A 54,626-nucleotide genomic window follows, 5' to 3' on the forward strand; every position below is an offset into this window, starting at 1 on the left:
AGCATTTTATTATGGTGATCCCCTGGGCGAAATGCGCCTGGTAAGCAGAGTTTTTGAAATGTAAGGCCTTTGAATAAGACAAAAGGCTGCCTCATCGCTAACTTTGCAACAGTGCCATAAATTCTGCCTGTCTGCCCCCTGCCCTGGTTAGCTTTAACCAGCTATCAACAATGAAGAAGTTCAGGTAATTTAAGTGATACCAACTGTCTGGAGATTCATGGGGCCAGTCTACCAGCACCGAAGGTCTGCGAGGAGCGGACATAACATCCTCGGGATAGTGTGGGAATGGTGTTGTCCCGTCAACCGTCTAAGGCTGATGTTTTACTAGGCATAGTACTGTATGTCGATTACTTATACATATAAACTGGCAAAATAGGTTTTAATACGGAGATGAACAATGTCCCTGCTACATCAGATTCAAGAGTCTGTGGTTCAAGATGGATCAAGCTTGGGTCCAATACTGCTCAAACTCCGACTCTTGGCAGCAAGATTAGGAAGTAACGATTTAGAAGAATGGGTCAAACATGAGTCGGAAGGCTATCCTCAGGATGCTGTGCTTCCCGATTACAGAATAGTAGGAGTAACTTATAAAGGCACGTTTTCTGGCCCTTTTGGCTCTGGTATAAAAAATGCGCCTATCCCACCAATATTAATAAAAACGTTTGCAAATGATAGCTGGAATAACTACTCCGTCAGAGAAAGCATTGCTGCTGTTGACGAACTTGTTAAAGTTAGTACAAAAGGTGGTTCTTTGGGGATTAATGCGTCAAATTTAATCCTTCTTCTACAAGGGAAGATATATAAAGGTTATGCTTGTAATGATATCTCTGGAGATATTTCAGTAGTATCACTATCAGAAATTTCACAAGCCGTTCGTAATAGAGTTCTTGAATTAACAATTGAATTTGAAAAATCAATTCCCTCAGCAGCACACATCACTTTTGGTACTCAAGGCATGGATAAAGATAATGCATCAAAAGCCCAGCAAATAACACAACAAATAATCTATGGTAACGTTGGTAATGCCATCTCTGGTGGCAGCGAATCAACTATTAACGTAAATATACAATCACACAATAAAGAATCGGTAGCAAACTACCTGAAAGATTCAGGTATTTCTGAAGAAGATGCTCGTGATTTTTCACTGATTGTAGCGTCTGAAACACCATCAAGTTCTGAAGAACCTTTTGGGGAAGGTGCAAAAAATTGGATTGCATCAAATATAAGAAAAGCTGCCGATGGGACTTGGAAAGTCGGGATGGCAGTTGCAACCAAAGTTCTGACGGAGGCTGCACTGAAATACTATGGTTTGCAGTAAATCATGGGCCGCATTTCGCGGCCATATTAATATGTACAGTAAAGCTAAATGTTCATTCAAAAGTAGTTAGTGCCCATTTATGAAAATTTATTCGTGTGATTTTATCTTACTCGGTAAGCATGTTCCAACACCAATCTTGCTAAATCAGTTTGTTGATTTGATAAATCGACCTCATACGTAAAACATAGTAAAGATAATACTCTTGCAAATTTAACTCGTACTTTTTGCAAAGATTTATAAAAAAGTACTTCATCTATCGAATTTTGATGCTTATATAATAACATTAAATTTTGGCTTAGAGTGTGGATTAAATCTAATAATAAATGTTGCGCTTGCTTGGATTTAATGTCTAATCTTAGCTGCTCTGTTTTCTCTTTGATTGATTCTAAACTTTTGATTACTGCGTGGGAAACCTCTGAATCGAATGGTGCAATTAAAACCTTTTTACCTTCAAGGTAACTGAAATATTTTTCAAACAGTTTCTTATCCGGATCAGATATAAATGGAATCAACTCTTTAGCTGTGATGCCCGAGATGGATGCGACACTTGCTAAACCACCTATTATTTCTAAAAACAATTTCGGCCTCCTGATGATAATTTAGATAATTAGACTATTTTTTTAATTTCTAAGTCTCGAAAAGTAGAAGTGTCCATTTGAGTTAGGATGCTATAGATAATACTACGATCGTTTGGAATGCACTACTACCAGATTTGCCACATTACGAAAATTTAGCTTTCTAGATCAAACGGCTATAATCACTCAGTAATAATTTCAATACTAAGCATCCCCATGTTGCACGACCAGATTGTGATTATCACAATTCTTGATATTAGGCTTTATTCCATTCATGAATAAAGGCCCGCTCACAGCACAAAGCAGACATAAAAGACTACAGCATCGGATGCCGCGTTAGCGGTATGGAGGCGCCAGACGAAGTTACATGTGTCTGTAGAGTCAAATGGCGCCGAAAGCCCGGCGTAGCCGGTTACCGGGCTATAAATTCTGCCACCCTACCCCCTGCCCTGATTAGCCTTAACCCGCTATCAGCAATGAAGAAATTAAGGTAATCCCTTTTAACCCCGGTGAGCGGGCTTTACGGCGTTTACGACGTAAAGGGCGTGATTTCCGGGGCCTTGGCGGCGGCAGCTTGCTGCTGACGCTTAGGGGGATGTTCTTCAGTTATTTCAGCGACACCAGGGAACTTAACACGGTAGCTGCAAAGCCATATCCGCTTAAAACAGCTCAGACGCCTCTGTACGCGGTCGGAGTGGTCCCGACAAGGCGACAGCCGCAGTCGGGGCGTATCTCCGCATTAGCGGGCCGCAGGGCCGCTTACGAGCGTGTACTAAACAACTGACCACAGCTTCACCCACAACGATGAAGAAGAATAGTTACAACACCCATCATTAAAAGCGATGTCTTCCCCGGCCTTTGGCCGGGGGCGGCGGCGCTTTTCAGTGGTGGGGAGGGGCTGTGAGGGTTCAGGCAGGCACTGTTCCTGCTTTTGAGTGAGTATTTTGAATGTTGTAACTATATGTGCCGTGCCGGGGCCCGTCGCGTAGCGATGGGAGCTACTTTAGGCAGTTGCCGAACCGGCGCGGACGTGAGTCCGCTGCAAGGGCGGGCATTTTCAGGAGCCTGTCCACAGGTCAGGCGACGAACAGGTTATATATTTATATGAATGAAATAAAAGATATTTAAAAGAAGTACAGAGCAGGTTTTTAAAGGAAACCACGCACTTTGAAATCAGGTCGGCTGGCGCTCTGTAAGCATAACGGTTGTAACCTTATGGAAAGGTCCCTTGCAGTTATTTGTGGGTAACTGAATCTGGCGACGAGATGTGGCCACTCTGATGCAATTTCTGGCCATTCTGATGGCGGAATGGGGTGAATGTCAGGAAGGACGGCCGTCATTTCGTGCAGAAAACCGTCAACGATGGACTGCAGACGTGCGAAACCCTCCGGCGCCAGCCGGATTTTTCACACAGGAAGGGTTATATGGGGACGGTGGCCAGCCGCGTGTAGTTGTTACCACGCGACATCAGCATGCGCTCTTTCACGCGCCGCTCCAGCTCACGCTGGAGAGCATCCCTGTCGCCGACGAAACGCCCTTTGGCGTAGTCACGCGTCAGCTGCTGTTTCACCAGCGTCACAATGTCCTTACGGGCTCTGTCCGCGTCACGTCGGGCGCGGGCGCGCTTCAGGCCATGCTGTTTACGTTCGGACTGGTAGCTGCGGAACCGTTCGCGCACAAACCGCCAGGCCTTCGCTATCAGCTCGTCCATCTCCAGCGGCTTCAGGTTCTGCTTCTTACGCTGCTGATTCTCCCATTCCACACGGCTGCGCCTCGCGGCCACAACGGCCACGTCAGAGACGTCGAGCGCGGAGAACAGTGCCGGCGTGAAGGTGGTATCGGTCGGGATATTGCAGCCAATCTGCGGGTCATACTCGGTCTGATAGGTAATCAGCCCCAGCTCCGCCATAAACGTCAGCGCCCGCGTGGCGCGGGTGATGGACAGATTACCGCTTTTCGACTCGGTGGCGAGACCGCACTCGATGGCCAGATTGGTGATGGAGCGCTGAACGCGGTTGGCCAGCGGGTCATAGTGGAAACACAGCCCCTGGAGCAGGGCATCGATGGCCCGGCGGCGCAACAGTGGCGGCATCCGGTGACGTTTACCCAGCGAGCGTAAGAACGCCACATGGATGGAAAAGTCAAAACGGGACGTGAAGCCTTCGGCTTTCGCCATCAGCTTACGACAGAACGGCAGTGTCTTTTTGCCTTCACGCGGCGTGAATGCCGGGTTCGGGTTTTTGACCTGACGGTAATGGGAGAACAGGGTCTGGGCGTCAGTCACACCTTCCCGCACTTATGTTGCACGGAAGGAGTAAATGGCACAGAAACGGGTATTGCAGTTTTCTGAGCATAAAACTATACTCCCTGCATAGAGCAACAGCTTCTATACAGTTTAAGTAGGCCCCGTTAATCTTCTCTTAGTCGCCAAACCTGGTGAAGATTATCGGGGTTTTTGCTTTTCTGGTCCCGGGTAGACACCTCATCAGAACCAGTTCCCTGCCACCTTATGGCGTGGCCAACCAAGAATTCACTAAAACGATCAGTAATCTAGCATCCAATGAGAAAACGTTCAAGAATGTGAAGTCTTTACATCGAGAACGCCGCGTTCAGAAAGTTCACGTTCGAGTAAGGTCTCAATAAACTGAGCTTGAGTGAGCCCTTCCTCTTCACAGATCGTAATCATCCAATCTTTAAGAGGATTTTTAACAAAAACCTTCACTTCTTTATGTGTTTCACGTTTACGCGCAATCGCGGCAAGCTGTCTTTCACTCGCCGACATCGGCTTACCTTTTCGGTAAGAACGCTTTTCTTTCGATGAGGAAGTTACTGCATTTTCGATCTGCGACATCTCTGCCTCCTCAAGGATCAAACTTGGATCGTTTGCAGAGAATACTACAGATATCTGAAATCAGCGACTTAACTTTACGCGAAGGTGTGAGCCATGTTGGCGCATGGTTCACCAGGATAGATGTAGATTGCGGATCAAATGACGATGCGACTTAGTATGAAGAATGCCAGTCCGTTCCTCCGTCCCAGCGCGACTGCCAGTGCTGAAGGTAGGTTTGTGCCACTTCCGGCACCTCATTAATAACCAGCACATTCTCGCTATTCCGCGATGCAGCAGAGCGAGTGTAGTTAAAGCTACCAGCCTCAACTGTATGATTATCAACAATAATGACTTTGTCATGCATGATGGCGTAGCGACCGTTGGTGCGCAGCGGAATTCCCGCGTTCACCACGATGTTCATCGCCGCCTGGCTGGCTTTGCTCCGGTTGCCCTTTTCATCAAGCACTATCTTCACATCCACACCACGACGTTTTGCCCTGACAAGCGCACTAACCACCTCCGGAGACGTAAATGAGTAGCCCATCAGCCGAATTTCCTGCTGTGCTGACTCAATCGTCTTAAGGACCAGCTGCAACGCGCTGCCTTCAGGTGAAAAGCCGACCTGAACGGAGGATGCCGCTGCTGCGGGCTGAATACAGCTCAGCGAAAGACATACCAGACCGGACACGGCCAGCTGGCGAAAGGTGAACTTACGCATTAAATAACCTCAGAAATACTGTTCGGATGTGTTAACCAGAAACGCCGGAGACGGGGAAAACTTGCTTTTACCCTTCTCCGGGGTTGGACAACTGAGCACGGCGAAGGCGTCAGTCTCTTTTAGCGGTATCAGTTGGCGGACGCCTGATTATTTTTTGGTATCACCGGCAGCATGACTGATGGCCTGCTGCAGGGCCTCCGCGCTGGTGTATCCCGGAATAACCGTCACGTTATCAGCACTGGCGCCGGCTGACGGGAGAACCACCAGGGCCGGGGTACCGCTGAAGCCCAGCTGCTGCGCAAGTGTGTTTATGCCATCCAGGGTCCCCTGAACATCTGGGGCTGTTTTCGCATCGAACTTCACGGCTTTTGCGGCCGCGCTGATATCAGCATCGGTCAGCTTACCCTCGTTGTGGGCGGTAGCGTAAATCGCGTTGTGATAGTTAAGGTAAGCATCGGCCCCCTTCTGCTTCCAGATCTGAAGCCCGGTTTTCGCCGCACTGAGCGACGCCGGCCAGCGCTGGCCAAATATCGGGAATTCCTTGAACACAAAGCGCACGTCCGGGTTAGCTTTTATTACCTTCTCCAGTTCCGGCGCCAGGCGGGCACAGTAGATGCACTGGTAATCAAAGAATTCAACGACCGTCACTTTCGCATCAGCAGGACCATATGATGGTGTGCCTTTATCGTTCAGCAGCGCTGCCTGATTCTGAACCACGGCGGCCGTCATCGCCTGCTGCTGCTTCTCCTGCTGTTGGGCCTGCAGCTTCTGGCTGACCTCAACCAGCACTTCCGGATGAGCCAGCAGGTAGTCTTTCGCGATTTCACCAATGCGGGCTTCCTGTTCCGGGGTAAAGGCAACGGCAGGTTTCTCTGCTGCCCCCGCCACGCCGGAGACCAGAAGGCCTGCGGCAAGCATGACTGAAAGGGTTTTATTCATGTTCATCCTGTGTTTTTCTCTTCTCGGTTGTTATCAGTTCGTTCCGTGCACGGGTGGCGACGCTTCTAACCGCCCTGCGCTGTCGTTTAGCGTGCTCCTGAGCCCTGCGCTCCACGGCATACGCCGCCTCCTCCGCACTCACCGCTGCGACCGGTTCACCGGCAAGGTTTTTACGCCACGCGCCCACCGTCATGGCGCCCAGATACGCATCCGAGCGGGTGACGGCGGCAAGGCAGCGTTTCAGCGTCTTCACGGAAATCTCCAGCCCGCGCCGGCGAATGTCATTGACCATTGCCTCCCGGATGTTGACCGCCAGGAGCTGCGGCTGGCCGTCCGTCACCAGGGCTGGCCAGCAACGCTTCAGGAGCGCGAGCGCGTCCGCAAGCGGCATGACCTTCCGGTACACCGGTTCCGGGGCAGGTTTGCGCCTGGCCGCCCGCATGGCCTCCCTCTCCTGGGCCTGTCGCTCAGCCCACTGCCGGGCTTTCTCTGCTTTTCTGGCGGCCTTCTCGTCCGCCTGCGCCTTTTTCGCGCTCTCATCCACCGCCTGCTTCCTGACCTTCCAGGCAGGCGTCGTGTTCACCACCACGGTCTTTTTACGCGTGACCCGGCCCGGACCCGCACCGTCCGGTTCACTGTTGCTTACGGCACGCTGACCTTCTGGCTCCGCTTTGCGGCGCAGCGTCAGCGTGGGGCGCCCCTGCTCTGTCATCCTGCCTCCGGATAAATCTGTTTCACGTATACTCCCCTGACTGACCCTATTCTGACACGGCAGATATCACATCACCATCAGTCCGATGACGGCAAGGTGCACCGCGTAGAACAGCGGGAAAAATTCGCGCGGCCAGAACCTCGGCACGCGGCAACAGGTCCGGCTCAGCACCGTCAGGGTAACGCCGGGTATTACCAGACCCGCGATGGCAAAGGCGGGGCTGTCCGCGGCATTCAGCGCGAGTATCGCCAGTGCCAGACACAGCGCCAGCCCCGTGCGCGTGGTGCGCCGGCCCGTCATACATACGCCGCAGGCCAGCATCAGCATCACTACCCCCGCCAGCCCGTAGCTTCCCGCCGAAAACGGCAGCCAGGCCAGAACCAGCATCAGGGAGAGCGGCCACGTGCGCGGCCCGTGCCGCTGCATCATCGCCAGTGCCTGTCCGCTGACCGCAAAGGCAAACAGAATATTGCCCAGGTCCGGGCGCAGCCCGGCCAGTATCCAGCCGCCCTGCGCCACCCCGGCCCATATCCAGAGCCGGTTCAGGGCGCGCTGCTGAATCTGCGGATGGCGGGCGAGGTTCATGGCCCAGACCAGGCCAAAGAGCGGAAACGCTCCCCGACCGGCAAGACGCAGCCAGTCATTATCCAGTCCGCACAGCATGCTGATGTGGTCGGCCACCATCAGCAGCAGCGCCACGGTTTTGATAAGGTCGGTCTGGCCCGGCGTCCACACAAGCAGACGCTGCAGCCAGCAGTCGGCCACCACCACAAGGGGGAAGAGCGGATGGTTTTCAGCGCGCATATCAGTCGCCTCCCAGGGTCTTTTCACGCTCAAGGTCTCGCACCGTTTCGCGCTCCATCTGCTGCAGGCGGTCCCGCTGCACGCTCTCGCGCACCACCTGAGACACCGCCTCATCCCGGCGGCGTTCTTCCGGCGCATCCGGCAGCGTGAGGGGAGATGCCGGCGTTTCTTTTATCCGATCCATATCCCGCACCACATCCCGGACGGCGACGTCAGCCCCTCCGGCCGGCCTGTCGCCGCTGCGGGCCATCTCGCGGACCGCCTCTTCGGCACGCTTATCCAGCTCCCGCTGCACCTCAGCCTCCCGGGCCTGCTGTGCCAGCACCTCCGGCGGCACCGTTTCTGCGGGCTGCGTACCAGTGGCATCGGGCAGGCCGTCGGCCCAGACCCGACCGCCGGTAATGGCGCCGGGGTTCCACGGTCGCGCCTCGCCTTCGAGCCGCACCACCACGCCGCTCTGCGGATTCTCCCTCGCGAGCCGCACGCCCTCTTCCATATCCCGCGCCAGCAGCGACTCGCCGTTACGGCTGGCCTGCAGACCCGCAAACGCCGCGTCCCCGCTGCCCATCACCCGGCCTTCACCAGCGAGCCCCTTAAGCTGCCCGTCTCCGGACGTCAGGGCGCTCAGCCAGACGCCCGCCTTCCTGCCGTTGCGGTCGAAGGCCGGGAGCGCCACGTGCGGCTGCGGGTATTTACGCCCCGGCGAGATATATTTCGCCATCGAGCCCTCGGGCTGCAGCCCGGCCTGGCGCAGCGCGGCGCGACCGGCAGGCACCTCACCCAGCGCTTTTGCCGTCGCCGTCAGGCGGGCGGCATTCGCGACGGCGCGGTCGCCGCGCGGCTCCAGAATGTCATGCGCCGTACTTTTCGCCTGCGATTTTTCCATCGCGGCCACCCACTTATCCCGGTTGTCGGTATAGACCTGCGCGTGCTGCTTCATGCGGCTCAGCGCCACGTAGGCTGACTCGAAGCTCACCATCCGCTTACGTCCGCCGTCCGTACCCTGCAGGGAGATGGAGAAGGGCTCGCTCGCACCCTGTGAGCCTTCAACGGTGACGGCATAGGCCAGGTCGATGTGCTGCTCTGCCTGCTCGGCTGACGGCGTGAGCGTACGGGTCTGTTTCCCGTCCGACAGCGTGACGCTGTCACCTTTTATCTCACTGACCGACCAGACGCTGTTGGCCACGAAGCCCCGCTCGTTGTCGCTTTTCGAAAAGCGCATCCGGTCGCCTTCCGACACGGTAATGGTGTCCTGACGGTAGAGCGTGACGCCCTCTGTCGCCGCCTGCGCGGGCGACAGGCTGCGGGTGTTGCCCTGCGCATCCTTCAGCATCACCAGGTGCGCCTCCCCGTCCAGCGCCTCAATGCTGTAATAGGTGCTGTCCAGCAGAACCAGGCTGTCGCGGGATGCCTCCCACGTTGCCATGCGCCGCAGCTCCCCGTCGCGGATATTGGCAGGCGTGAGAACCGGCAGCGTGACCTCTTTTTCGCCCACCTCGCCGGCACCCTGACGGGCGTCATGAATCATGGCGTTCACCTGGCGGCGGTCGGCGTTCAGGGCGGTGATAACGATGGTCTGCGCCTGCGCCTCTGACGTGCGCCCCGTGTAGTCCTTCACGATGGCCTCCAGCAGCGTCGCGGGCTGCCCGCCGGGCATCAGGTCGCCGGCCGCCACGGCTTTCGCAATGGCCTCCTCCCGTTCGCGGCTGAACTCCATGACGGAGCTGTCCGGCTGCCAGGCATCCGCCCTGCGCGGCACCTGTGCCGGCGCCACGCTCTCAATGGTCGTCAGGGCGCTGCCGATATCGCGGCTAATCAGGCTGTAGACGGCAGGTTTTAGTTCCGGCGTCTGGCGGACGATCTCCTGCATCACCGCCACGTCAATGGCGCTGCGCTTCTGCAGCAGGCGGAAGGGCTGGCCCGGGGCAATGGACTGCAGCTGGTCGGTATCCCCGCTGGAGACCGCGCGCCCCCCGCCCCCGGCAATCAGGCTGTACGCCTTCGCCATGTCGGCGTTACCGACCATTGAGCTTTCATCCACGAGAAACAGCACGTTGCTGAAGTCCGTTCGTTCGCCGCCGCGCAGCTGCTGCTGCGTGTCGTGAATAAAGGCCGCCAGCGTCTGCGTTTCAGGCACGCCCGCATCGCGCATCTCGCTCACCGCCCGGTGGGTGGGGGCCACGCCGATAACGCGCGGCTGCTCCCGTTCCGGCAGCGTGCCGATGGCCGACATGACTGCCCGGAACTGGGTGGTTTTACCCACCCCGGCGTAGCCCTGCACCAGGGTAAAGCGGTCGGGGGATTCAAGTATCATGCGCGTGGCGTTCCGCTGCCCGTCGGTCAGGCCCGCCAGCTGCGCGTCCGGAACCTTATCCATCAGCGGGGTGACGGCCTCCTTTCCCTCAAGGACGTGGCGGATAATGCTTTTTTCAGCGTTGTACGACTGGCGTGAGACCAGCAGCTGCAGGCCGTTTCCCGGCGATACCGGCACCGACAGCAGGTCGCCGCTGCGCACCTGACGGTCCGCTTCCTTTTCGATGGCCTGCAGGCTGAGGCTGTCCTGCTCAAATTCTTTCGCGGCGGCCATCAGTTGCGGCTTCGTGAACGCCAGGCCGTTCCCCTCCAGCACCGGAATGGCCAGATGGATAGCCTGCTGCTCCGGCGTGTGCAGACCGGCCTTCTGGTGCGCCAGGGCATCATCGAGCCTGTCATGCCCCGCCGCATCCTTAATCTGTTCGGACACGACGCTCCAGGCAGACTGACGCGACAGCTTCTCCGTCGTTTTCTGCGCCGTCTGCGCGGAATAGAGCCGCACCGCCCGGCCGCTGAGCGCCAGTTTGTTCAGCGTGGTGTTATCCAGCTCGCGCTGCGACAGCGAGGCAAAAACCGTGGCGCTGTCGCTCACCGAGCGGCCCGGCGACTCCACCCAGCCTTGAACCACCTTCGCGGCGGTAAACGGGCTGTCGCCGGCGGGCAGGACCACGTCCGCCTTACGCCCCGGCAGGCTGACGACGAGCCCCGCCTCCCCGAGCGCCTTAACGGTCACCGTATCGCCTCCCCTGAGCCGCGTCCCCTGCGCCTGACCCAGCACTGCCAGACGGTCGCCTTCGGCCACCTGCAGCGTGCCGGTGCGGTACAGCGACCAGCTGCTGTTGAGTTCAGACAGGCGGGTCACCCGCGTCTCACCCTGGGCGTTGCGCAGCGTCAGGCTGTTGTTGCGGCCCGTCACGCGGTCAATGACAAAGCGTTCCCGGCTGCGCTCTTCGGCATTCCAGCGCTCCATGACCATCCCCTCCCGGTAGTGGTCGCGCACCTGCTGATGGCGGCTGTCGAGCCAGACCGGCTCCAGCGTGGTGATACTGACCTCCCGCTCGCCCAGCACCTTTTCCGCCTTAAGCGCCTCGCGGACTACGCCTGCGAGCACCGCCTGCTCGCGCGGACCGGTGACCTGCGCCACGCTGTGTTCACCTGCGCGGACGCTTCGGGCAAAGTCAGCGGCCAGGCGGTCATACCGCTGCCGCCGGTCAGGCTCGCTGATAACCGAGACCTGCGTCTTCTCACCGCCCTGCCACGCGAGCGTGCTCACTCCCGCTTCCTTCATGACGGTGAGGGCGCTGCCGGTCCCGGTGCGCTGGCCGCTGTCGGCAATCAGCAGCTGGACGTTATGGCGCAGCGCACCGTCGAGCAGCGTGAGCGTTTCTTTCAGGGTCAGCTTCTCCCCCTGGTCCACAATCAGCGTGCTGCCGGGCGTAAAGGCCATGCCCTCCGTCAGCCCCCGCCTGTCGGTGATATGCTCGCCGCTGAGGCGCTCATCCTGCATAAGGGCGCTGCGCGAACGCCTGTCGGCGGCGATAATCTGCACGTCACGCCCCTGTTCGCGCGCCATCATCGTCAGCTCCGCCACGCGCTCACGCTGGCCGGCCGCCCCGCCCTGACCCGAAATGATCGCCACCGGCGGACGGTCCTGGGCCAGGACACTCACGGCATCGCTGTATGACCGGCTGCGGGGCACGCTTTTATCCGGAAAAATGTCGGCCTGCCCCGTCCGCTGTAAATCGCGGGTCATCGCCGACACCGACAGCTCATCCAGCACGTGGATGTTCGAGGTAAACAGCCCCTTCTCTTTATCCAGCGGGATGAGCTGCTCATTTTTTATCGCCGCATCGATGCCGTCACGCGCCATCTCCACCATGCCCGACCGCGCGGGCAGCTGCCCGAGGGTGGTGGCCAGCAGTTCGGAATACGTGAACCGCGCCCGCCGGTCGCTCAGCATCGCGATGGCCTGCCCGACGCTGCTGTTAATATCAATGGCTTCAGGCGTCGTTGCGGGAATATTCCCCTGCACAACCCGCAGGTCTGCCGCCTCACGGTAGGCTTTAATGTCAAACCCCGTCTCTTTCAGGGTATGCATCCACTCGGCCATGCGCTGTTCGGGGTCAACCTTCTGCTTCGACTGGCGGGTATCGAGCGCCGCCACGTCGCGGGACTTCAGGGACGCGTCATCCCCGACCGCCTCGCTGATGGTCCTGCTGCGGCTGGAATACGGCTCCGTCGGTACGCCCTTCAGCTCCCACATGCCGTGTTTGCCGACCGTCTCAGTCTCATAGCCCATCGCCGCGACGTCATCCTTCAGCGCGGCACGATACAGGCGGCCAAAGGCAATCTGGTTGGCGTAGATATTCTCAATAAACCCGGTTTTACCCACTTTGTCGCTGCTGAGCGTTCGCCACTCATCGCCATGCTGAGTGGCATTGGCCACCACCGCGTGGGTGTGCAGCTGCGGCTCCTGGTCGCGGCTGGTATCGTGGTTAAACAGCGCCATCACCAGGTTGCCGGTCAGCTGCGTCTCGCTCCTGCCCTCCGTCATAACCCGCGTGGAGGCCATTGCCTCTATCTGCTTAATGGCGGTCTCCACCGCGCGGTTGTGTGCCTCAATAAGACGCTTGTCGCCTCCCAGCATGGCCATCACGGAGACACTTTTGGGCGCAGAGAAGGTGAAGTCGTAGCCCGGACGGTGTTTGTTCGCCCCGTCCTGAGTCCGGCTGAGGTCGCTGCCGTCCGGCAGGCGTCCCTCCAGAACCTTCGTAAAGACCTTCTGGTCCACCCCGCCGCTGAGCCCCAGCGCTTCAGCCCCTTTTCCGGCCCAGCGCTCGCCCATACTACCGATAACGTAGTAGTTGTCCTTGTCGGTGTAATAATTGCCCGCGCTGCCGGCGGATTTTACCGATCCGATGCTCATCATCAGATGTATCCTCCCGGCTCAAGATCCTTTTCAGGCGCCCGGTGAACGTTGATGTTCACTTCTTCACGACGCTGCCTCTCCTGAGGAGACAGTTCGTCCTGCTCCGCCTGCCACGCCTCCCATGCCGCCATATCCACTACTTCACCGCTTTCACTGATGCCGGGCGGCAGCTGCTCTGCCTCTTCCGCCTTTGTCTTCAGCTCAGGCTCCACACCGCCGGCGCCTGCCGCACCTGCTACGGATGCCGCGTCTGCAGCGCGGGGCGCGGGCGTCAGTTGCTGTGGCTGCTGTGGCTGCTGTGGCTGCTGTGGCTGCTGTGGCTGCTGTGGCTGCTGTGGCTGCTGTGGCTGACCAACATTCTCCGCACCGCCCTCTGGCGCGACAACATCGGCATCCGGTTCAAAGAGCATGGCGATGCTGCGGGATTCATGTTCACGTGCAGCCAGCGCGGCATTCAGGCGTTCCTCCGCTTTCCCGTCGATGGTGCGCGGAATGAATTCCGGTGCCACCTTTGGACGCTGCTGATACTTCAGCGCCATTTTCACGGCAGGATAAGGTCCGGGAAGCGTGACGTAGCAGGAGAGATCCGGCAACGTCTGGACGTCGGAGTAACTCACCAGGGTGACGCGCTCCATGTCCTTGCCGACCGAGGTACCGTCGCGTACCGGGTCCACACCGTAGGAATACTGCTCGGACGCCTTGAGGATTTCTTTTTCACCGATTTCGCCAGCGGCGAACTCGGCGATATTGCGCGACGGCGAGCGGAAGAAGGCACGGGTGTTCAGCACGTCGAACAGCGTTTCCGCCGGCTTCTGCCCGTAAATATCTTCCAGCTGGGCGTAGGACTGAATGCCAATGACGTAGCAGCCGCCAAACTTACGCGCCTCCGGCAGGATCTCAACCAGGTCCGGCAGCTTGTGCAGGGTAGGCAGCTCGTCGGCGAAGATCCACACGCGGCGGTTACGGTTTTCCCCCATCGCCAGCAGCCCGCGAATGGCGATGGACAACCACATGGAGATAACCGGCTTGAGGGAAGCGTGGGTGTCAGCATTGGAGGAGATAAACAGCCAGCCGTTTTTACCATCCTCACGAACGCCGCGCATCCAGTCGCGTATGGTGAATGACTCGCCGTTATTTTCGATGCCCTGCAGGTAGCGGATAGCCTTGACGTAGTTGGTCAGCACGGCGCGGATGGAGATGGCCGTTTTCTCGATTTTCTCTTCCACCAGGTTCGCCGCCGGGGAGTTTTTCAGGTACGAGCGCAGCTTCTCAATCTTGATGGAAAGCAGCGTGTCGACCAGCTTGCTGTAGCTGCGGTCCTTGTCGTTGCGCATCAGATATGCGGCTTCGGCAAAGATGGTACGTCCCGACCCCTGCCAGAAGGGGTCTTCCTTCGTGCCCATAGGAATAAGCGTGTTGGAAACGTTGTCGAAGTCAGGCTGCGTCAGGCACTCCCGCCACAGGTCCCATGCAGCGCAGCGCGCATCCAGCGGGTTAAGGATTTTATCTGTGGCCGGATCATAGTAGCTTTTGACGAACTCACAGGAGCGGTCATACACGATGACCATATCGCCACGCTGGCGGGCGTAGTTCATCAGACGGCGGATAACTTCTGATTTACCGGCCCCGACGGTACCGTGCAGACAGAAGTTCTGGATCTCCGAGTCCTTAATAAGCGGCAGCTCACCGATTTTGATGTCGGATGCGAGACCGTCGCGCCTGAGCATTTTCGCCACCGCTTTCGGGTCGTCAGTCAGCTGGCGCCCTCCCGTTATCTCGTCCTCACTCTGCTGCTTACCCTGATGGCCCAGAATCCAGGTGGTGACAAAGAAGGTAATAACGCACACCACGGCCGCGATGATGGCAGCAAGAATAAAGGCCGTCCAGACCTGGTCGGCGCACCACTGGATATATTTGTCCTGCAGTATTTGCTGCGCGTTGTACTTCAGCTCATGGCCGTAATAACGGATGGTATAGACAGGCTGGGATTTAAAAATATCGCGCATGGGGGCCAGCGTCTGACACCAGTAATAAACCATGCCGTTCACGAACGTCTGCCAGGTCAGTTTAACCGACAGCGTAATCGCGACAATGATGCCGAAGAGAATGACGAGACAGTACACGATGATATTGGCAATTTGACTGAACATACGGATACGCATGCTCGCGATCTGACCGCCCTGGGTCATATCCTTAGCATTAAAACTCATATTAGCCTCATAGAGGTTGGTCTATATGTATAGCGACCATGATTTCAGAAAGCAATTGATTTAATGTCATCCGTTACAAAACACTAGGATGACATCATTTAACTAAAGGCGGGGAGATTATTAATAATGAATGTTATTTTTTAAGTAAATCACACGCTCCTGCATATCCATGTGAGCATGATTTTTTCAAATAGATATCTGCCATTCCAGAACCTGGAAATACACCATCACCTCTCATATAAGCCCCTGCCAAATTAAACTCAGCCTGTCCGTTATTTTTAATGGATGCTTTCTCCCACCAGATCACCGCCTCGTGCATATCCCTATTAACACACTCACCTGTAGAATACAGGTTTCCAATATTCAAATATGCCAACTCAAAATCTTTTTGAGCTGAGGAGTTAAGCAAATCCATTATTTTATCACAACGGGCATCTTTCAATAATCCATTTTTATAAAGCATTGCCAAGTCATTCTGAGCAGATGCATTCCCTGCATCTGCTGCCTTCCCCCACCAATAGCCTGCTTTTTTTATATTTTTATCAACACCTTGCCCATAATAATAGAGCAGACCTAGGTTATTTTGGGCATCTGAATTACCCTGAATCGCCGACTTATTAGTCCAATAAAAAGCTTTTTTATAATCACCAGATACGACCAAATACATTGCACCTAGCTTATATTGAGCTAATGCGTTTCCAGAATTCGCATCTTTTTTTAAGTTAGTGTAGTAGTCGTCGCTAGCCCTTACACTCAAGGTACACGACAGGAAAACAAAAACTCCCAACATCCCATAGAACACTCGCATTGTTTACCTCCATAAAACTAAATATTATATCCATACACAACCATGAAACTGACTATGAAATCCTACAACTCAATCTAACGCTTCCAACCCATTGGATAATTACTTTCCGGATTATAATTAACATTATCAAAGTCCACGGATTCAAAGTCATTATTTATAGAGTGGGCGCCATCTACCTTGTTTTTTTCAAGCCACTCTTTGATGCTTATACACCCGCTAACCTTATATAAATCCATCAATGTACCCACAATGAATACAAAAAAAGTAACAAGAGGAGGAGCCAGTGAACATATAGGCATTATCACATACCAAACTACCCTGTTGTATGTGTAGGGTTCAACACTGCCTTTATTCTTAGATATTTTATAAAACAAATAGATGAACAATCCTTGCCATAAGAGCACAGTTGCACCAATGAATACCACCTCCGTAACTAACCATCCAGCCAGATAACAAGCAATAGACTGAAACAACACTACCATGAATATCTGAAGCAGATTTCTCATCGCACCCTCTCTGGCATCCTGTTACTGCTTATGTTTATCTTGATATTTTTTTGCCTTCTTCATCAGTTCTTCAGGACTGTCAGCCCCCGGCACTCGTTCTTGAGACTCCTTTTCCTTATTATACGTATTCATTTGCGAAGATTGCTCTGAATTATGATGTTTTTGCAGATCAGAATACTGTTTATTTATGCTGCCTTCTTCATCGCGTATTCCTCCTTTAGTATCGGCTATATTCTCTCTCGATGTTGTGAGCATATTATCAACTTGGTCTTTTACATTATTCTGAATTCCGCTGTCCTGTGTACGTTGTTCGATAGTAGCCTGATGAGACTGGTGATCGGCACTAACATCGCTATTTCCACCGCCACCAGAAATGGCCCCCATACCATGGCCAACATTTCCTTTAGCTGCTGAATATGATGCATCAACGCTCGGTTGTACCTGCTCCTGAACAAATCCCCAAGCCAGTTCCCGACGTTTTCCTGCGATTTCTGCTGAGCTGGTATTAGTAAGCAATGTATCTGCATCTTGAGGTGCATGTTTACGGACATACTGGGCAAACTGCTGATTTAGATCCTCGCTCATTTGACCACTCATACTTTCTGTACGAGACGCCATTTCAGCATATTCATGGCTACGAGCCTGACTTGTGGTGTACTGATCATAGCTCTGTTTTGCTGAGTTCAACGATGCCGAAAGTTGATCTGCTCGGGAAGCCGCATTATTGTCCGTATGGCTCCCAGATTCACTGACTTTACGGCTAGTAAAGTAATCACTCGCCTCCTTAAAGTCCTGGGTTGCTTTAGCATCCATATCATGTCGAGCATCATGGCTAGCTCGAGAGCTATTTGTTGCTTGGTGCATATCGTCATCGGAAAAATCAACTCCCGCCTTAACTCCTGCCTGAAACCCTACCCCTCCTCCGGTACCCAGCACATTCAGCCCCATACTTCCTTTAGCATGTGCATCACCATACAATCCGAGTGACGCTCTGGTGCTCCTTGACGCTAACTCTTGAGTGGCCTGTTCATTACTAATATTATGCCCTTTCGCATAGCTTTCTACTGCGCTGCGCATCCTGCTGGCCATCATAGAATCCTGAGCACTCATAGTGCTGTCTGCGCCACTGGTCATTGAATTACTGCTACCACGGTTTGAGCCAAACTGACTAAGCGTATTCCATGCGCTACTCAAACTACTGTTATATCCATGCAATGCACTCTCTGACTGGGTTTGTGCCTCGCGGGCCATTGCCTGCTGTGCGGTTGCAATCTGACGAGTCATGTTGATACTCATAGGAATACGTGACGTAGCACCACTGGAATCTGTCACTACACTACCATCACGCATTTGCGTCGAACTGGCTCCGTTAGCCAACTGTTGGCTCATTTGTCCAAATACTGTTGAGCTATTGGTATTCCAGTTAAAACCACTCACATTTTCTGTCTGCATGTTAGCGTAAGAGTAGTTACCATCAACAGCACCAGAGGCAGCAGTGGCTGCAGGGCTGATAGCGGAAGAGGCCAGATGGCTGTAGAGATTTGAGAACCCCGCCCCCAGTCCCTTCAGCATTCCCCATGCCAGTGGCGGGATAAGCATCGACAGATAGCCTGCCGTGGTAGCGAGGTCTGAGTATTTTATCTGCACCTGTGACAACTCCGAGAGAACCACTGGTGAACCGTTGGCCTTCGCATAGAAGGTCATGCAGCTGTTGAGGATGGCGTAAAGCAGTGGCCAGCTCTGCACCCACATGATAGCCAGCACGTACCCCTTCAGCACATTAAGGGTGACGGCGTTAAACATCCCGCCCAGCACCATCAGGGGGAATATTCCGATGGTCAGACCGACAATCAACGTCTGAGACATAGGTAGTGAGCGTAATGCCACCTGACCGACCGTCGCATGCGCCAGCCGCTGCTTCTCCATCGATGACGTAGTGGCGATATTCAGCAGGCTTGAGGTGTCACCGTTGCGGGCTGCATAGCTCATGATGCCATTTCGCAAAGCGTTCATCGTCACATTCTGACGGACAATCGACGCGGCGCTCTGACCAGCACCATAGAAATAGTTATAGCTGTCCCCGATCATCTGGCTGAACAAAATGTCAGGATTCGGACGTCCGCCAAAAAGCTGACGCACGTAGTAACTCCATGTTTTTCCTCCGGTCTGAGTATCCAGGGCAAGCTTTGGCTTAATTACCGCAGCGGCTTCTTCACAGGTTAAAAACTGATTATTGTTGTTGAATACCCCCCTCAGCGGACTCGGCTTTGAGAAAATCAGCGTATACGGGTCTGCACTGTTCATTAGATCTTCCATGGTATATTTTCCGTTCAGGAAAATATCGCCCATCACGCAGTTCTGCACATAGTCCGTGAATATCGTAGTTATCTCTGGGTTCTGTGATAAAAAGTCCGTACTGCGTGAAACCAGATTCGCCCCAAATATCATGCCGGTTTTGCTGTAGGTGATGCTGTCGGGCTGTGAAAAGACCATTTCATACCCCTGAACAAGGGCATATCCGATTTTGGTGGTCAGCGATGCAGGCAGTGCCAGCCCGACGGGCACGTTATCGACTTTATAGACCTTTGTCTGATTACTGATATCGATTATTTGTACGGAGGTGCGAACACTGACCAGCAGCGACATCAGCACAATGACGCCTGCCCAGCCCAGCATATCCATGATGTTGTGCCGTCGTATCCACGAAATGGCTACAACCAGCACAGAGAAAGCCGTCGCAATACGCCGAATAACAACCCAGTTCTCCGTCGACATGAACGTGACGATGGCATTCAGCGTCTGCGTCAGCCAGTCGCCGCCCGCGATGACATAGATTTCCTGCATCAGCGCGCCCCCCCGAAGTGATAGTTGTTCTGGTAGCGCTGCAGCATGCGTGCCGAGACCTGCTGGCGCATGTAGCTCATCTGGCGGTCAACAACCAAAAGCGCATCCTGCTGTACCTGCACCTGTGCCTGGAAGGAGGCTATCTGCCGCGTGGCTTCGTTGAGGTTATTATTGATGCTGTCGATAACCGCCTGGTCATAGTTTCCCGTTGCCACCATTGCACGGGCCTGCTGGACCAGCTCCTGGATGTACTGGAGAAGAATGTCGTAGCCGATGTAATCGGTTAGCTGATAAACGAGGCTGTTAGAAACCCCCAGCATCTGTGGATCAACCAGGTACTTGAAGACCGGGATGGTAGTACTTGTGATAAATCCCTTCTCTTTCTCGGTTAACTTTAGATCGGCAACGGCTTTATTCTGAATGCTGGAAAGGATGTCTTTTATCTGATTTTTCAGTGCATTTTTCTGGCTGATCGTGACATTAGCATCGGCAACCACCTTCAGACATTTATCGCTGTCATTACAGTGATACACCCGTGCAGTCCCCCCCTCCATCATGGCCCGAATAAGGTCGCGATCGGTCGTTCTTGCCGGAAGCGGGGTTATATTACCCTTCTCATCAAAGACCATTGTTCCGGTCAGGGTCATGATGAACTCCTTAAGCTCTTTATTCCCGTCAAACATGCGGTTCTTTCCGAGCGCATTCCAGATGACATTGATATTCTTCGTTATGCGCTCTTTATCCTTATCACTGGCCTTATCACGGACCTTATCCATGCTTCCCCCCACCGTGCAGCCCTGGCGGGATGCCGCCCAGTCGGCAAACATGTTGCTCTCACCGGCAATGTCCTGGCAGACCTTCTGCTGGGAGACCTGAGTGCGCGGAAACAGACCGCCGACAATCCCCTGCGCCGCCTGGCAGGAGCTGAGGTTCATGCTGTTAATGTCGCTGGCCATCTTCTGCAGGAAGTCTTTAGCGGTCTTGATTTCCGGTACCGTGGTCTGCAGCGCCAGATCGAAGAAGTATCCGGCCGCATTGGACATAATCTGCTTGGCGAAACGCTGCAACTGATCGCTGTTAATAAAGCTGAAGGAGCCCAGATAGGCATCGATGCCGCCGCAGCCGGCGTTGATGTCGGGCAGCGTCATGGAGATAAGCTGGACGGTTTTCACCTGCGTGCGCGCGTAGAGTGAGCCGCCCGTGGCGTAGCCCGCGGCCTGGCCCTGCCAGACCTGTGGCTGGCTGGTGTTGGACGCAAAGCCCAGCTTATTAAAGAAGGTGTTCATGTCACTGTTCACGTCGGCACTCACGCTCGCTGAACACGCAAGAAGGAGGCCACACAGTATGGAGAGAGGTTTACGGACGAACATCGGCACCCTCCCGACTCGCCTGCAGGGCGAGTTTTCCCATTTTTCGTTTTAGTATGAACATTTGCCCTTTCGTATAAAGCGAGTTCAGGATTGCATAAACGCCACCTGCAACGGCAAGCCCGCCGCTCAGCGCGATAAATATCAGTGGAATGGCGTACATCAACACGTTCCACAAATCTTTCAGCTGCAGGTGACCGTCCCTGAGCCAGTCGCCGACGCAGGCATTGAAAACGTATGTCATAAAGACGCGCGACAGCACGCCGGCAATGAGCAAAATGCCCGCCCACTCAGCATAAACGCCGAACCGTGCGTCCTCTTTCCGTGCCCTGAGCGCGATTAACTCTGGCGTCGTAGCTCTCTGAAGCATTCCGGAGGTCATCATGTCGTGTTCCTCTGCATTGTTCTGATCAGCCATTGTTACCCACTCCACGCATCTGAAGGACCGTATCCATGCGGGCCATAAAGCCCTGTTCGTCGGTCGCGCCCTGCAGCAGGGGCAGGGCTTCAAGGGTGTTTACGTTGACGAGAAAGGTGGTTGGCGTGGCCACGGGCAGGTTAGGGAAAAAGGTTTTCATCACCTCCGGCGGCGCGGGCAACGCATCGGGAAAGGACGCATCCCCCTGACCGTCGATGGTGTAGGCCATCACCCCAAACCCCACCCGTGCCGACAGCGACTTCAGGACCGGATCAAACTGGTGGCAGTACGGGCAGTGTCCCTGCATAAACAGCACGACCTTCCAGTCGGCCAGATTGATCTGGCGGCCGTTGCTGAGGCGGTACCAGACCGGCGGCTTCGCCGGAAGTGGCTTAACTTCAGGGTCTTCCGGGGATGTTGGCAGAGATCCCGACGTTCGCGCCCCCTGTGGATGCCATAACGATTTGATCTCGTCCATTGTGGAAGCCTGTGTGGCCAGGCAGAGGGACATGAGCGCCACGGTAAACACGGTATGTCTAAGGTTCATGTCGGCATCCTCCGGCATCACGGGCCTTTTCGGCCTCACGGGCGGCATCAATCCAGCGGTTGATGATGCGGTAGCCCCCCCAGAGCGCCATCGATACGCCGATTATCTGCGCCAGAAGAATGGCCATCTCCGGCTCGCGCCGGACCAGGCGGGAAACAATGTGAAACCATATCCCGAGGCTCAGCACCCATAATCCGGGCACGTCGAACTCAGGCAGGCGAAAACGGAATTTGCGCATGCGAACTCTTCCTGTATTAAAAGTTGGGGGCAAAATCTGTGGAAACGTTGAGGAACTGCTTCGCCAGGTCATCCTGGCTGATAAAGCCATACGAGACGGGTTTGACCGCCCCGCTTTTAGGGTCGGCCAGCATCAGCGCCGGGAAGTAACGAATACCCAGCCGGCTGGCCTGTCCACCGTCCATTCGGGTATCCGGCAGGAGTGGATTCACGATACCGTCCACGGAAACCGGAATGACGCTGAGGTGATACGTTTCGCGGAAGTTTTTAATGACCTGAACCAGCTGGCCGTCGATCGGGTCCTGTCCGCGGTAGAAGAACATCACGCCATAGTGCTGAGCCAGCGTTTCAATGGCGCGGCGCTGGTCGGCAAAGTCCGCCGCCAGCTGGTTGCGCACGGTACCGTTGTAGTGGCTGTGCTGCAGGTTGTAGTCCAGTTCGGGGTGCTCGAGCATGGCTTTTTTGGCGCTCATCGAGAACAGCCCGGCCTGCTGCGTCCAGTAGTTCTGCAGGCGGAAGTAGCGGGTAAAGTTCTCCACGCCCGGATACAGAATGGCCTCGTACATGGCGCGCTTCGTGGCCTGCTGAAGCGTGGCAAGCTTCTCCATGATGTCCGGCGAGGCCTGCTGAGGCTGTGTTGAAGAGGATTTGTCGTCCTCCGGCGTTCTGCGCGTTTCGTTGTACCACTGCCAGCCGGCATCTTTTCCTGTGGCGGTAAAAACGCTGCCAAGAAGCAGCAGCGCTAACGCTGTCTTTCTCTTTTTCACTGGAACCTTCCTTATCCCGAAGCAGGTCGGTTATCGTTTGAAAAGCGGGTTTAACAGCCACGCCAGCAGAACTCCCGCCACGAAAAGCACAACCATCAGCGCCATAAAAAACACATCGATGCGGGTTGTTTCATCAACGATATTCCCGCGCCAGTAAAGCACCGGTGAGGCGACAATCAGGCTGATGATAAGGCGTCCAGTAAATCCTTTAATTTTCATGATGGAGAGTCCTGAGTGAGTGATGAGTGGCTTACTGTTTGTTCTTCAGTTGCGCGGCGATTTCCTCGCGGACGCGCTTCGTCAGGGTGTCGTTATCCGGGATTTTCTTGTTCTTTTGCAGATCGTCGAAAAAGTTTGAGAAGTCGAGTTTGTCGAACTTGATTTGTTGCAACTCAGTCTGGGTGATGCCGCGACAGTCCGGGCTGCTGGCCTTGCCAAAGCCGATGTGAAGCTGACCGTTACGTCCCTGCTGCTGCACAATCTGGGCAAGCTTTGAGTCAAACTGACAGTAGCTGCGCTTCTTCTCGAGACAGACGCCGAGCACTTTTTTTGAACAGAACTCACCGATACTGACCGTGAGCTTATTCTCTTTGGCCTTGCCCAGCGCTTTCTCCTCGCTGCTGCACCTGGCAAGCCCGACGTCCTGGCCCCAGCCGCCGTCCTTACAGCAGCTGCTGAAGCCTGCCGCAAACTTCTTGCAGAACTTCGCGCTGCCGGTAAAGGCGCGTACGTTAACGCTGTTAATGGCTGCCACGTCCTTGCCCGCAGCGGCCAGCGCGGCGAGTGCCGAAACGACAGGTGCAAAATCGTTGTTTTTACCGTTCTGCGCCCGCTCACAGTCACCATCGAGACAGAAGGTGTCGCCGCCACATATCATCACCTGGCCGGAAGTACGTGTTTCACAGGAGTACGTCGCGTATTCATGCAGGCAGCCGCTGCCGTCTTCTGCCGTGAAGGCGCAGGTGCGTGAGGCAAGCGTACAGGCCGGATTGTTCATGTAGGTTTTGCAGGTGCCATTGTCAGCAGCCTGGGTCATATACGTGTCTTTGTACTTCCAGCAAGCCTGCGTGACCGGGTATGACACGCCGTCAACCACCACCGTTTTTGTGCTCCCCGGCTCAATACATTCCGTCTTTTTGAGCGTACCTTCGCTCTTGCTGAACGGGCAGGATTCGTTCCAGACCACGTCTGGTACCCATTTTTTGGCGGGAATTTCAATCTGGAGCGTAACGGTGAAGCTGTAGCGCATATTGCTGTGCTTCCAGATTGAATCTGTAGTGGGATTGTTTCTCCTGGTACGAATGGAAAACACCATCCCTGCGCCTTTCTTCAGCTGCATGCCGCTACTCAGCGCCAGGCTACCGGTATCGTTATCCATGGAAATCAACCCGAAAGGCGTGGTTACTCGCATAAACCAGTTAGGATTACTGAACGCCAGACGTTTATTCCAGGAATAGGTGGCTGTTGCAGCAACAACCTTCCCTGTCACCGGCGCAGTCCATGTTCCTGTGTATCCCGCTTCGGAGGAAGCAAACGAAATATTCTGAGACTGGATAACAATCTGTTTTGTTTCAGATGTATCTTCATAGTGGCCGGTAATGCTGGCCGTGCGCGTACAGGCCTGCTCAACCAGCAGGTCGCGCTCACAGGTATAGTTGGTGAACTCACTGCGGCTGATATTCTGCGCTTCGCACTGCGTCTGCCCCGTTTTGCCGATGATGGTATCAGCGCGGGACTGGACATCCTGGCTGGCCTTAATAAACGGCGCGTCGGGCGAAATGGGCTCCTTCGGGTTGTTAACAAACGAGTCGGTGACGGCTTTTGTAGCCTCATTAGTAGTCCAGCCCGTGGTACCGTCCGCTTTCAGCGCACCATCACCGGTCGCCGTCACACCGCCATAGTACTTTTTCTCACCGGGTGAGGCGGTATAGTTGGGGATAGACGCTGAGGGGTTAAAGTTTTTCAGGCTGCTCTCACCCTGCCCCTGTACCTGACGGGCAAAATCAGCCCCCGCCCTGTACTGCGCGTCAGCATCGGCAAATGCATTCACGCTTGCCATCGTGGTGGCAATGGCCAGCACCGACATCAGTATTGCTCTTTTCATCGGGCATCTCCTTTATTAAGCAGCTGTTGCGCCTCATCCCTGCACTCGCCCTTCCCCACCACCTTTTCCAGCGCCTGCTTCAGATGAAGATTGCCGCGAATCACGTCGTGGCCCGCCTCGCAGTACACCACCAGGGACGGCACGCTGGTGATCCCGTACTCACGAAAGCGGGTCGGGTCGATGGCGACGCCGCTGGCTGAGCCGTCCTGAACAAGCGCCATCACGGCGGTTGCCGTCGTTTTCATGTCGTTGTTGACCATACCCCGCAGGGTGGCGGGAATATCGTAGCGGCGGGCCTCGGTCAGCATGCGCTTAAGCCCCGCCTGCGGGATGGCAAAGGAGACGAAATACAGGGCACCGTGCGTGGGTTTATCCTGCTGGTCCTCGCGCTGGCGCTGTTTCAGCTCCCCGATAAAGCGGGCGTCGTCTGCTGAAAGAGGGTTCTGGCGCACCTGCTGCTCCAGCATCTGGCGCAGCGGCGCGTTGTCCTGCCCCCTCAGCTGCTGGCTGAAAGACTCCTGCTGACGAATAAACTCGCGGTTCGCCTCATCAGCCCCTGACGCCAGCGCAGTGCAACAGTATGCTGACAGCAGCAGCGCCGCCGTCAGACCGGACAGAGTTTTCATGGAAGTTTCCTTTTTCTCAGAGGAAGACGCAGTTGCGCTTGCGCCAGAGAAGATAGCCGTAGTTTTTCTTCGTGTTCGGCGGGTTACGCCCCGTTTCCCAGCGCATGACCGTTCGGCCGAAGGGATGGCACTGCGCCACGTCCGGATACATATTCACCATCTGATAGCGCCAGCGCGTTTTGGGAATAATGGGTGACGGATACTCGAAGCAGACCTTTTTATCCTCCCCGACGCTCTCCATTATCTGACCCTGACGGTGCAGCTTGAACGCCATGCGCTCGCTGACCAGAACGGAAGACTGCAGGGGGCTGGACTCATTGCTCACCCAGCCGTTAAAGGGATACATTGACCCCTGCGATCCGGCACACCAGAACAGCGCGTCAACCGACGTTTTTGCTGCACTGGCCACCGCGTCGGCCGCACATGCGCCCTGCGCGATGGGGTTGGCAAAAATGACCGCCTCCGGATTCAGAATGGAGGTCAGGGCGCTGTCCCCCCATGTCGGGTCGATTTCAGACAGGTATCCGATATCCAGATCGCCGCCCTGCAGACACCCGAGGGAGGTGATGATATTGAGCCAGTACGTCAGCGGATATTTGTACCAGTGCACGTGGTAGAACGCGCCATTGACCTGTTTGTCATCTTTTTTGGCGGCGCCCATCCCCATTTTCCCGAGATTAACGGTGAATCCGCCGAGGTTCACCATGCAGCCCGGAGAACGTGCCACATCGGTCATGGCCATCGGCTCCCAGTACCCTATTGCCAGGCCAACGCGCTGAAATACCGGCGGTGGCATGGGACAAAACTGTATCGGGCTACCGGGATTGGACGTGTCCGGTAAATCCCCGCCCGTGACTTTTGTGCTGCCGAGCGACAGGGGGAACATGCAGCGCCAGCAGATATCAGTGATCGGATTGACGAAGCGCCCTTCGCAGGCGGCGTCCGCCGCTGCCATGTGGCTGTTACCCCACAGAAGCAGCCCGAACAGAGAGACGGTCAGCATTTTCACCGGACACCTCCTGCATCATGCTGCGCCATATCGGGCGGAATGATTTCCACCTGCAGGCGCTTTCCGCTGGGTGCCGCCGTTACCCGCGCCGGCACCTGGCTTATGCCGAACCGGGCGGTCAGCACCCCGTTCTGGTCGAAGAAAATGCGGCTGTCGAGCTTCTCCGACGTCTGCGGAATGTTGCCCTGAACCAGAATGATGCGGGTGATCAGGGTGTCAGGCTTCTGTCGCTGTACCCACGCGAGCTGCTCCGCATCGTCGCCGTTGATAAACAGCAGGGTTTCGTTAAACGGCACCACATCAAGCGGATTAAAGACCTGCCCCGCCTGAGCAAACACGTTGCCCCTGTCGTCGGCAAGCGCCTTGTCCACCCGCACGCTCGGGTCAAACCAGCGCCGCTCGTAGCGCACCGCGCGGGTTATTCCCTCAACGGCAGGCGGGCGCTGGCTGTTGCGCACCACGCGCGCCTTAAACTCCGCCATCTTTTTGTCCATCTCGCCGGACTGCGCCAGCGTCTGCAGCCGGCTTTCGATAACGGTCAGCATATCCGGCTCCGCCACCGGCCAGAGATCGCCCCACGTCCCGAGGTCAGCGGCCGTCACGCTGCCGGTCAGCAGCGTCAGGCCCAGGGCAAGGGCGCGCATCACCCCCCCTCCTTCATCCGGCGGGCCACGTCAGTCTGGATTTCACGCGTGATATCCGGCGCCCCCTGCACCACGGCAGGTGCGACAAGGATGAGGGCACGATGGCGGACCTGCCAGTCCCTGAGGCTGGCCTCCAGTGACGCGTTAAAGCGGTCTGAAAGTGCTTTTGTCTGCGCCTCGTCCAGTGAACGGCGACCGGCGCTGTCAAAGAAGGCATCCACCGTGGATTTCATGTTGAAGGCCACAACCACAGGACGGTTAAGCTGGCAGACCAGCCAGCTGATGCCTGCGCCCGCAGCCAGCGTGCCGGCAATCAGCGCGGCGTTAATGAGTACGTGTTTTTTCATGAGATGGTCTTCCCTTCATGCTCGTGAAGCCAGCGCTCCAGCGCGGCCATTTCCGGCCCGGATTTTTTCCACGCCAGCTCCCAGACGGCTTCGTGAATACTCAGCCCTTCCCGGCGTCGCTGCTGCAGAAACTCAAAGTCCGGACCGTCCGAGGAGTACATTGCCCGGCTGAGCGGATCGACGAACAGGCGGTGCCAGGACGTCAGGTGCTCAACCGACAGCATAAAGCTGCTGAACCAGTTGTCCTTCGCGCTGCCAAAACCTTTAATCATGTCGCGCTGCAGCTGCGAATACTGGTCCGGGTACAGCTGGTTGTACTTGGCGAACTCTTTGGCGGACTGCTTGAGGATAATTTTGTAGGACGAGTTACCCCATGCCGCGCGGGCGGCGCTGGAGGCCGTTTCCGAGTCAAAATCGACGATGTTCTGCGTAATGGTGATGTACGAACCTGTATGGCGGCGGGCGGTACGGTAGCCCTTCTCGATAAACGCCCCGACCTTGTTGTTCTTGAAGTCCAGCAGGCGCCAGCCTTCGTCTATCACGTTGAGCTTCTTCAGGCTGCGCGGCGTGCGGTACATGCGGTTCTCAATGTAGAGAATGAGCGAGAACATCACCGCCACCAGGAGGGACGGCCTGTCCTCCAGTCCGCCGAGCTCAAGCACCACCATCCGGGCTTCGTCCTTCAGGGACGGTTCGTCGGAGTTGAAGTAGCTGCCGTACACCCCGTCGCGGGTGTACTGGGTCAGCAGTACCACCATCTCATCGAGGCGGCTGCGGATGGTTGGCGATCCGCTGTACTCCTCGCTGTCGCGGGCCATCATCAGGTAGTCCACCACGTCGTCAATGCGCGCCTGGTTTTTCTTCGTAAGCCAGGTGGCCTTCACCGCCTTGAGCAGCAGACCTTCGTGCACCTCGTCCAGGTTGCCGTTGGGGCTGGCCATCACGGACAGCTGGTCCCGCAGGCGTTCGGCCATCTCATCGATGGTATCGTCGGTGACGTTAGCGAACGGATTAAACTTCAGCGTCTCGCCGTCGAGGTAGACCCCGCCCATGTTCTCGCACAGGGACTTGTAGCCGTCGCCCATGTCGAACACCACGGCGAAGCCGCCGGAGTCGATAACGCTGCGTATCAGGGGCTGGATAAGCCCGGTTTTCCCCGCGCCGGAGGTGCCACACACCGCCATATTGAAGTTGGTGTTACCCATGCCGCGGCTGAACAGGTCGATAAACGCCAGCTGGTTGCGGTAGGTCGGTGCCAGCAGGCCGGAAGTGGCCAGCGGGCTGTCCGCCACCACCGGCATCAGATTGGCGACATTAAAGCTTTCGGCGCGCTGCAGCACGCCGGACTCACGCAGCTGCTTAAAGAGGCCGCCGCCCGCCATAAACGGCAGATTCACGAGAAAATTGCGCATATGGTTAAAGCGCGGGGAAATCAGCTCGAAGCCATTTTTACGGAAGCTGTTCAGTACGTCCTGCTCGACCTTCAGCGCAGTTTCCTGGTCATCGCGGCAGAAGAGGGTCACGTTCAGAAAATAGCTCACCAGCGAGGACTGCCCGGACGACAGGCGCTGGCGCAGATCGCCCCACTCTTTTGCCTCCTGCGCCACGCCCGGGAAGAACTTGGCGTAGCTGGTCTTGGACTTCTTCTCAAGATCCATGAACTTCAGGTTGGCCTCGTTCTGCGCCTTTACCTGGTCTTCCACGCTAAGGACCAGCGTCAGGATAAACGGGCACGAAACGGACAGTTCCGGGTTGAGAAGGTTGCTGTAGTTGTCGGCCATATTCCAGAGGAAGGCCAGCTCCGGATTTTTGGTCAGCTGGAAGTTCATGATGCGCGCGGTGCTGTTGCGACCGTTACCGCGCAGCCCCAGCGTCATGTAGTCGGCCTTCACCTTCAGGTCAAAGGTATCGTCCACGCACTGGTAGTTCAGATCCTTGAGCGGGTCCAGTTCCCGTTCGGTGGGATACAGCGCATCCGGGTTGTGGTTAATCATTTCGCCCGCAATGCGGATAAAGGCATCCGCATCCACGCTGCGGGTGGCTATCTGCGCCCCCTGCAGCGAGGCGCGGATGATTTTGACCTGGTTTTCCATCTCCATCACGCTGGCCTTACTTCCGCGCTTACGGGGGACGCAGCAGGAGATGTACACCCGGTAGTTACGCAGGGTCAGCGGCAGGTTGAGGTGATCGGGCAGCGGGAACCCTTCTTCTGCGGCCCTGAGATAGTAGGCGCGGGTGATGGCGTTGAACGTATCAGCCTTTTCCCCCGTCCATGAGAGCTCGCGCAGGCCATACTCGATATCCTGACCCACCAGATGGCTGGACACCAGGTGAACGGCCACCGGCACCTCGCGGGGCAGCTTGGTGCGCATCAGGTTTTCCAGCGACGAAACGATAGTTTCGTTGGCGCCGTTGATGGGCTGCGCCTCGAGCATAAAGCCCATCGTCTTTTCGTTCATGAAGAGGCCGGTTTCCGCATCGTAGTCGCGGTACGGCAGCACGCGGCTAAACTGCGGGAAGCGCATCTGCCCGAGGACATCGTTCGCCTCAGAGGACGCATCGGGCATCTTCAGGGCCGTCAGCAGCGAGTTGACCGTGCGGGTGACGGAGTCCAGCGGATTACTCATGATCCCCCTCCTTTTTATTGTCGGCCGTTTTGACCGCTTCCGTCGCAGGGGCCGGGCGGCTGGCGGGGATACCGTAGCGAAAACGCACTGAGCGCATCTGACCGTACAGGCAGAAATACGGACGGCATCCCATAAGCAGCGCCGCCCCTGAAAACACAATGGCCATCACAATCCACAGCAACTTAAACGCACTCAGCGCCCCGTCAACATGACCGGCATATCCTTTAGCATCGGTGACGACGCTGCCCCGGTCATGGCAGACGGCAGAGGGAGCGTCATGCAGCGTGAGGCCGGAGGACTTGTTCTGCGGAGCAGGCGGTATAAAGGGTTGTAAAGGTTCATCACGGCAGACCGCAATACGAAACTCGCCACTGCTGACGTTATGCGTGACGGCCATAATTTCCTGCGCCATCGCCTCTCCGGGCGTGGTGTTATCCATCCACAAAAGCATGGCAACCAGCAGCATCAGCGTGGCGGCAGGCCAGATAATCAGATAGTGAAAAGCCCAGGCAAGCCATCTAAGGCAATACAGCAGGACGGACAGAAGCTTAAGCATCATTCCCTTTACCTCCGGGATTCAGCGGAAACCAGACGCTGCAGTTGTGTCTGATAGCCTCCGCCAGCCTCTCCCCGTCCTCTCCGCTGTACAGCGCTTTAATCCGGCTGACGTCAGACTTCGCCAGGAAAACCCTCATCTGCTGTTTTGTTACGCTCATACCTGAGCCTGCTTTACCCAGGAACAGACAGTGCCCACGCTGCCGTTGCATTATGTGTTGAGAAATCCCAGCCTTCCCGTCAAGGGCGGGAGCGCTCTGCTGAGACGCTGAAAGCCAGAAGTCGCGCTCTGCGGCATTAACACAGATGACACGCATCCCCATCGCCTCGCAGCAGGCCGCTATATCGTTAAGGTGGCGGGTCTTACCCGGACCGCTGTTACTGTTGGTTGTCATGATGTTCGTCTCCTGGTTTTTTGCCATCGTTCTGAATGTCTTTGCGCAATTCACGCCAGTCGCGGAGTTGTCGTTCTGATAAAAAGGTCCGCATAACCTCAACGCTGATGGCTGTCTTACCGCTACCGGTTTTCCCCACGACCATCACATTGGTTTTTCTTCTTCCCATCGGTCACCTCAGATACTGTTTTTCTCGTATTTCCAGAACCCGCTGGCATTCCGTACAGGTACGTACGCCCGGGATGGCCTGCTGCCGCCTGAGGGGGATGCGATTGCCACAGCATTCGCACCGGTTGCGGCTTTTGCCCTGCAGGCAGGATCGCTGCCTCGCGGCCTGTATATGAAGCTGGTTCAGCAATTCGTCCTGCTCCTGCAGGAGATCGAGTTCGTCTGCCATCAACGCTCCCTGCTCACACTGTCCGGACACGCTACCGCCCATCCCTTTTTACGTTTCAGGGCACGCGTGATAACGACAGATTGTTAAAATGGGTGCCACACGCGGTGGCGGTTCAGGTTTCAGTTAACGCGTGGGGTTCCCCACGCTGAGGGTTTCACAACAAAAAACACCCGCGTCGGCTGGTGATAAACGTCCTGCGTATCGATATAGGGCGCGATCCACAGCCCGGCCGCCTTTTCACCGACGCGAAGCGGCCTCGGGTCCACGATGGACTCGCGCCCTGGCGGCGACACAGTAACCGGCGTGACCGTGGAGAGCGGCGCCCGTGAGGCTGAGTGCGGCTGCGGGCGGGGGAGAGTCGGTATACCCGTCAGAGGTGCATTCCTGGATGCGATGGCATGCACCGGTTCAGCCGGCAGCGTCAGGGGCTGCACGGACCGGGTCCGGAAATTACCCTCAGCCAGGCGCGGCAGCGATGTCGCACCCGGCTTTACCGCGCTGGCCTCCTCCAGTCGTTTGGCTTTCTCATTGGCCTGCTCGATGGTCATGCAGGTATCGGATGTCGTCGCGTTACACTCAAAATCGCTCGTTGTACCGGCACATCCCGACAGCGTCAGGAGACTGGCCAGTGTGAGCGCAACAGGCACTGTCTTGTTCATTTGCGGTTCCTTTACGTGGGGTTATTGTGAGTCGGCCTTCGGCATAAACTGGCTCTGGTTAAGCCTGCCCAGCTGGTTGAGCATCTGGTCGGTACTGAACCCGTTCATGCCGCCCTGCGGGACTGACGGCGGCGGAACCGGGCTGCGGTCGTCGCCCTCCGCTTTGCTTCTGTCATTCTCGTGCGCCAGCTCTTCAATGGTTTTCAGCTGAAAACCGTCCTGAAAGACAACGGTCACTTCGTTACCCGCCCCAATAGGAATGACGGGGTGGTACTGCTCTGCGCGTTTGATGTAGTAGTCGCTGAGGGTCTGGGCGGCTTTGGAGGCGCCTCCGCCAATCCCCATCTTCATCACGTCACCCGCGCCGAGTGATGCCGTGGCGCCGAGGCCGACCGAAGGCTGGGACGCGGTCTGCACGCCCTGACCGATGCCGTCAACAAATCCCGCGCCCCATGCCCAGCCGAGGATTTTGCCGTTTCGCATCACCACCTCGCCCTTGATGCCGTTTTTTCCCCGGAAGCTCACGTGCCCGGCAATGGGCTGGTCGATGGTGACGCCGTGCTTCAGGCAGCTGATGTTGCGGGTGCGTACGATGGCGCGTTCGCTGGACACGTCGCCCCAGGCTTCAAGCCCGATGAAGCAGCCGGTCAGGTCGTAGCTTTTGCTGTTGGGCATTTCCACCCTGCCCGTAATGCGCAGCTGCATCGGCACCGTGGACTCGTTACCGGTTACGGAGGCGTTGGCGTCAGCCCCCTCAATCAGCATCGATTTGGCGAAGCTGCCCGACGGGATGTACGGCAGGGACGGACCTTTACTCTCGTCGCTGTGGGCAAAAGACTGCCGGCGCAGCTGGTTGGGTACGGGGATGGGCTGGTACTGCACCTGCGCCGGCGGCGTGACGCCGTTACCAGGATAGAACGCGGTCGGCGGCGGGACGGCCCCCGTCTGCGGCGGGAAACCGGTCGGCTGCGGCTCACCTTCAGGCCCCGGCGCAGGCACTGGCGGCTGCGGGGCCGGCTCACCCGATGCGGTGACGGGTTTCGCCCCCAGCGCGCTGACCTGAGCGGAAAGCGCCGCATTATCCTGACTGAGTTTGTCAATCTGGTGCTGATAGCCTGCCTGCCCCTTGCTGAGCAGCTCAAGCTCGCGGCGCATTTCGGCATACTGCTTCTGCATCTCGGAGGCCGTAGCCTGCATCTCGGTCGTGGCATGCTGCTGCACCTTCTGGTCAAAGGTGCTGTCCACCACGCCGGTCATATCGGGCGCAGGCTCGCCGGCGGCTGCCGCATCGCTGCTGCCCTCGTAGCGTGCATCCGCCAGATACCAGCCGCCGCCGCCCACCACGCCCACGGTCGCCAGCACGATACCCAGCCAGATAAACTGCTTGCGCTTCACCACTGAATTAATGCTGGCCATCAGCCGCACCTCCGCTGCTGATAATGAAGACCTGCAGGGCGCCGCCCGCCATCAGCTGACGCGAGGCTTCACCAAACAGCACGCCGCGAATGCCGCTCTGCCAGAAGTCGCTTTCCGCGATGTTGCGGGCCATCCCGGTATTGTTGGTGACGCGATAGCGCACCACCTTAAGGTGATTACCCACCCAGACGCGCTCGGGGACTGCAGAAAGTCCGGCGGGAGCGTTGAGGGCTTCATGCGTAACGGGGATAGCCTGCCAGCCGGACGGAAGCTGCCCGCCCAGCAGATGCTGGCTCAGGGAAACCAGCGTGGCCTCGTAGGGGGAAGACTCTTCCCAGGTGCGCGCCGCTTCACCCGTACCGGACAGCTCGCTGACCAGCCGGATGGTTCGCCCCGCGCCCGCACGTGGCACGGCCTGTACCGAGAAGTTGAGGCCGCGTTCGGTTTCCAGAATGAACGTGAAAGGCTTTTTGTTGAGGGTGCTGACAATCACACCACCGCTTGCCGTCTGTTCCTGACGCGTCAGCTCACCGTCGAGGCTGGTCAGGGCCGTCACGCGGTCACCTGCGACTGTAAAAAGGTTCGGGTCGGTATTGCTGACCGCGATGCTGGCCTGTCCGCCGTTCGTCAACGGGACAATCGTGGCAGAAAGCGCAGCGGGTGCGGCGACCGTCTGACCGGAAGCGAGCATCAGCAACGCCAGCAGCGCACGGCGACTATTTTTGTTCATCGATGATTTCTCCGAAGTGACTGAGCCAGCTGATGCCGTCCTCGCGCTCGAACTTGAGAACGTACTGTTTCAGCTCGGGATACGGTTTCGAGTCGCCTATCCAGGTCTTCAACTGGCCGCGTACGTCCACGCGGCTGCTTGCCGGGTAAACCTTCACGCTGGTCATATAGAAAGACGAGTTAACGTTGTTGTCCTTAATGCGCTTCGCATCCTCAGCAAGCCGGATTTTCAGCTCGTTCTGCGCTGCGGGTTTGACATAGGACAGCAGCTGCTCATGAGAGGCATCAACGGTTTCCGGGGTAACATTGAGGCGAAGGGCGATAAGCGACAGGGCCATCTGTTGCAGGTAGGAGGCATCTGCCTGGTTCTGCGACACGGCAAACGGCGCGTTGAAAAGCATTGGCGTGACGATAGACTTCTGCTCATTCTGAAGGCGGTAGTTGTTGACGGCCTGAATAACATTGGTGGTGATGCTTCCCAGAATAACCACCCCCATGGCAATAAAGCCGATGGCAATAACCCGCTGTGTACTTAATCGTGCTCCGTGTTCCATCTGATTATTCCTGTCTATTTAATCCACTGGCGGTAGCATGAGTCGGGTACATCATGAAAAATCCCCCTCAGCAGTGAGGTCGGCATATACCAGTAGACCAGGTCCCGTAGCCATGAACTGCCCCGCCCTTTTTTGAGCTTTTTAATTCCGAGATAGGCCAGTACGGCAGCGATAATTCCGGGGATATAATGCTGGGTCCAGAATCCCCACCCCAGGCAGACAATCGCCGGAATAAGCTCATCCACAGGAAGGCCAAACCAGCGGCTCTGATTCGTCAGGGTTTCGGGAAAGCGATATTTTTTGAGAGATTCATCTGCCATATATGTTCCGTCTCCGGTACAGCTGGCAGTATGGAAATACCTGCCAGCCGGATTACAGGCAAAGCCCTCCCGTGAATGCTCGTGAAGGGCATTCAGAATTAAACCGGAATTTAATAGTCGGAAGTGGCTCTGAACGGCTGTCGCTGGATATCAGTATCCTGCGACAGACATACCTACCGTGACGAATACGGACAGGATCGCAAAGCCCGCCAGGAACTTGAGGTTCTTGGTCGTCATATACATCACGGCGCCCACCAGAACTTCGGCAAGAATAACCCACTTAACCACGCTGGAGTCTTTACCAAATGTTCCTTTAACGGTTGCATCGCCGCTGGACATCAGATCTTTACCCGCAGTCGAGGCAAGAACCGTATCAGGGAAAAACGCAGCAAGGGCTGCGACAGGCAGGGCAAACTTCAGCGCTTTGAGTAACGGGACTTTGCTGAATTTTTTCTTTGCAGGGGTCGCGGGTACAGCGTTAATAACAGACACATCAGTCATATTCATTAATCCTTTAATTACACCGGATAGATTTGTTGAAATAAAAATCCTAAGAAACTAATTTTGTGACTTGGGTTCAAGATTGTTTGGGATCACCTCCGCCATTTCAGAGTTATAGAAATCAGGGAATTTTTCCAGGTGGTCACGTAACCGAATCAGCGCTTCAGCTGATTTAGAACGACCACTTCTGTCCTTCGCCTTCAAAATAAGAAGATCGGTTTGTGGGTCAAGGTAGATCGACATAGTTACCGTTGGGCCACGAAGCCTGTGACGTCTAATCATGTTTTCCCTCTCAACATATTCCTGCGTCAGGATAGTGACACATTGAATACAATTTATTCAATACGCGAAAAATTCCACTATATTTTTTACATAAATTTAACATTCAAAACCTTAAGAACAACCATTCTCACCTTTCTGTATACGTCCATTCTCATGCAGTAGAATCTGAAGTCATCGTAATCAATAAAATATTTCGCAAGCTCACTCTTCACACTAGAAAGTCTGCTTGAAATTGCTTTTTCAGAGACACCTAAATATTGCGCCATCGTATGAAGTTGAAAACCAAGAATTGAAAAACATAACGTAATCATCTTTTTATTCGTCAACCCTGATATAAAAATATCAAAATCAAACTCATCATTTTTTATCCTATTCGAGGTATTGAATAAAGCTTGATAATCCGGGAAGTAATTAATAAACCATAAAGCATATAATTCTTTATTTACCATACGAATTTCAACACGTAACTGATAAAACTCACCATTCAAATTAAAAGTTCTACAAATAGCTGTATCAGGCCCCATAACAAAGGCCTCCAACTCAATTGTCGACAAATCAAGCTCAACTTCATCAGGATCAAAACTGACACCTGAAAAACACTTTGATAATGGGTGAAAGAAATCTAAATATGCATCATTTTTATATATGGGGTTTCTGGATTGATTCCGAATGCAAAAAGGCAAAGGTGAGTACTTATAGAGCGCATCAAAACGCTTCACAATATCATCTAATGATTGACTTGATTGGGAGAGATCTCTAGGATCGCGCGGGTGCATTGAAGCCTCCTCTGAAGGTTTCTGTGTATAGTCGGTACACCCGGGGGTCTAGCCCGGTGTACCGGCGACCCGCCAAACTGAATGGCGAGCATCAAATTTTACTTATGTCTGCATAAAATATATCAATTACTGACGCCAAAGTCACTCAAAAACAGCAGATCTAAATCCTATTTATCAAACATTTTCAGCTAATTATCTTGAGACTCTTCCTCCTGGGGGAAGAATTTTTCAACAATCTGTTGCACATCTTCACGTATACACGTAACCATATCCCTGAAATCAAATTTTTCATTTCCTGCGAGATGCGGACTCAGCGACTCCATCGCCAGGAGCTTGCTGACTATAAATTGAGTTTTCATTACATTTTCAAGAATAGTTTTATTATAGAGCGCCTGATTAAAGGAAGACTCTTTTCTTTCCATTTGCGCTTCATAGACCCGAAGACCAAGTTCGACCAGCATTGATGCAATGCTCGAAAAACTTACATCTTTATCTCTCGCTCCTTCAGCGCGACGTTTTTCAGCGATTACTCTTATTTTCTCTGACACTTCATCGCTTACATAGACCTGAACTCTGGCCATAATTTTCTCCTTATTTATAGTTCCAAAACTTCTGTACCTCAGAATATTTTGAAAAGCTAAAAATGCACGACTCGGCACAAACTCCCTGCCAGAAAACAGACGACTTGCATGCCGACACACACTGTAAAAATTCACGACTCGAATATAGACTCGCCGTAGTCATAACTCAATGGATTTATTAAAAATAGTCACAAATGACTCTGAGTAGAGTTTTTACCGAGTCGAATAGAACTCGCTACCGAGTCGTTTACACACATTAAAATAAATTATTTCACATTACTTTTTCACTAACTGCATGATTTGAATACCCAATCAGCAAAACTTTAATTTTGCGTGGGGTGTGGAGCTTTTGGTGGTGAGGAGTGCATATTAGTTGAGTCTGGGCATGGGATGGGTTAACGTATTTCCGGCATGGTGCCCGGAGGGAAGAAATGAAACGGATTGCTCTTACGTTTTTAATGTTGGCTTTTTCTGGAATGTTGAACGCTGCTGATTGTTTTGATCTGGCAGGAAGGGATTATCATATAGATCCGGATCTGCTTCGGGCAATCTCCTGGAATGAATCGAACTTCCGCACATACGTAAAAGGCTACAATCCTGTTTCGGGTTTTGGCTCCGGACTTATGCAGGTGGACTCCCAGCACTTTAACGAACTGGCTCGTTATGGAATAAAACCGGAGCATCTTCTTTCCGATCCGTGTATGAATATCTACACCGGGGCTTACTATCTTGCAATTGCATTCAAAAAGTGGGGAGTCAGCTGGCAGGCCGTGGGCGCTTATAATGCAGGTTTCAGGAAAACAGAAGAACAGGCGCAGAGAAGATATGTCTATGCCAGAAAAATTGAGGCAACATATCGGGCTATAAAGAATAATAAAAATGCAGCGCAGACTCTTGCAAAACAGTAAAAAGACCTCAACAGGAGGTCTTTTTATTCATCCAGTATTTATGTCGTCAATCAATAGCCCGATAAATTAAATCTGCTTCAGGGTGTTTTATGATACTGATGTAGTCTTTCAGTGCATCCTGACGAGCGACGAGGTGTTTACAGACTTTCGAATATTCAGGCCCCATATCTGCAACCTGCCAGGACAACCAGTTCATGATCATCAGGGTCGCAATAATTCCGGCAGCATCGGCACTGACCTCTGCTTCAAAGTAATTACCGGGAATAACCATGTTATAGCGCTGTTCACCTTCCGGTGCGATATATCCGGTTTGCGTCGTGGTGAATCTGACACAGTTCGGAGCAATGTTTCCTCCGGTGCCCTGCGGAATAATCCAGTAATTCCAGAAACCGCCATCATAATCTGAATGCTGACGTAACCAGCTGGCAATCATGTTATCAGCAGAAGGCGTAAAAAAGAGCGCAGGAATAAAATCCAGACGTTCATCACCATCTGTAACAGAGTAGCGCTGGCGTTCATCGATCTTAAATTGTTCGGCTGATTCACGAGTGGCGGTTTTGACGTTTAATGTGTGCATTCTGGTTTTCTCCTCATTGGGTTATTACATCGTTCGACTTCATCACTGAGCGGCGAAGGGCAATGAGCAGCTGACAGTAAGGAAATAAAGGGGCGCGCAGCGTTTATATACCCCTTTATTTCCTTACTGGCTGATGCTAAAAGCAGCCCTCCGCGAACTGATGAAATCGGGCGATAGTCACACCAGGAGAATGCACACATCCCGTAACGGAAAATCGGCGTAAGACGAATTACCGTTACGGGCTTCAGAGTGGGGGTAATTTATTACCGCCACGGTGAAAGCGGCGCATCCATTCGGGATGCAGCAAGCGTGAATTTGAATTTACGTCAGGATGGACGCCCGAAGGGCGGAGACGGTTTACCGGCTCCGTTCACGACAGCCGTGTCCCTTCAGGGACGACGCCCGGAAAAGAAAGGATAATATCCATATCCGCGGCAGAATAATAAAGACCATCGCCAGCAGGAGAATGAGGAATATTAACCACCTGACCAAAAGACAGGAACTTCAGACTACCACGCGCCGGAATAATGCAGGCAGCGCGTCAGCGCAGCCTGCTTATTCTGCGCCGCAGGCGCGCGGCCTTTGATGCCACGAAAGGCAGGACACTCCCCTGCCCTTCTGGATAGCTATGCAGCGTCATTTATACAGCGCAAAAATTCGCGCATGGCACTGATACGGCGCTGATCGTCCAGCCGCTTACCAAAGTTGTTGATGTAGTACACAGGCGTATACCGCACCCTGTTTAACTTCATCGTCAGCGTATTGCCCGTGACCACCTCGGCAGGAATACCCAGCAGGGAAAGCTGAATAAACGCCATATCGGCCGCAACAGAATCAATATCGATGCAGCTTCCGAACATATGTTCAGACGGGTTATAGCCCGCCTCCAGCAGATATTCCGCATACGCCACAATCATTCCCGCCGCACCGCTTGCCGGATCGCTGACGGTAACGAATCCCTCACGGCGTATCGTTTCGTCGACGTCCGGCATCAGCAGCCTCGCCAGCAGTGACTGGACGTGATACGGCGTGAAATACTGTCCGTTGCGGTCGTCGCCAAGCTCAAGCTCCATGAAGATCGCGCCGAGGAAGTCGTGGAATTTGGCCTCCAGTGCGCAGACCATCAGGCAGAAAAGCGTATGCAGGTTGCTGATATCACTCTCGCTGTACTTCGCGCAGATTTTGCGGCTCTGCTCAATATTCTCTGGCGTTCTTATCCGCGCCATATCCAGCTCGCTGGCGGCCAGCGTGATAAAGTCGCTGAACACCTCCCAGCGGCGCAGGCTGCGGGCGGTATCCCTGAACACGCTGATAAACTGGCGGCGGGCCTGGTCGATTGTCATCATCCGGTGCAGTATCGGCTGCGCATTCACGGTGGGCAATACGGGTTTAGCGGGTGTTAAGGGTGCGGCTTCTCTCGCCTGATCAAAGAAGCTGGCAAAACTGAGTTGAGACATATTTCCTCCTTAAATGCCGCCCCGTAAGGAGCGGCTCAGTTATCAGTTAAATGCCCGCTTCAGTTCGAGCGTGCGTAACACCTGCCCCCACTCACTCCCGCGCATGGCAGGAATACGAACGGCGCGCCCCTTCTTCCGGCAGTGCGCTATGTGACGGCCCAGCGCCCGCATTTCGGCGCTGATGTCGTCACGGTCGATATCACTGCGTTTAATACGCACCTGTTTTTTTACGGGTGCGTTTTCCGCCTCAAGCATCTGGACATACAGGGCGGTCGGTGTAACAATCGAAACTTCACTGAATTGCATTGGTTTGTTCCTTTTGGTGAAGGCCGGATTAATCGTTGCAAGCGGGTAAATCCGGCGGGATATGGCAGACGAAAGTCTGCCTTTTTCATTTCTGGCGCTGCACTCCCTCCTTAACGCGTGCCAGAATCTCCGCGTGGTCAAGGTTGCTGTAGTCGCGCATCCGGTAATAACGGATACCGATCCGCGCGTAGATTTCGGTCACATTGCCGCAGACCATTTCCGCCAGCATGAAGGTTTCACACTCGCCGTTCTGACTGCTGCGCCAGTTCATCGGGTACATCAGCCCCAGCGCATCATGGAAGGCGTGTACGTCGATTTCGACGGACGCGGTCAGATATGACTTTTCGCGGCTCAGCCAGTACGCGCGTTCGGCCTCACTGGTCGCATAAATACCCGCTTCAGCGCAGGATTCGGTCAGATTTAAGTGCATGGTTTATCTCCTTCTGGTTAATGGCGTTGATATTTCGCCGTGGTGGTTATTCGTCGAACGTGATGCCGGAAAAATGCGCCATCAGGTGCAGCATGTCGGCAATCTCGTCGACTTTCTGCTGAATGGCTGGCGTGGCTTTCAGGATGCGCGTGACAGCGGTTCTGAGTTCGCCCATATAGCGGTTTGCAGACTCGCCCAGCGCCGTTTTGTCCGTATTGCTCTGGTACTTCATCAGGGCTTTACTGACGTGGTTTTGCAGGGTATCAAGTTCGCTGAGCGCGCTTTTCTCCCATGCGTCAAAGCTGAACGTACTGTTCGTGTTGCTGTTGCTCATAATGTTTCTCCGGTGTGACTGGCGGCATCCCCTGCCGCCAGCCGGTTAAGTAATCAGTAATCCGCCGCCAGCTCGATCATCAGGTCAGCACATTCACCATCGGCACGTTCTTCTTCCGCAGTCGTCAGCATGTAACCCCGTTTCGCTGCCGCCCCCATAAACGCCGGACGGTCTTTCAGTGGCAGTTCTGCCAGGTAATGCATAGCCATACCCAGCAGACGGGACTCATAAATCTCGTAGTGCAGGCCACATCCCCGGTTAGCCTGTATTTCCATACGGGCCAGCACCACGTCCGCGCGAATAACATCGAACGGGTTACGGGAATGGATATTGCGCACAAAGCCATCAGTACGCAGGGACGAGGTTTTCACCCATCTTTCGGAAGATTCTTTGGTGGCGGTTTTGACGTTGACGTTCTGTGTGTTCATCCTGCTTTTCCTCCTGTCTGGTGGTTTATCCATCTCTCGGTGAGTTCCCTGGCGGCAAAGGGCAAAGGAGCAACGGCGGGGCGGCAGGAGAAGGGCGGAGACTAAAGTTTTTGCGGTCCCTCGCAAAAAGTTTTGGCGGAGTGCATTTCACCCTTCGGATGACGACACGACGGTGCTACGACAAGCCCTCCGCCCGGGGACTTAACGGGAGAGGGCTCGCCAGAGGTACGGGGAGAGGATGAACACACCCGACACGGCGGAACGACGTGGCGTCACCTGAGTGCCGGCGGCTTTATCGCCGGCATGGTGAAAGCGGCGTGACCGGAACGGTCACTGCGAGCCGGTGTTGACGTTGCGACAGTGGGATGGAAGCCCGTCAGGGCGGAGACGGTTTACCGGCTCCGTTTACGACAGCCCCGGTTCCCGTCAGGGAGGTCGCCCGCAGTCATGGCCAGTGACCCCGTCAGACAGCAGGCAAATTTGAAAAGATGATACAGACAACTGCCACCATAATTCGCAGCGTTCGTTCTTCAGAGGTGATTCACAGCAGGAAATTACAAAGCGTGAGGACCATATAAAAGAGCAGTTATACCGCAGGCATAACCGCTCTTTTTACTTTCCTGCCCTCACGCTGGCGTATAGTTTGTTACCTTCGCCTCCAGTACACCCAGCCACTGACCAGAAGCAGAACACCGCTCAGCACCGCCAATTTCATCGGGGTTATGATCTCCCCAGAATTCCAGCTTGTATCCGATACCCCAGATAAAAAACGCCAGACCTGAAGCCACAATTCCCCACTTAAGGAGAAACAAGAGCACGTTGTCCAGCATACCTGGCGGATCGCGCCAGGTGATAACCAGCGCAATCAGGGCACAGATTGCCACCCCGGCATAGTACGCCGTGCTTCCGAACATCTCCGGCGCCGCGTAATGTATGACCAGCGTAAACAGGCCATTTAACAGCGCGACCAGTATCCAGTATCTCATCTCTAAATTATCCCTTTTAAGCACCCTGCCGACCGTATTCTGGCAGGATATGATATCAGACTCAGTGAGGCGACTTTCCCCGAAAATAATCCGGTCGCACCGTCAGTTCCCGCTCAATGAGTTCATCTGCAAACAGGGGCGCGATCCTGTTAACACGACGCGCCAGATTCCGTCGCCGCGTGGCCGCCTTTCGCTCATCGCTCCAGCGCCTGATCGGCCGTTCATACAGAAAATCAACGCAGACAGCATATCCGGCTCCTGCCACCCACAGTGACATCACGGACTCAGGGGCTGGCTTCCCGGCCTCCACCACTTCTGACGCCAGTTCAGGTTCACCGGGACAGGGACCGGGACGCTTCCAGCGCAGCGAGTAACGCCACTTCATACCTGACTCCGCGCTGTCAGCTTGTTGGGTACCATCCAGCGCTCCAGCTGCCGGACAGATCCCGGACTTTCCCTTGCCAGCGCATTCGTTTCAGCCATCACCGTCCAGAAAGGCTGACTCTCCATCGTCCAGCGCTCCATTGGCTCCAGTGACGGGAAACGCTCGCTCCAGCGCCAGAACATCTCTTCCAGGTCGTACTGGCGCAGTTCAGTCCCCGACCAGCGTGCGCTCCAGCTGCTGACCGTTTCAGGCGTATGGAATGCCAGCTCAATCTCCGCCTGCCCCGCCAGCGCCTGGTACGCCTGCTCACGCTGGCACCGTTCTTTGTGACGCTGTCGGGTGTATTTTTCATCCCGCAGGGCGTCCTGACAGCGAACCCGCTCGGTCTGCTGAAAGGCCACCTCCGGAAAGAGGCGCTGACCCGCACCAACGGGAAGCGGCAGCCAGCAACGCGTCCCGCGACTTTCAATCAGCGCATCGATGGCACTGAGCCAGCTGTCCCTGCTGCCCCGCAGCTCCCGCGCCGTCAGCACCGGCGCAAAATGATGGATTTCCCTGATAGTGATGCGCGTGCTGCCCGTGAGCCGCCGGAAAAAGGCGCTGGCATACGGATACATCGTGGACACCGCGCCGCGCGACCGCCGGCGTTCAACCTCCGCGATGGCCTCCATCGCGGCGCGTCGCTCAGGGCTGAAGGGAACCAGTGACAGGTTTGCAGGTATCATGCCGCGCCCTCCGCTGCCAGAATACTGATGATGCTGGCCTGACTGTATCCGTCCGCATCGAGACGCGCCGTCAGGCTGACGGTGTGGCTGACAAGCTCCGGCTGGTAGCCGCTCAGGGTACTAATGACGGAGAACGGGCGACCGCTGGCGGGCACGAACACCACCATCCACGCCGGACTGATGGCACCAGGACTGCACACCGCAATATGGTAATTGCCGTGCGAGGGGGTAAAGCGTATCTGTACGGGGAAGAAGCCGCCGAACTCGCTGCGGTACTCGCCGTTCACATCCCAGTTTTCAGGGCAGGACAGGTCACGCATGACGGCGTGGGTCAGTTCGCGGCGGAAGTCTTCGCCGCTGTCCCGCCAGTCCTCAAACTCATCACAGGACATCGTTTTCAGTACATCGGGGGTCAGAATAGTGCGCATGGGTATCTCCTTATCGCCGCCCCGCAGGGCGGCGCTCCGTTATCAGGCGGCGTGTGCCGTGTTGGTGGTGTCGTTGTCAGGGCTGTCGGTATCTGAAGCCGCGTCGTCTGCACCGGATTCACCCGCTGACTCCGGTCCTTTGAGCCATGCCGGAACCCAGCGGGTGTGCTGCATAAAGTGCTCCGCATGCGCTGCAGCATCGCCCTTCTTCATCTTCTCCGCGTCACCCGCCGCGCCCGTCAGCCCCGCCTCTTTCAGGGAGGCGACAATCTGCGGATGTTTCAGGCTGCCGAAGTAGTTGTCCTTCGTCGGCTGCCACCAGTCGCGCAGGTGGAAGCCGATTGCCGCCTCGACCGCATCGAGGGTACTGCGCGAGGTGTGCCCCATATCGCGGGTCTGCACCCCGTCAACGGAACAGGCCGTGCAGAAGGCCATCAGCGACATCAACACCCCGCCGTCAAGGGCAAAGAAGGTGGTGAAGTCCTTCTCCCACCCTTCCGGCAGCAGGGCTTTCAGCCTTGCCCGTTCGGTCATCAGGATGTTAAACGCTGCGCCATCCTTACCGGACGGGGCGTTCTCCGTCAGGCTGCCGTGAGATACAGTGAGGCTGATACGGAACGGATGCGTCGTGGTCAGGCAGCCCGAGAAGACGCAGGTACACATGCGCCAGACCATCAGCGCCACCGCCTTTTCGGGCTGCTGCATCAGCGCCGCCTGGACTGCCAGCGTACGTTCGGAGGTCATTTTCGTGAGCAGCGGAACACTGATCCCCTCTGCGGCGTCGGGCTGGCGTGAGGTGAATGGCACCGTTACGCTGCTGGTTACGGTTTCTTCAGGCATATCCGCTTTCAGGCGCACACCGCGCTGCACGTACACCTGCCCTTCGTACAGGCTGACCATCACTCCCGCGCCTGACTTCATGTCGTCAGTCCACGCGCTGGCTTCTGCCGCCGCCTGAATGGCGAGGATGTCCGCTTCGATCGCATCTGACTCGTCGCAAACGCTGTCATATGTATCGTACTGCTCCCGCAGCGCACCAAGACGCTGCTGCTGCTCAGGGGTGTACACCGGATCGGGTTCAGCAGGCTGCACGAACTCCTTACCGTCTTCGCCGTGGTACCAGATGCGGGCTGCGCGTCCGCGACTCCATGCCCAGCCCTCCCGCTGCTGAATGTCCTGCGCGATACGCTCCAGCTTTTCCTGCACCAGACGCTCAACCAGCACGCTGTCAGCCGTACCGTCGCCCTCGTCCTGGCTGAACAGATCTTCACGGATGTAACCCCCTGCCGCCTCGTAGGCATCGCGCCCGATAAAACGAAATTTGGCGTTGTCGGTGCGCATCTCGGTTTCGGTAATAGCGCGTTTAATCAGGTGTGCGGGCGCGTTTGACCAGCTGGCCTTCACGTTTTCGAATACCTCGACCTGACGGGCAGGATCGTCCTCGAGACAGAGCGCCTGACACTGCTCAACGGTCAGTTCGTCCTGTGCAAGCTTCTCCATCAGGGAGGGGGCGAGGTTTGCCAGCTTCAGCATGCGCTGCACGTGACGGGAGCCGAAGCCGAGCGCGTCGCCAATCTGCGCGGGGGTTTTGCCCTGCCCTGCCAGCGTACGGAAACCTGCAATCTGCTCGGCGGGATGCATGGCGGCGCGCTGCTCGTTCTCGGCGACGGAGGCAAGGGCGGCAATGTCGTCGGAAACACGCTTCACCATAACGGTATGGTCAGCAGCGAGACGCCCTTCCTGCGCCAGCAGTTGCAGGGCAGTTAATCGGCGGCCACCTGCGGCCACGCCGGATTGTCCGTCCGCGAGGGTGTGAACAATAAGGTTCTGCAGCAGTCCGAGCGTCTCGATGGAGTCGGCCAGACCGCGAACGCTGTCCACGGAATAGGGGATGGAGCGCACGTTCAGCGGGGATTTAACGAGATCGGACAGCGGAACGTACTCGACCGCAGCGGCCTCAAGGGCGATCTTCAGGGCAGCCTCCTGTGCCTTCGTAATTTTTTTGCTGCTCGCTTTTTTGGGTGCTTTTGCTTTAACATCGGTTACTGACATAGTTGATACCTCACTGATTGATGATTGTCCGGCCCTGCGGAGTTACCGCTCCGGCAGGGCACCTTCTTATTTACTGCTGTTTACGAATACCGTAACGTTCGATGTAACGGTTGAGCCATTTCCCGGCATCCGCTTCAAAATTCCACGCGCGCCAGACCATTACGCCGTTCTGACGAACGACCAGACGAAAATGTGTACCCTGATCGTCCTCAATTGCCACGTTGGTGTACTGCGCCGCAACGACCTCAGCCTGTTCGCGGGTAAAGGTGTCGTCGGGTAAAACCGCCAGCGCCTCGCTCATGTTGCCCCTCCTTCTGAACCTGTTTTGCTTTTAAAAAACCATCACCCATTGAGTTGCCGGGGCCGCGGTTTTGACGTTTTGCGGGGACCTGCTGAACGCCCCCGCTGGTTGTTACCTTCACCCGTTTGAGAGCCGTTCGCCGCAGGGGCGTAAACCAGCGCGGGCGATGGCGGATGTCCGGGGCGCGGTTTACCGCGTGCCATTTACCCTGGACAGCTGACAGCGGCTGTGCTTGTCTCAGCCCCGGCGAAAGGACTCAAAAGGGTGAAAAAACCAGGCAAGGAATGAGCAGGAACCCGCCGCAACGACGGAAAGCGCGGGCGCGAAACGGCGTTGCCCCTTACAGCCCGGCGGCCGTTGATTTTCGCCGGGGTGCAGGGAGCGCAGGCCACGGCGCGACAGAGGCGGCGCATCCTGATAAGGATGCTGCAAGCCCTGGTGTTGCGTCATGGGATGGAAGCCCGAAGGGCGGAGACGGTTTACCGGCTCCGTTCACGACAGCCCGCCCGGACGCCCGCAATGAAAACGGGAACGGGCAGAAAACAGAAAACGGGAGGATAAGAATGGATTACATGCGGCTAAAATGATGGCTGACGATCATCCAGCTTGATGCCAGCCGGGAACATCAGGAGCGAAAATGCTTTTCTTTTCTGTACTGCACAACGCTATACCAGGCCGAAGCCAGGAAAGCAAAAACGGTGATCAGCATCTTAATTCGTCCCCCGGTTCCTTCCCCTTCAGCATCAAAATTATGATGATGCCGGCAACGATAATCCATGCAACGCCACTCCAGAGACGCAGTTTATCCGCCGCGACATTAATCAGGATAAAAGCAACGGCCAAGATTCCCCCCCATAGAGCCGGTACAGGCTGAAACGGAATAAACAACAGGTTAATACCGGTTAAAAGAGTCACGGCCGCAAACATCAGAGACATACGCATAAAATTTCCTCCCTGGACACACTGACTATAAGAATCACTTCTGCTGCTCATCTCCGGGTTTATTATATTCGGGCGCATTTGCGCGCGGCAGCTGCTGACTGTTCTGCCGATGAACGTCAAGCCGTTCACGAAAATACTGGCGAAGATGTTCAGGCTGTTCCCGTTCAACAAGCTCAGGCACAACAGGCTTGTTCATCCTTTCCTGCCAGGCAACGGCAGCGGCGGCTTTATCGACTGAGACCTTATCCTGATCATCTTTTGAGAAAGAGGCGATATTCCACTTCGACATATGCTTCACCGGTCTGCTTTACAGGAAGATATCCCTGATAATACGCGCTTTCCCGGGCAACAGCGACTGACAACGGAGAGGAGAGTGCGCGGCGCCGGAGGCGCGGCGAAGTTTCTCTCCGGCAGGCGCAGCCTGCCCGGTTTTTCGCGCGGGCTGACAGGCGCCCTCCGGCCCGGACGCCTGCCATCATACTTACTGGCCTTTTCCACCCTGTAAGATGAAATGACCGCCGATGTACACGGCACACTGACAGGTCATGTATTCGCAGATTTCATCCATCACCTGCGCGGTGGTCAGTTCCCGCTGACCGGCATCACGTCGGCGGGCATTAATCAGGGCTTTGTACTGTCGCAGGATCTCGCGGGTTTCCGATGCAAGTTTCATACGTTTTCTCCTTAACCGGCGGGTTTCCCCGCCGGACATTAATCAGTTGCTGAAGACATAGCCGTCATGGAACACATAACCGCTGCTGAACAGGTCACGCGCCCAGGCTTCAAAATCGAAATAGCTGCGCAACGGCTCCGGCACCTCATTTAACAGGCCGTTGTCCTCCACCATCTCCCGCGCATAGTCTTCCTCGCTTTCCGCCTCGCCGCGGTACGCATCATCAAACGCGTCATAGTCACATTCGCCGGTATACTCCGCCCAGGCGATAAAAGCGGCTTCCCTGCCCTCTTCTTCGGCGCGTTTGTAAGCGGCGATAAAATCCCAGTCAATGGAGCATTCAGAGACGAACTGCGACGGAATGCCCTCCCAGTCCTGGAACATAAACTCGGCATCCCATTCATCGGCATGCAGTGCCTGACAGGCCTCGTAAAAATCTTCCCTGCCGTTAAACTCCGTCAGATCAAACCATTTGCCGAAAATGCTGCCGCAGTTGTATTTGTGATACGTGCCCACGTAAACAGCCGGTGTGGTGGTTGTAGTGCGCATAAAAAATCCTCCATAGTCGATGTCGTCTGAGTTCCGGCTTACGCCGTGCCGACACGACAGCCGGGCGAAAAGCGGAGGATGCAAGGGCGTCACCGAAGCCGCAGCGCAGTAAAAAAGCAGGAGCTGGCTGGACGGTTTGACGGCGAAAATTGAGCCGGAAAACGACGGGAAGACGGCGGATAACGTATGAAATAAACTGCGACCGGGTGAAGGTGACGGCGTTTACGCTTCCCTTGCATCAGCCGCGGCCCGGCTATAGTAGAGGCACGGCGTTTGCCGCAGGCCGCACGGGACGTTACTCACCGCGAAGCCGGAACAACGTGAAGGAAGAGCCGTAAAAGTGGAGCCGGCGACATCCTTCGTGGTGGATTCAGGGGGCCGCCGCCCCCTGCTGTTCGCTACACTGGCCGGATTGCTGACAGGGCATTGCGGACAAGACTGATTTCTGCACGCGCTTCTGCCATGACCTCATGTAACAGGGTTAAATCCATCCACCGGCGCGGAGGCTCGCCCGGAATACGCAGCACATCGCACATCTGGCCACATGCCAGGATTTGATCAACATTGTCGCTGATAACAAAGAACTCGACGCTGCTGTAGCGTGCCCCTTTGTTCAGGATGGCATCGAGCACCACCGGCAAATTGTCATCATCGTCCAGCCAGCAGGGCATATCATTTTCCTTCACAACCAGACGGAAGTTTCGGGTCTGGCGATAAAACAGCGTTTCCCCGCGCGTGGTCAGCGCCGCCTTTATCCGGCGCGCATCCTCCCATACCTGCCGGGAGATATCCCGCACCGCGCGGGACAGGCAATCCGTTACAGCCTGAATCTCCGGCTCCGTCAGCCATTCCCCGGCCCAGGGGAACGCTATCTGTGTTCCGTCCTCCGGAAGCTGCGGCGCGTCGGCATAGCGGCTGCCGGATAAAATAATCTGCGCTGGCGTCCCGGCTATTTTTGTCATGGCACTTTGCAGCTCTGCGGGTACGTCACCGGTACAAAGCAAAGGCAGCAGATGAACAATATTTGCCGCATCCAGACGGACATAAATGCTTATCCATCCCGGTTTATTGACCGGATCACGCTGATCAACATCGGTATGGTCAGGCCATCCATAATCAGCAATCAAATCGCGCGCACGGCGCATAACAAGGGCGGTTAACGTGGTGATTTCCTGCATAATGGGTTCCTCTGAACGGGGTCAGTACACGCCGCCCGGGCGGCGTGTTGATTTCAGTTTTTCAGTAAGGCGCGAACTTTCGCCGCATCAGCCAGGCGGCGGGTAACGCTTTCCGGGACCGGATGATTGCTGTCACGGGCGGTCCATTCCCTGTGCCATAACGCCTGTTCGGCAGTGGTCAGCAGGGTTTCAAGCAGGTCAGCCGGCACACTCACCGCCGCTGCGGCCTGTTTCACCTGTTCAATCAGATCCATCACCGCACCGGCAGACACGCCCGATTCAAGCCGTTGTTCCTCCGGAATGGCGTCCATACGCGCCAGTACCACCCTTGTGTCCTGCTCCGAAACAGCATATTCCATTCCGTCGGCCAGCGCTTCGATATCCGCCGGGGACCAGACAATGAGGTTCAGCGGGGTTTCTGCGGGATACTGTTCACGCAACAACTGGCAGAGGGTTTCACAGGTTCCGTACATATTTTTCTCCTCTGTCCTTAAAGCAGGCATCCAACTCAAGAATTTCGTTGTATGCCGCCATAAACAGGGCATTGATGCGAAAAAGGGTCTGACGGGTCAGGCGTTCGGCCAGCACATCGGAGTCAAAGCGATAGCGGTGCTCCATCCCGTTCAGCGTCGCCCGCAGGTCACACATGCTGTTGGCGATTTCCGCCACTTCTGCGCGGAGTTTTTCGTGTCCGGCATAGTTCATTACGCGGCCTCCGGGAACTCGTCGTTAGCGGCCGGGTACTGCATGGCGCGCCGGACGGCGGCCAGACGTTGCTGTCCGGCCCGGTGATACTGCTCCAGCAGTTCAATACCGATGTAACGACGGCCAGCCTGGAGGGCGGCCACACAGGTGGAGCCACTTCCGGCAAAGGGGTCGAGCACAATTGCGCCGGGATGTGTGAAAGACTCAATCAGCGGTTGCAGGCTGGTTACGGGTTTTTCTGTCGGGTGGTGCCGGTTGCCTGAATATTTCCACGCAATCACGTCATTCAACGGGTTTTGCGGCAGGGACGGACGACCTTTTGCAAGGATGTAGGCGCATTCGTGGCGGTAGCCCACATATGCGGCCTTCGATGTGTAGGTTTTAGGGAAAACCAGATGACCAACAACGCTGAACCCGGCCTGTTTCCACGCAGCCATAAAGCGATCGACGCGGTTCCAGCCGTAGAAGCTCACCATCAGCGCGTCTTTTTTCAGCACGCGATACATCTCATGGCTGGCGGGTTGCAGCCATTCATCGGTTTTATCGCCGGCGATGGTACGCCCCTGACGGTCACGAAAACCGACGAGATATGGCGGGTCGGTCAGAATGAAATCGACAGCATTATCCGGAAAGCCGGACACGATATGGACGCAATTACCCTGGATAAATCGGGACATGGTAGTTCTCCTTTCTCAAATGCGGCGCCAGTTACGCCGTGCCGATACGACAGCCGGGCGAAAAGCGGAGAATGCAGGGGCGGTGCCGCAAGCCGCAGCGCAGTGAAAAAGCAGACGCTGGCTGGACGGTTTGACGGCGAAAATTGAGACGGAAAACGACGGGAAGACGGCGGATAATGCCTTTGAAATAAACTGCGACCGGGTGAGGACACCGGCAGAGCGAACCCTTGCATTCGAAGCGGCCCGGCTACAGTAGCGGCACGGCGGCCACACGATGGCAGGAACCTGAAAAACGGCCTATGTTCTGAACTGAAGAAAACACAGATTTCGCATGCGAAATCTACACCGGAGAAACGATAATGTGCGGTCGGTTTACGCAGTACAACTCCCGCGAGGAGTACCTGGCCTTTCTCGGAGAAGAAGCAGAACGGGACATCCCGTATGATCCGGAGCCCGTCGGCCGCTACAACGTTGCGCCCGGAACCCGGGTATTACTGCTGAGTGAACGCCGCTCGCAGCTGCATCTTGATCCTGTTCACTGGGGTTATGCGCCGGAGTGGTGGAACAAGCCCGCTCTAATCAACGCCAGAAGTGAAACTGCGGCTGGCAGCCGGATGTTCAGGCCACTCTGGGAGCACGGACGGGCCATTATTTTTGCTGACGGCTGGTTTGAGTGGAAACAGCAAAACGGCGTGAAACAGCCGTTTTTCATTTACCGCAAGGACGGAAATCCACTCCTGCTCGCTGCCATCGGGAAACCACCTTTTGAGAATGGTAATGACCTGGAAGGATTCCTGATCGTCACGGCAGCTGCGGATGAGGGACTGCTGGATATTCACGATCGGCGACCGTTCGTGTACTCACCGGATGCCGCACGTAAATGGCTCAGTGAAAACACAACCGGTAAAGAGGCGGAAGACATTGCCCGTGAGGGCAGTCTTTCCGCCGAAGATTTCACATGGCACCCCGTCAGCCGGGCTGTTGGCAATCCCGGGAACCAGGGCAGGGAACTTATAGAGCCACTGGCTTAGCAGACGGTGAGATACCCGGCATCCACTCACAGGGTTATGCACCGTTTCTGTGGATAACCCAGAGCCTGTTTTATCCGGCAGAACAATAACCTGGCAGGAGCCGGTAAAATTCTCCTTGCAGGACGGGAAATATCTTAAATAATACTGTATATAAAAACAGGCATTTTAAGAGGTATGCCATGATCCTTTTTGTCACTCCCGCATCTGAACCAGCACTGTCCACCGCACCACTTTTCACAGAGCGCTGTCCGGCAGGTTTTCCGTCACCGGCCGCGGACTATACCGAAGACGAACTGGATCTGAATGCCTATTGTATCCGTCGCCCCAGCGCGACCTACTTTGTCCGGGCCATTGGCGACTCGATGAAAGATATGGGCCTGCACTCCGGCGATTTAATGGTTGTCGACAAAGCCGAAAAACCCATACAGGGGGATATTGTCATCGCAGAAACAGATGGCGAGTTCACCGTTAAACGCCTGCAGCTTAAACCCCGAATCGCCCTGCTGCCGATGAATCCCGCCTACCCCACCCTCTACCCGGAGGAACTGCAGATATTCGGCGTGGTGATGGCATTCATACATAAGACGCGGGGTACTAACTGATGTTTGCGCTCGCTGATGTGAATTCGTTCTATGCGAGCTGCGAGAAAGTTTTTCGTCCCGACCTGCGGAACAAACCTGTTGTTGTTCTTAGCAACAACGACGGCTGTGTAATAGCGCGAAGTGCCGATTATGTGGAATTGCAAGTAACACTGTGATGCAGATGAAGCGAACTTCATCTGACTATAATATTGATATCGTTTTCCGCAACAATCAGCATCACAGCAGGTAAACCTTCCACACTCATTTTTTGATGTAACTTTTTGATTAAATTATCATCTTCATTACTGGCTTTCGCTGAAAATCCTTGAGGATGGGAGTGCCATTCACCAACATAATCGACAACACGAGCGGTCAGCTGCTGAACCCGTTCTAATGCTTCCTTTTGTCCCTCTTCTCCTCGGACAAAGAAGGCTGGTGAGGATTTACTGTCGATAGGTTCTGGGAGCACATCAACCAGAATAATAGTCTTGTTCTTAAAATCAGTTATGCCCACAATAGCGCCCCCGGTTTCATTCGGTAGGGCCTGTAAACGGGTGTGTCTCAGTTTTTGTTCTAAGCCTTGATCGTATCTAACAATCCATTCGCCAGCAATTACAGATACCACAGGGTAAAGCTCAATTTCATGAGCGCTCACTGCACCTGAATTTTCATCAGACACCCAGATACATAATCGAGCATCATCCTTAAGGACGGTCTGCCGTAGTTGGCGCGACAGGATACCAGCATGAACGTGAATACATTCGTTAGACATACGTACAGAAATATCCCGACATCCACCACCGACCCAACGATCACCATAATTGTGCTGTAGGTGAGTGTTTCCCCACTCGCTGCTCAAAATTGCCCGGTAGTATTGCCCCTCAATTGCATCAATTCGGCACTGTCTGTCTGTATCCTCTATTAACATCACGCTGGCCTTGCCTGATGGTGTCAGAAACAGACTAACTGTTCTGGGTATATCATCTTTTAACGCTAGGGTCCTAGGCACCTCAAAGGTGGTACTGACATCCACAACTAAGTGAGCCTCATTCACAGCTCTGGCAATATCATGATCGTCATCAAGAATACTTTTATTGATCGCTCCGGGGAGAGGTTCATGTGGATAAATACTACCTGCGAGGTGCCGAAGAATATCAGTTTTAGGGTATCCAATATGATCATCAACCCCAATATGGCGGGGCAGATTATGTGGAAGGAGTTTGTCAGGATCGATAAATGTCCAGTGTCCCCAGCCGACTCGTATCCAGATATCAGCTAATGTGCCGCCAAGAGCCCCAACGCCAGCCAGAACACCATAGAAAGATGCATTATCAGAATCAACAGCAGAAATGTCTCTTGCTCGTGCAGCATTCATAGCCGAACGTATTTCGACAGGTAACAGTGGTAATTGTTGCCATTGTGTACCTCTTACGCCACCAAGTAGTCGGAAACGGTGCTGTATTCCCCGCTCATTCCTAGGGGCAAGTATGTCTAATACGCTGGCAAGTTCGTAGAGTGAGCGTTCCACGATATAGCCCATAACATCAGTACGTTCTGTTTTACCATCCCTTAAACGAGGAACCCATAGCAGAATTAGCAAACCTTCCTT

The 54,626-nt window shown here is 55.3% G+C and carries 62 protein-coding genes and 4 pseudogenes (1 of these 66 running past the window's edge); 7 read left to right on the forward strand and 59 right to left on the reverse strand.

Going from position 1 to position 54,626, the window contains the following annotated elements; all coding sequences use genetic code 11:
• Positions 1-397 precede the first annotated feature (397 nt).
• Positions 398-1,318, forward strand: a complete 921-nt coding sequence (locus AX755_RS13385; protein WP_045341327.1) for an AbiTii domain-containing protein — start codon at positions 398-400, stop codon at positions 1,316-1,318.
• Positions 1,319-1,419: 101 nt separating this feature from the next.
• On the opposite strand, the gene AX755_RS13390 is transcribed toward AX755_RS13385, so the two are convergent.
• The 3 genes from AX755_RS13390 to tap form a co-directional block, all read right to left on the reverse strand.
• The gene (locus tag AX755_RS13390) at positions 1,420-1,896 is read right to left on the reverse strand and encodes a hypothetical protein (RefSeq protein ID WP_045341329.1); all 477 of its coding nucleotides are present in this window, start codon (positions 1,894-1,896) and stop codon (positions 1,420-1,422) included.
• A 1,417-nt stretch (positions 1,897-3,313) separates the two neighbouring features.
• The gene (gene repA / locus AX755_RS13395) at positions 3,314-4,189 is read right to left on the reverse strand and encodes an incFII family plasmid replication initiator RepA (protein ID WP_085952537.1); all 876 of its coding nucleotides are present in this window, start codon (positions 4,187-4,189) and stop codon (positions 3,314-3,316) included.
• Positions 4,170-4,247, reverse strand: a complete 78-nt coding sequence (tap, locus tag AX755_RS26065; protein ID WP_011201829.1) for a RepA leader peptide Tap — start codon at positions 4,245-4,247, stop codon at positions 4,170-4,172. Before tap ends, repA begins: the two co-directional genes overlap by 20 nt.
• A gap of 79 nt (positions 4,248-4,326) precedes the next feature.
• On the opposite strand from tap, the pseudogene AX755_RS26070 reads away from it, so the two are divergent.
• Positions 4,327-4,430 (forward strand): annotated as a pseudogene (locus AX755_RS26070) (replication protein RepA).
• 35 nt (positions 4,431-4,465) lie between these two features.
• On the opposite strand, the gene AX755_RS13400 reads toward AX755_RS26070, so the two are convergent.
• The 35 genes from AX755_RS13400 to traM form a co-directional block, all read right to left on the reverse strand.
• Positions 4,466-4,744 (reverse strand): replication regulatory protein RepA, encoded by a 279-nt coding sequence (locus tag AX755_RS13400; protein ID WP_008324932.1) that lies wholly within the window; start codon positions 4,742-4,744, stop codon positions 4,466-4,468.
• Between the two features lie 151 nt (positions 4,745-4,895).
• Positions 4,896-5,441 (reverse strand): phospholipase D family nuclease, encoded by a 546-nt coding sequence (locus AX755_RS13405; RefSeq protein ID WP_008324931.1) that lies wholly within the window; start codon positions 5,439-5,441, stop codon positions 4,896-4,898.
• A 147-nt stretch (positions 5,442-5,588) separates the two neighbouring features.
• Entirely contained in the window at positions 5,589-6,380 is a 792-nt protein-coding gene (locus tag AX755_RS13410) for a DsbA family protein (RefSeq protein WP_008324924.1), read from the reverse strand.
• Entirely contained in the window at positions 6,373-7,092 is a 720-nt protein-coding gene (finO, locus tag AX755_RS13415) for a fertility inhibition protein FinO (RefSeq protein ID WP_008324922.1), read from the reverse strand. The genes AX755_RS13410 and finO overlap by 8 nt, the downstream gene beginning before the upstream one ends.
• A gap of 66 nt (positions 7,093-7,158) precedes the next feature.
• Positions 7,159-7,896 (reverse strand): type-F conjugative transfer system pilin acetylase TraX, encoded by a 738-nt coding sequence (gene traX / locus AX755_RS13420; RefSeq protein WP_008324912.1) that lies wholly within the window; start codon positions 7,894-7,896, stop codon positions 7,159-7,161.
• A gap of 1 nt (position 7,897) precedes the next feature.
• Positions 7,898-13,138: a conjugative transfer relaxase/helicase TraI gene (gene traI, locus AX755_RS13425; protein ID WP_023307204.1), complete on the reverse strand. Its 5,241-nt coding sequence runs from the start codon at positions 13,136-13,138 to the stop codon at positions 7,898-7,900.
• Positions 13,138-15,348, reverse strand: coding sequence for a type IV conjugative transfer system coupling protein TraD (traD, locus tag AX755_RS13430; protein ID WP_022652256.1), 2,211 nt, complete (start codon positions 15,346-15,348; stop codon positions 13,138-13,140). Before traD ends, traI begins: the two co-directional genes overlap by 1 nt.
• Positions 15,349-15,481: 133 nt before the next feature.
• Positions 15,482-16,156, reverse strand: a complete 675-nt coding sequence (locus AX755_RS13435; protein ID WP_008324909.1) for a tetratricopeptide repeat protein — start codon at positions 16,154-16,156, stop codon at positions 15,482-15,484.
• A gap of 74 nt (positions 16,157-16,230) precedes the next feature.
• Positions 16,231-16,662 (reverse strand): entry exclusion protein, encoded by a 432-nt coding sequence (locus AX755_RS13440; RefSeq protein ID WP_008324118.1) that lies wholly within the window; start codon positions 16,660-16,662, stop codon positions 16,231-16,233.
• Between the two features lie 21 nt (positions 16,663-16,683).
• Positions 16,684-19,506, reverse strand: a complete 2,823-nt coding sequence (gene traG / locus AX755_RS13445) for a conjugal transfer mating-pair stabilization protein TraG (RefSeq protein WP_008324119.1) — start codon at positions 19,504-19,506, stop codon at positions 16,684-16,686.
• Positions 19,506-20,876, reverse strand: a complete 1,371-nt coding sequence (traH, locus tag AX755_RS13450; protein ID WP_016247527.1) for a conjugal transfer pilus assembly protein TraH — start codon at positions 20,874-20,876, stop codon at positions 19,506-19,508. Before traH ends, traG begins: the two co-directional genes overlap by 1 nt.
• Positions 20,863-21,291 (reverse strand): hypothetical protein, encoded by a 429-nt coding sequence (locus AX755_RS13455; protein ID WP_008324122.1) that lies wholly within the window; start codon positions 21,289-21,291, stop codon positions 20,863-20,865. The genes traH and AX755_RS13455 overlap by 14 nt, the downstream gene beginning before the upstream one ends.
• The gene (gene trbB / locus AX755_RS13460; protein WP_008324125.1) at positions 21,284-21,838 is read right to left on the reverse strand and encodes a type-F conjugative transfer system pilin assembly thiol-disulfide isomerase TrbB; all 555 of its coding nucleotides are present in this window, start codon (positions 21,836-21,838) and stop codon (positions 21,284-21,286) included. The genes AX755_RS13455 and trbB overlap by 8 nt, the downstream gene beginning before the upstream one ends.
• Positions 21,828-22,076: a type-F conjugative transfer system pilin chaperone TraQ gene (traQ, locus tag AX755_RS13465; protein WP_008324126.1), complete on the reverse strand. Its 249-nt coding sequence runs from the start codon at positions 22,074-22,076 to the stop codon at positions 21,828-21,830. The genes trbB and traQ overlap by 11 nt, the downstream gene beginning before the upstream one ends.
• 16 nt (positions 22,077-22,092) lie before the next feature.
• Entirely contained in the window at positions 22,093-22,842 is a 750-nt protein-coding gene (traF, locus tag AX755_RS13470; RefSeq protein WP_008324127.1) for a type-F conjugative transfer system pilin assembly protein TraF, read from the reverse strand.
• A 30-nt stretch (positions 22,843-22,872) separates the two neighbouring features.
• The gene (gene trbE / locus AX755_RS13475) at positions 22,873-23,061 is read right to left on the reverse strand and encodes a conjugal transfer protein TrbE (protein WP_008324128.1); all 189 of its coding nucleotides are present in this window, start codon (positions 23,059-23,061) and stop codon (positions 22,873-22,875) included.
• Positions 23,062-23,092: 31 nt separating this feature from the next.
• On the reverse strand, positions 23,093-24,946 hold the full coding sequence (traN, locus tag AX755_RS13480) for a type-F conjugative transfer system mating-pair stabilization protein TraN (protein WP_022652255.1): 1,854 nt from the start codon (positions 24,944-24,946) through the stop codon (positions 23,093-23,095).
• A complete protein-coding gene (gene trbC, locus AX755_RS13485; protein ID WP_008324130.1) occupies positions 24,943-25,572 on the reverse strand; it encodes a type-F conjugative transfer system pilin assembly protein TrbC in 630 nt (209 codons plus the stop codon). The genes traN and trbC overlap by 4 nt, the downstream gene beginning before the upstream one ends.
• A 16-nt stretch (positions 25,573-25,588) precedes the next feature.
• Entirely contained in the window at positions 25,589-26,575 is a 987-nt protein-coding gene (traU, locus tag AX755_RS13490; protein ID WP_032160671.1) for a conjugal transfer pilus assembly protein TraU, read from the reverse strand.
• 2 nt (positions 26,576-26,577) lie between these two features.
• Positions 26,578-27,225, reverse strand: coding sequence for a type-F conjugative transfer system protein TraW (gene traW / locus AX755_RS13495; protein WP_008324132.1), 648 nt, complete (start codon positions 27,223-27,225; stop codon positions 26,578-26,580).
• Entirely contained in the window at positions 27,225-27,572 is a 348-nt protein-coding gene (trbI, locus tag AX755_RS13500) for a type-F conjugative transfer system protein TrbI (protein WP_008324133.1), read from the reverse strand. Before trbI ends, traW begins: the two co-directional genes overlap by 1 nt.
• Positions 27,569-30,199 carry a type IV secretion system protein TraC gene (gene traC / locus AX755_RS13505; RefSeq protein ID WP_008324134.1) on the reverse strand — a complete coding sequence of 877 codons (2,631 nt, stop codon included), beginning with the start codon at positions 30,197-30,199 and terminating at the stop codon, positions 27,569-27,571. Before traC ends, trbI begins: the two co-directional genes overlap by 4 nt.
• The gene (traP, locus tag AX755_RS13510) at positions 30,192-30,758 is read right to left on the reverse strand and encodes a conjugal transfer pilus-stabilizing protein TraP (protein WP_008324135.1); all 567 of its coding nucleotides are present in this window, start codon (positions 30,756-30,758) and stop codon (positions 30,192-30,194) included. Before traP ends, traC begins: the two co-directional genes overlap by 8 nt.
• Complete coding sequence (locus AX755_RS13515) at positions 30,748-31,149, reverse strand: hypothetical protein (RefSeq protein ID WP_008324137.1); 402 nt, start codon at positions 31,147-31,149, stop codon at positions 30,748-30,750. The genes traP and AX755_RS13515 overlap by 11 nt, the downstream gene beginning before the upstream one ends.
• Positions 31,133-31,318: a hypothetical protein gene (locus AX755_RS13520; RefSeq protein WP_008324139.1), complete on the reverse strand. Its 186-nt coding sequence runs from the start codon at positions 31,316-31,318 to the stop codon at positions 31,133-31,135. Before AX755_RS13520 ends, AX755_RS13515 begins: the two co-directional genes overlap by 17 nt.
• 3 nt (positions 31,319-31,321) lie before the next feature.
• The gene (locus tag AX755_RS13525) at positions 31,322-31,546 is read right to left on the reverse strand and encodes a TraR/DksA C4-type zinc finger protein (protein ID WP_008324141.1); all 225 of its coding nucleotides are present in this window, start codon (positions 31,544-31,546) and stop codon (positions 31,322-31,324) included.
• Between the two features lie 119 nt (positions 31,547-31,665).
• On the reverse strand, positions 31,666-32,205 hold the full coding sequence (gene traV, locus AX755_RS13530; protein ID WP_008324154.1) for a type IV conjugative transfer system lipoprotein TraV: 540 nt from the start codon (positions 32,203-32,205) through the stop codon (positions 31,666-31,668).
• A gap of 21 nt (positions 32,206-32,226) precedes the next feature.
• A complete protein-coding gene (gene traB / locus AX755_RS13535) occupies positions 32,227-33,621 on the reverse strand; it encodes an F-type conjugal transfer pilus assembly protein TraB (protein ID WP_008324156.1) in 1,395 nt (464 codons plus the stop codon).
• Positions 33,608-34,351 (reverse strand): type-F conjugative transfer system secretin TraK, encoded by a 744-nt coding sequence (gene traK, locus AX755_RS13540; RefSeq protein ID WP_008324157.1) that lies wholly within the window; start codon positions 34,349-34,351, stop codon positions 33,608-33,610. The genes traB and traK overlap by 14 nt, the downstream gene beginning before the upstream one ends.
• The gene (traE, locus tag AX755_RS13545; RefSeq protein ID WP_008324158.1) at positions 34,338-34,904 is read right to left on the reverse strand and encodes a type IV conjugative transfer system protein TraE; all 567 of its coding nucleotides are present in this window, start codon (positions 34,902-34,904) and stop codon (positions 34,338-34,340) included. Before traE ends, traK begins: the two co-directional genes overlap by 14 nt.
• A gap of 14 nt (positions 34,905-34,918) precedes the next feature.
• The gene (traL, locus tag AX755_RS13550) at positions 34,919-35,224 is read right to left on the reverse strand and encodes a type IV conjugative transfer system protein TraL (RefSeq protein WP_008324160.1); all 306 of its coding nucleotides are present in this window, start codon (positions 35,222-35,224) and stop codon (positions 34,919-34,921) included.
• A gap of 150 nt (positions 35,225-35,374) precedes the next feature.
• Positions 35,375-35,725: a type IV conjugative transfer system pilin TraA gene (gene traA, locus AX755_RS13555; RefSeq protein ID WP_008324162.1), complete on the reverse strand. Its 351-nt coding sequence runs from the start codon at positions 35,723-35,725 to the stop codon at positions 35,375-35,377.
• Positions 35,726-35,782: 57 nt separating this feature from the next.
• Complete coding sequence (locus AX755_RS13560; RefSeq protein WP_008324165.1) at positions 35,783-36,007, reverse strand: TraY domain-containing protein; 225 nt, start codon at positions 36,005-36,007, stop codon at positions 35,783-35,785.
• 86 nt (positions 36,008-36,093) lie between these two features.
• Positions 36,094-36,783 (reverse strand): hypothetical protein, encoded by a 690-nt coding sequence (locus AX755_RS13565; RefSeq protein ID WP_008324166.1) that lies wholly within the window; start codon positions 36,781-36,783, stop codon positions 36,094-36,096.
• A 188-nt stretch (positions 36,784-36,971) separates the two neighbouring features.
• A complete protein-coding gene (gene traM, locus AX755_RS13570) occupies positions 36,972-37,364 on the reverse strand; it encodes a conjugal transfer relaxosome DNA-binding protein TraM (RefSeq protein ID WP_008324167.1) in 393 nt (130 codons plus the stop codon).
• A gap of 431 nt (positions 37,365-37,795) precedes the next feature.
• Between traM and AX755_RS13575 the strand changes: the two genes are divergently transcribed.
• The gene (locus AX755_RS13575) at positions 37,796-38,272 is read left to right on the forward strand and encodes a transglycosylase SLT domain-containing protein (protein ID WP_008324168.1); all 477 of its coding nucleotides are present in this window, start codon (positions 37,796-37,798) and stop codon (positions 38,270-38,272) included.
• Positions 38,273-38,318: 46 nt separating this feature from the next.
• On the opposite strand, the gene AX755_RS13580 is transcribed toward AX755_RS13575, so the two are convergent.
• The 12 genes from AX755_RS13580 to AX755_RS13635 all read right to left on the reverse strand — a co-directional run bounded on the left by AX755_RS13580 (position 38,319) and on the right by AX755_RS13635 (position 46,681).
• Positions 38,319-38,849 (reverse strand): antirestriction protein, encoded by a 531-nt coding sequence (locus AX755_RS13580; RefSeq protein ID WP_008324170.1) that lies wholly within the window; start codon positions 38,847-38,849, stop codon positions 38,319-38,321.
• Between the two features lie 626 nt (positions 38,850-39,475).
• Entirely contained in the window at positions 39,476-40,306 is an 831-nt protein-coding gene (locus tag AX755_RS13585) for an N-6 DNA methylase (protein WP_008324171.1), read from the reverse strand.
• 42 nt (positions 40,307-40,348) lie between these two features.
• The gene (locus AX755_RS13590; protein WP_008324174.1) at positions 40,349-40,612 is read right to left on the reverse strand and encodes a hypothetical protein; all 264 of its coding nucleotides are present in this window, start codon (positions 40,610-40,612) and stop codon (positions 40,349-40,351) included.
• A gap of 85 nt (positions 40,613-40,697) precedes the next feature.
• Positions 40,698-41,042, reverse strand: a complete 345-nt coding sequence (locus AX755_RS13595) for a hypothetical protein (protein ID WP_008324177.1) — start codon at positions 41,040-41,042, stop codon at positions 40,698-40,700.
• A gap of 46 nt (positions 41,043-41,088) precedes the next feature.
• Entirely contained in the window at positions 41,089-41,376 is a 288-nt protein-coding gene (locus AX755_RS13600; protein ID WP_008324178.1) for a hypothetical protein, read from the reverse strand.
• Positions 41,377-41,429: 53 nt separating this feature from the next.
• On the reverse strand, positions 41,430-41,804 hold the full coding sequence (locus tag AX755_RS13605; RefSeq protein ID WP_008324180.1) for a hypothetical protein: 375 nt from the start codon (positions 41,802-41,804) through the stop codon (positions 41,430-41,432).
• Positions 41,805-42,430: 626 nt separating this feature from the next.
• A complete protein-coding gene (locus AX755_RS13610; protein WP_008324181.1) occupies positions 42,431-42,790 on the reverse strand; it encodes a hypothetical protein in 360 nt (119 codons plus the stop codon).
• Between the two features lie 61 nt (positions 42,791-42,851).
• Positions 42,852-43,175, reverse strand: coding sequence for a hypothetical protein (locus AX755_RS25580; RefSeq protein ID WP_008324183.1), 324 nt, complete (start codon positions 43,173-43,175; stop codon positions 42,852-42,854).
• On the reverse strand, positions 43,172-43,900 hold the full coding sequence (locus AX755_RS13620) for a plasmid SOS inhibition protein A (RefSeq protein ID WP_008324185.1): 729 nt from the start codon (positions 43,898-43,900) through the stop codon (positions 43,172-43,174). The genes AX755_RS25580 and AX755_RS13620 overlap by 4 nt, the downstream gene beginning before the upstream one ends.
• Positions 43,897-44,328, reverse strand: a complete 432-nt coding sequence (gene psiB / locus AX755_RS13625) for a conjugation system SOS inhibitor PsiB (protein WP_062856914.1) — start codon at positions 44,326-44,328, stop codon at positions 43,897-43,899. Before psiB ends, AX755_RS13620 begins: the two co-directional genes overlap by 4 nt.
• 42 nt (positions 44,329-44,370) lie before the next feature.
• Positions 44,371-46,380, reverse strand: coding sequence for a ParB/RepB/Spo0J family partition protein (locus AX755_RS13630; protein WP_008324188.1), 2,010 nt, complete (start codon positions 46,378-46,380; stop codon positions 44,371-44,373).
• Positions 46,381-46,450: 70 nt separating this feature from the next.
• Positions 46,451-46,681, reverse strand: a complete 231-nt coding sequence (locus tag AX755_RS13635) for a DUF905 domain-containing protein (RefSeq protein WP_008324190.1) — start codon at positions 46,679-46,681, stop codon at positions 46,451-46,453.
• Between the two features lie 284 nt (positions 46,682-46,965).
• Here AX755_RS13635 and AX755_RS26075 point away from each other — a divergent pair.
• Positions 46,966-47,189: pseudogene (locus AX755_RS26075) on the forward strand (hypothetical protein); the annotation flags it as partial.
• 117 nt (positions 47,190-47,306) lie between these two features.
• Here AX755_RS26075 and AX755_RS13645 read toward each other — a convergent pair.
• From AX755_RS13645 to AX755_RS13680, 8 genes and pseudogenes are all read right to left on the reverse strand, one after another.
• Positions 47,307-47,623, reverse strand: a pseudogene (locus tag AX755_RS13645) (hypothetical protein).
• Positions 47,624-47,657: 34 nt separating this feature from the next.
• Positions 47,658-47,912: a DNA polymerase III subunit theta gene (locus tag AX755_RS13650; protein WP_008324193.1), complete on the reverse strand. Its 255-nt coding sequence runs from the start codon at positions 47,910-47,912 to the stop codon at positions 47,658-47,660.
• Positions 47,913-48,104: 192 nt separating this feature from the next.
• Positions 48,105-48,296: a hypothetical protein gene (locus AX755_RS13655; RefSeq protein WP_008324194.1), complete on the reverse strand. Its 192-nt coding sequence runs from the start codon at positions 48,294-48,296 to the stop codon at positions 48,105-48,107.
• Positions 48,297-48,338: 42 nt separating this feature from the next.
• Positions 48,339-48,845: an antirestriction protein ArdA gene (locus AX755_RS13660; protein ID WP_008324195.1), complete on the reverse strand. Its 507-nt coding sequence runs from the start codon at positions 48,843-48,845 to the stop codon at positions 48,339-48,341.
• 398 nt (positions 48,846-49,243) lie between these two features.
• A complete protein-coding gene (locus AX755_RS13665; RefSeq protein WP_008324198.1) occupies positions 49,244-50,023 on the reverse strand; it encodes a hypothetical protein in 780 nt (259 codons plus the stop codon).
• A 53-nt stretch (positions 50,024-50,076) separates the two neighbouring features.
• The gene (locus tag AX755_RS13670) at positions 50,077-50,496 is read right to left on the reverse strand and encodes a DUF1380 family protein (RefSeq protein WP_008324200.1); all 420 of its coding nucleotides are present in this window, start codon (positions 50,494-50,496) and stop codon (positions 50,077-50,079) included.
• Positions 50,480-50,728, reverse strand: coding sequence for a hypothetical protein (locus AX755_RS13675; RefSeq protein WP_008324202.1), 249 nt, complete (start codon positions 50,726-50,728; stop codon positions 50,480-50,482). Before AX755_RS13675 ends, AX755_RS13670 begins: the two co-directional genes overlap by 17 nt.
• Complete coding sequence (locus tag AX755_RS13680) at positions 50,728-51,405, reverse strand: DNA methylase (protein ID WP_008324204.1); 678 nt, start codon at positions 51,403-51,405, stop codon at positions 50,728-50,730. Before AX755_RS13680 ends, AX755_RS13675 begins: the two co-directional genes overlap by 1 nt.
• 359 nt (positions 51,406-51,764) lie before the next feature.
• Between AX755_RS13680 and AX755_RS13690 the strand changes: the two genes are divergently transcribed.
• From AX755_RS13690 to AX755_RS24605, 3 genes and pseudogenes are all read left to right on the forward strand, one after another.
• Entirely contained in the window at positions 51,765-52,436 is a 672-nt protein-coding gene (locus tag AX755_RS13690; RefSeq protein WP_008324206.1) for an SOS response-associated peptidase family protein, read from the forward strand.
• A 179-nt stretch (positions 52,437-52,615) separates the two neighbouring features.
• Positions 52,616-53,038 (forward strand): translesion error-prone DNA polymerase V autoproteolytic subunit, encoded by a 423-nt coding sequence (gene umuD, locus AX755_RS13695; RefSeq protein ID WP_008324207.1) that lies wholly within the window; start codon positions 52,616-52,618, stop codon positions 53,036-53,038.
• A pseudogene (locus tag AX755_RS24605) lies at positions 53,038-53,190 on the forward strand (Y-family DNA polymerase); the annotation flags it as partial. The gene umuD and the pseudogene AX755_RS24605, both read left to right, overlap by 1 nt.
• Before the next feature lie 20 nt (positions 53,191-53,210).
• Here AX755_RS24605 and AX755_RS13700 read toward each other — a convergent pair.
• Positions 53,211-54,626 carry the 3' portion of a Mov34/MPN/PAD-1 family protein gene (locus tag AX755_RS13700; RefSeq protein WP_008324209.1) on the reverse strand. 813 nt of this gene lie beyond the right edge of the window, so only the last 1,416 of its 2,229 coding nucleotides appear in the window; its start codon lies beyond the right edge, outside the window — the gene reads right to left on this strand; the stop codon is at positions 53,211-53,213.

It is taken from the genome of Enterobacter sp. SENG-6 (genome assembly GCF_001605945.1).
Taxonomy (GTDB): Bacteria; Pseudomonadota; Gammaproteobacteria; order Enterobacterales; family Enterobacteriaceae; genus Enterobacter; species Enterobacter cloacae.

What these genes read in the sequence shown, in the direction of transcription:
- AX755_RS13405 (WP_008324931.1), bottom strand. Translation starts at nt 5,441, where the DNA reads ATGCGTAAGTTCACCTTTCGCCAGCTGGCCGTGTCCGGTCTGGTATGT.
- psiB (WP_062856914.1), bottom strand. Translation starts at nt 44,328, where the DNA reads ATGCGCACTATTCTGACCCCCGATGTACTGAAAACGATGTCCTGTGAT.
- AX755_RS13635 (WP_008324190.1), bottom strand. Translation starts at nt 46,681, where the DNA reads ATGAGCGAGGCGCTGGCGGTTTTACCCGACGACACCTTTACCCGCGAA.
- AX755_RS13590 (WP_008324174.1), bottom strand. Translation starts at nt 40,612, where the DNA reads ATGCAATTCAGTGAAGTTTCGATTGTTACACCGACCGCCCTGTATGTC.
- AX755_RS13690 (WP_008324206.1), top strand. Translation starts at nt 51,765, where the DNA reads ATGTGCGGTCGGTTTACGCAGTACAACTCCCGCGAGGAGTACCTGGCC.
- traQ (WP_008324126.1), bottom strand. Translation starts at nt 22,076, where the DNA reads ATGCGCAAATTCCGTTTTCGCCTGCCTGAGTTCGACGTGCCCGGATTA.
- AX755_RS13675 (WP_008324202.1), bottom strand. Translation starts at nt 50,728, where the DNA reads ATGAACTATGCCGGACACGAAAAACTCCGCGCAGAAGTGGCGGAAATC.
- trbC (WP_008324130.1), bottom strand. Translation starts at nt 25,572, where the DNA reads ATGAAAACTCTGTCCGGTCTGACGGCGGCGCTGCTGCTGTCAGCATAC.
- AX755_RS13660 (WP_008324195.1), bottom strand. Translation starts at nt 48,845, where the DNA reads ATGCGCACTACAACCACCACACCGGCTGTTTACGTGGGCACGTATCAC.
- AX755_RS13400 (WP_008324932.1), bottom strand. Translation starts at nt 4,744, where the DNA reads ATGTCGCAGATCGAAAATGCAGTAACTTCCTCATCGAAAGAAAAGCGT.
- AX755_RS13385 (WP_045341327.1), top strand. Translation starts at nt 398, where the DNA reads ATGTCCCTGCTACATCAGATTCAAGAGTCTGTGGTTCAAGATGGATCA.
- finO (WP_008324922.1), bottom strand. Translation starts at nt 7,092, where the DNA reads ATGACAGAGCAGGGGCGCCCCACGCTGACGCTGCGCCGCAAAGCGGAG.
- AX755_RS13525 (WP_008324141.1), bottom strand. Translation starts at nt 31,546, where the DNA reads ATGGCAGACGAACTCGATCTCCTGCAGGAGCAGGACGAATTGCTGAAC.
- traD (WP_022652256.1), bottom strand. Translation starts at nt 15,348, where the DNA reads ATGAGTTTTAATGCTAAGGATATGACCCAGGGCGGTCAGATCGCGAGC.
- AX755_RS13665 (WP_008324198.1), bottom strand. Translation starts at nt 50,023, where the DNA reads ATGCAGGAAATCACCACGTTAACCGCCCTTGTTATGCGCCGTGCGCGC.
- AX755_RS13610 (WP_008324181.1), bottom strand. Translation starts at nt 42,790, where the DNA reads ATGAGATACTGGATACTGGTCGCGCTGTTAAATGGCCTGTTTACGCTG.
- traU (WP_032160671.1), bottom strand. Translation starts at nt 26,575, where the DNA reads ATGCTGACCGTCTCTCTGTTCGGGCTGCTTCTGTGGGGTAACAGCCAC.
- AX755_RS13560 (WP_008324165.1), bottom strand. Translation starts at nt 36,007, where the DNA reads ATGATTAGACGTCACAGGCTTCGTGGCCCAACGGTAACTATGTCGATC.
- traC (WP_008324134.1), bottom strand. Translation starts at nt 30,199, where the DNA reads ATGAGTAATCCGCTGGACTCCGTCACCCGCACGGTCAACTCGCTGCTG.
- traE (WP_008324158.1), bottom strand. Translation starts at nt 34,904, where the DNA reads ATGGAACACGGAGCACGATTAAGTACACAGCGGGTTATTGCCATCGGC.
- AX755_RS13440 (WP_008324118.1), bottom strand. Translation starts at nt 16,662, where the DNA reads ATGAGAAATCTGCTTCAGATATTCATGGTAGTGTTGTTTCAGTCTATT.
- AX755_RS13410 (WP_008324924.1), bottom strand. Translation starts at nt 6,380, where the DNA reads ATGAATAAAACCCTTTCAGTCATGCTTGCCGCAGGCCTTCTGGTCTCC.
- AX755_RS13580 (WP_008324170.1), bottom strand. Translation starts at nt 38,849, where the DNA reads ATGCACACATTAAACGTCAAAACCGCCACTCGTGAATCAGCCGAACAA.
- AX755_RS13455 (WP_008324122.1), bottom strand. Translation starts at nt 21,291, where the DNA reads ATGGCTGATCAGAACAATGCAGAGGAACACGACATGATGACCTCCGGA.
- umuD (WP_008324207.1), top strand. Translation starts at nt 52,616, where the DNA reads ATGATCCTTTTTGTCACTCCCGCATCTGAACCAGCACTGTCCACCGCA.
- traH (WP_016247527.1), bottom strand. Translation starts at nt 20,876, where the DNA reads ATGTTCGTCCGTAAACCTCTCTCCATACTGTGTGGCCTCCTTCTTGCG.
- traP (WP_008324135.1), bottom strand. Translation starts at nt 30,758, where the DNA reads ATGATGCTTAAGCTTCTGTCCGTCCTGCTGTATTGCCTTAGATGGCTT.
- AX755_RS13680 (WP_008324204.1), bottom strand. Translation starts at nt 51,405, where the DNA reads ATGTCCCGATTTATCCAGGGTAATTGCGTCCATATCGTGTCCGGCTTT.
- AX755_RS13670 (WP_008324200.1), bottom strand. Translation starts at nt 50,496, where the DNA reads ATGTACGGAACCTGTGAAACCCTCTGCCAGTTGTTGCGTGAACAGTAT.
- AX755_RS13520 (WP_008324139.1), bottom strand. Translation starts at nt 31,318, where the DNA reads ATGGGAAGAAGAAAAACCAATGTGATGGTCGTGGGGAAAACCGGTAGC.
- AX755_RS13605 (WP_008324180.1), bottom strand. Translation starts at nt 41,804, where the DNA reads ATGAACACACAGAACGTCAACGTCAAAACCGCCACCAAAGAATCTTCC.
- tap (WP_011201829.1), bottom strand. Translation starts at nt 4,247, where the DNA reads ATGCTCAGAAAACTGCAATACCCGTTTCTGTGCCATTTACTCCTTCCG.
- trbB (WP_008324125.1), bottom strand. Translation starts at nt 21,838, where the DNA reads ATGAACCTTAGACATACCGTGTTTACCGTGGCGCTCATGTCCCTCTGC.
- AX755_RS13650 (WP_008324193.1), bottom strand. Translation starts at nt 47,912, where the DNA reads ATGTCGAAGTGGAATATCGCCTCTTTCTCAAAAGATGATCAGGATAAG.
- traN (WP_022652255.1), bottom strand. Translation starts at nt 24,946, where the DNA reads ATGAAAAGAGCAATACTGATGTCGGTGCTGGCCATTGCCACCACGATG.
- AX755_RS13435 (WP_008324909.1), bottom strand. Translation starts at nt 16,156, where the DNA reads ATGCGAGTGTTCTATGGGATGTTGGGAGTTTTTGTTTTCCTGTCGTGT.
- traG (WP_008324119.1), bottom strand. Translation starts at nt 19,506, where the DNA reads ATGCAGGAAATCTATGTCATCGCGGGCGGCGACTGGCTGACGCAGACG.
- trbE (WP_008324128.1), bottom strand. Translation starts at nt 23,061, where the DNA reads ATGAAAATTAAAGGATTTACTGGACGCCTTATCATCAGCCTGATTGTC.
- trbI (WP_008324133.1), bottom strand. Translation starts at nt 27,572, where the DNA reads ATGAAAAAACACGTACTCATTAACGCCGCGCTGATTGCCGGCACGCTG.
- traL (WP_008324160.1), bottom strand. Translation starts at nt 35,224, where the DNA reads ATGGCAGATGAATCTCTCAAAAAATATCGCTTTCCCGAAACCCTGACG.
- traI (WP_023307204.1), bottom strand. Translation starts at nt 13,138, where the DNA reads ATGATGAGCATCGGATCGGTAAAATCCGCCGGCAGCGCGGGCAATTAT.
- traM (WP_008324167.1), bottom strand. Translation starts at nt 37,364, where the DNA reads ATGGCCAGAGTTCAGGTCTATGTAAGCGATGAAGTGTCAGAGAAAATA.
- traW (WP_008324132.1), bottom strand. Translation starts at nt 27,225, where the DNA reads ATGCGCGCCCTTGCCCTGGGCCTGACGCTGCTGACCGGCAGCGTGACG.
- AX755_RS13585 (WP_008324171.1), bottom strand. Translation starts at nt 40,306, where the DNA reads ATGTCTCAACTCAGTTTTGCCAGCTTCTTTGATCAGGCGAGAGAAGCC.
- AX755_RS13595 (WP_008324177.1), bottom strand. Translation starts at nt 41,042, where the DNA reads ATGCACTTAAATCTGACCGAATCCTGCGCTGAAGCGGGTATTTATGCG.
- AX755_RS13630 (WP_008324188.1), bottom strand. Translation starts at nt 46,380, where the DNA reads ATGTCAGTAACCGATGTTAAAGCAAAAGCACCCAAAAAAGCGAGCAGC.
- AX755_RS13515 (WP_008324137.1), bottom strand. Translation starts at nt 31,149, where the DNA reads ATGACAACCAACAGTAACAGCGGTCCGGGTAAGACCCGCCACCTTAAC.
- traV (WP_008324154.1), bottom strand. Translation starts at nt 32,205, where the DNA reads ATGAACAAGACAGTGCCTGTTGCGCTCACACTGGCCAGTCTCCTGACG.
- AX755_RS13620 (WP_008324185.1), bottom strand. Translation starts at nt 43,900, where the DNA reads ATGATACCTGCAAACCTGTCACTGGTTCCCTTCAGCCCTGAGCGACGC.
- traK (WP_008324157.1), bottom strand. Translation starts at nt 34,351, where the DNA reads ATGAACAAAAATAGTCGCCGTGCGCTGCTGGCGTTGCTGATGCTCGCT.
- AX755_RS25580 (WP_008324183.1), bottom strand. Translation starts at nt 43,175, where the DNA reads ATGAAGTGGCGTTACTCGCTGCGCTGGAAGCGTCCCGGTCCCTGTCCC.
- AX755_RS13655 (WP_008324194.1), bottom strand. Translation starts at nt 48,296, where the DNA reads ATGAAACTTGCATCGGAAACCCGCGAGATCCTGCGACAGTACAAAGCC.
- AX755_RS13565 (WP_008324166.1), bottom strand. Translation starts at nt 36,783, where the DNA reads ATGCACCCGCGCGATCCTAGAGATCTCTCCCAATCAAGTCAATCATTA.
- AX755_RS13600 (WP_008324178.1), bottom strand. Translation starts at nt 41,376, where the DNA reads ATGAGCAACAGCAACACGAACAGTACGTTCAGCTTTGACGCATGGGAG.
- AX755_RS13575 (WP_008324168.1), top strand. Translation starts at nt 37,796, where the DNA reads ATGAAACGGATTGCTCTTACGTTTTTAATGTTGGCTTTTTCTGGAATG.
- traX (WP_008324912.1), bottom strand. Translation starts at nt 7,896, where the DNA reads ATGCGCGCTGAAAACCATCCGCTCTTCCCCCTTGTGGTGGTGGCCGAC.
- traB (WP_008324156.1), bottom strand. Translation starts at nt 33,621, where the DNA reads ATGGCCAGCATTAATTCAGTGGTGAAGCGCAAGCAGTTTATCTGGCTG.
- traA (WP_008324162.1), bottom strand. Translation starts at nt 35,725, where the DNA reads ATGACTGATGTGTCTGTTATTAACGCTGTACCCGCGACCCCTGCAAAG.